Annotated in this window: 53 protein-coding genes and 1 riboswitch (1 of these 54 cut by a window edge); of the genes, 44 read left to right on the forward strand and 9 right to left on the reverse strand. The window is 60.3% G+C overall.

Going from position 1 to position 56,392, the window contains the following annotated elements; translation table 11 throughout:
- Positions 1-41 precede the first annotated feature (41 nt).
- Both ACFFT4_RS22500 and ACFFT4_RS22505 read right to left on the reverse strand, forming a co-directional pair.
- Positions 42-977: a tyrosine-type recombinase/integrase gene (locus ACFFT4_RS22500; RefSeq protein ID WP_378051097.1), complete on the reverse strand. Its 936-nt coding sequence runs from the start codon at positions 975-977 to the stop codon at positions 42-44.
- 140 nt (positions 978-1,117) lie between these two features.
- Positions 1,118-2,017 (reverse strand): ArsR/SmtB family transcription factor, encoded by a 900-nt coding sequence (locus ACFFT4_RS22505; RefSeq protein ID WP_378051098.1) that lies wholly within the window; start codon positions 2,015-2,017, stop codon positions 1,118-1,120.
- Positions 2,018-2,176: 159 nt separating this feature from the next.
- On the opposite strand from ACFFT4_RS22505, the gene ACFFT4_RS22510 reads away from it, so the two are divergent.
- Complete coding sequence (locus ACFFT4_RS22510) at positions 2,177-3,937, forward strand: glycoside hydrolase family 2 protein (protein WP_378051100.1); 1,761 nt, start codon at positions 2,177-2,179, stop codon at positions 3,935-3,937.
- A 492-nt stretch (positions 3,938-4,429) separates the two neighbouring features.
- Positions 4,430-5,380 carry an SDR family NAD(P)-dependent oxidoreductase gene (locus ACFFT4_RS22515; RefSeq protein WP_378051101.1) on the forward strand — a complete coding sequence of 317 codons (951 nt, stop codon included), beginning with the start codon at positions 4,430-4,432 and terminating at the stop codon, positions 5,378-5,380.
- Positions 5,381-5,832: 452 nt separating this feature from the next.
- On the opposite strand, the gene ACFFT4_RS22520 is transcribed toward ACFFT4_RS22515, so the two are convergent.
- Positions 5,833-6,723, reverse strand: coding sequence for a metal-dependent hydrolase (locus ACFFT4_RS22520; RefSeq protein WP_378051265.1), 891 nt, complete (start codon positions 6,721-6,723; stop codon positions 5,833-5,835).
- A 177-nt stretch (positions 6,724-6,900) separates the two neighbouring features.
- Here ACFFT4_RS22520 and ACFFT4_RS22525 point away from each other — a divergent pair, with 177 nt between their 5' ends.
- The 4 genes from ACFFT4_RS22525 to efeB all read left to right on the forward strand — a co-directional run bounded on the left by ACFFT4_RS22525 (position 6,901) and on the right by efeB (position 11,761).
- A complete protein-coding gene (locus ACFFT4_RS22525) occupies positions 6,901-7,596 on the forward strand; it encodes a TerC family protein (protein WP_378051102.1) in 696 nt (231 codons plus the stop codon).
- A 129-nt stretch (positions 7,597-7,725) separates the two neighbouring features.
- Positions 7,726-9,255 (forward strand): FTR1 family iron permease, encoded by a 1,530-nt coding sequence (locus tag ACFFT4_RS22530; RefSeq protein ID WP_378051103.1) that lies wholly within the window; start codon positions 7,726-7,728, stop codon positions 9,253-9,255.
- A gap of 15 nt (positions 9,256-9,270) precedes the next feature.
- Complete coding sequence (efeO, locus tag ACFFT4_RS22535; RefSeq protein ID WP_378051104.1) at positions 9,271-10,476, forward strand: iron uptake system protein EfeO; 1,206 nt, start codon at positions 9,271-9,273, stop codon at positions 10,474-10,476.
- 25 nt (positions 10,477-10,501) lie between these two features.
- Positions 10,502-11,761 carry an iron uptake transporter deferrochelatase/peroxidase subunit gene (gene efeB, locus ACFFT4_RS22540; protein ID WP_378051105.1) on the forward strand — a complete coding sequence of 420 codons (1,260 nt, stop codon included), beginning with the start codon at positions 10,502-10,504 and terminating at the stop codon, positions 11,759-11,761.
- A 20-nt stretch (positions 11,762-11,781) separates the two neighbouring features.
- Here efeB and ACFFT4_RS22545 read toward each other — a convergent pair whose 3' ends face one another.
- Positions 11,782-12,630 (reverse strand): metallophosphoesterase, encoded by an 849-nt coding sequence (locus ACFFT4_RS22545; protein ID WP_378051106.1) that lies wholly within the window; start codon positions 12,628-12,630, stop codon positions 11,782-11,784.
- Between the two features lie 160 nt (positions 12,631-12,790).
- Between ACFFT4_RS22545 and ACFFT4_RS22550 the strand changes: the two genes are divergently transcribed.
- From ACFFT4_RS22550 to ACFFT4_RS22625, 16 genes are all read left to right on the forward strand, one after another.
- Positions 12,791-14,065, forward strand: coding sequence for a methyl-accepting chemotaxis protein (locus ACFFT4_RS22550; RefSeq protein ID WP_378051108.1), 1,275 nt, complete (start codon positions 12,791-12,793; stop codon positions 14,063-14,065).
- Positions 14,066-14,148: 83 nt separating this feature from the next.
- A complete protein-coding gene (locus ACFFT4_RS22555; protein ID WP_378051110.1) occupies positions 14,149-14,928 on the forward strand; it encodes an NUDIX hydrolase in 780 nt (259 codons plus the stop codon).
- A gap of 146 nt (positions 14,929-15,074) precedes the next feature.
- Positions 15,075-15,620: a cysteine hydrolase family protein gene (locus ACFFT4_RS22560; RefSeq protein WP_378051111.1), complete on the forward strand. Its 546-nt coding sequence runs from the start codon at positions 15,075-15,077 to the stop codon at positions 15,618-15,620.
- Between the two features lie 27 nt (positions 15,621-15,647).
- Positions 15,648-17,093, forward strand: coding sequence for a nicotinate phosphoribosyltransferase (locus ACFFT4_RS22565; protein WP_378051112.1), 1,446 nt, complete (start codon positions 15,648-15,650; stop codon positions 17,091-17,093).
- Between the two features lie 192 nt (positions 17,094-17,285).
- A riboswitch (cobalamin riboswitch) is annotated at positions 17,286-17,476 on the forward strand.
- A 176-nt stretch (positions 17,477-17,652) separates the two neighbouring features.
- Positions 17,653-18,681 (forward strand): ABC transporter substrate-binding protein, encoded by a 1,029-nt coding sequence (locus tag ACFFT4_RS22570; RefSeq protein ID WP_378051266.1) that lies wholly within the window; start codon positions 17,653-17,655, stop codon positions 18,679-18,681.
- A 1-nt stretch (position 18,682) separates the two neighbouring features.
- Positions 18,683-19,741, forward strand: a complete 1,059-nt coding sequence (locus ACFFT4_RS22575) for a FecCD family ABC transporter permease (RefSeq protein WP_378051113.1) — start codon at positions 18,683-18,685, stop codon at positions 19,739-19,741.
- Positions 19,738-20,511: an ABC transporter ATP-binding protein gene (locus ACFFT4_RS22580; RefSeq protein ID WP_378051114.1), complete on the forward strand. Its 774-nt coding sequence runs from the start codon at positions 19,738-19,740 to the stop codon at positions 20,509-20,511. The genes ACFFT4_RS22575 and ACFFT4_RS22580 overlap by 4 nt, the downstream gene beginning before the upstream one ends.
- 4 nt (positions 20,512-20,515) lie before the next feature.
- The gene (gene cobT / locus ACFFT4_RS22585) at positions 20,516-21,580 is read left to right on the forward strand and encodes a nicotinate-nucleotide--dimethylbenzimidazole phosphoribosyltransferase (RefSeq protein WP_378051115.1); all 1,065 of its coding nucleotides are present in this window, start codon (positions 20,516-20,518) and stop codon (positions 21,578-21,580) included.
- Positions 21,577-23,199, forward strand: a complete 1,623-nt coding sequence (locus tag ACFFT4_RS22590; protein ID WP_378051117.1) for a cobyric acid synthase — start codon at positions 21,577-21,579, stop codon at positions 23,197-23,199. Before cobT ends, ACFFT4_RS22590 begins: the two co-directional genes overlap by 4 nt.
- Positions 23,196-24,317 carry a threonine-phosphate decarboxylase CobD gene (gene cobD / locus ACFFT4_RS22595; RefSeq protein ID WP_378051119.1) on the forward strand — a complete coding sequence of 374 codons (1,122 nt, stop codon included), beginning with the start codon at positions 23,196-23,198 and terminating at the stop codon, positions 24,315-24,317. The genes ACFFT4_RS22590 and cobD overlap by 4 nt, the downstream gene beginning before the upstream one ends.
- Positions 24,314-24,862, forward strand: a complete 549-nt coding sequence (locus ACFFT4_RS22600) for a bifunctional adenosylcobinamide kinase/adenosylcobinamide-phosphate guanylyltransferase (protein ID WP_378051120.1) — start codon at positions 24,314-24,316, stop codon at positions 24,860-24,862. Before cobD ends, ACFFT4_RS22600 begins: the two co-directional genes overlap by 4 nt.
- Positions 24,859-25,617, forward strand: a complete 759-nt coding sequence (gene cobS, locus ACFFT4_RS22605; protein WP_378051121.1) for an adenosylcobinamide-GDP ribazoletransferase — start codon at positions 24,859-24,861, stop codon at positions 25,615-25,617. Before ACFFT4_RS22600 ends, cobS begins: the two co-directional genes overlap by 4 nt.
- Positions 25,618-25,619: 2 nt before the next feature.
- A complete protein-coding gene (locus ACFFT4_RS22610; protein WP_378051122.1) occupies positions 25,620-26,336 on the forward strand; it encodes an adenosylcobinamide amidohydrolase in 717 nt (238 codons plus the stop codon).
- Positions 26,337-27,368 (forward strand): adenosylcobinamide-phosphate synthase CbiB, encoded by a 1,032-nt coding sequence (gene cbiB, locus ACFFT4_RS22615; protein ID WP_378051124.1) that lies wholly within the window; start codon positions 26,337-26,339, stop codon positions 27,366-27,368.
- 53 nt (positions 27,369-27,421) lie between these two features.
- Positions 27,422-28,093: an SOS response-associated peptidase gene (locus ACFFT4_RS22620; protein WP_378051125.1), complete on the forward strand. Its 672-nt coding sequence runs from the start codon at positions 27,422-27,424 to the stop codon at positions 28,091-28,093.
- A gap of 216 nt (positions 28,094-28,309) precedes the next feature.
- Complete coding sequence (locus ACFFT4_RS22625; RefSeq protein WP_378051126.1) at positions 28,310-28,894, forward strand: thymidine kinase; 585 nt, start codon at positions 28,310-28,312, stop codon at positions 28,892-28,894.
- Positions 28,895-28,946: 52 nt separating this feature from the next.
- Here the strand turns inward: ACFFT4_RS22625 and ACFFT4_RS22630 are convergent, their stop codons facing one another.
- Positions 28,947-30,143, reverse strand: a complete 1,197-nt coding sequence (locus tag ACFFT4_RS22630; protein WP_378051127.1) for an ATP-binding protein — start codon at positions 30,141-30,143, stop codon at positions 28,947-28,949.
- 218 nt (positions 30,144-30,361) lie between these two features.
- On the opposite strand from ACFFT4_RS22630, the gene ACFFT4_RS22635 reads away from it, so the two are divergent.
- From ACFFT4_RS22635 to ACFFT4_RS22665, 7 genes are all read left to right on the forward strand, one after another.
- Positions 30,362-31,165, forward strand: coding sequence for an alpha/beta hydrolase (locus ACFFT4_RS22635; protein ID WP_378051128.1), 804 nt, complete (start codon positions 30,362-30,364; stop codon positions 31,163-31,165).
- Between the two features lie 57 nt (positions 31,166-31,222).
- Positions 31,223-32,656, forward strand: a complete 1,434-nt coding sequence (locus tag ACFFT4_RS22640) for a sensor histidine kinase (protein ID WP_378051130.1) — start codon at positions 31,223-31,225, stop codon at positions 32,654-32,656.
- 134 nt (positions 32,657-32,790) lie between these two features.
- Positions 32,791-33,450, forward strand: a complete 660-nt coding sequence (locus tag ACFFT4_RS22645; protein WP_378051131.1) for a response regulator transcription factor — start codon at positions 32,791-32,793, stop codon at positions 33,448-33,450.
- Positions 33,451-33,707: 257 nt separating this feature from the next.
- Entirely contained in the window at positions 33,708-34,430 is a 723-nt protein-coding gene (locus tag ACFFT4_RS22650) for a YwaF family protein (RefSeq protein WP_378051132.1), read from the forward strand.
- A gap of 467 nt (positions 34,431-34,897) precedes the next feature.
- Entirely contained in the window at positions 34,898-35,677 is a 780-nt protein-coding gene (locus tag ACFFT4_RS22655; protein WP_378051134.1) for a formate/nitrite transporter family protein, read from the forward strand.
- 20 nt (positions 35,678-35,697) lie between these two features.
- The gene (locus ACFFT4_RS22660; protein WP_378051135.1) at positions 35,698-36,627 is read left to right on the forward strand and encodes an L-lactate dehydrogenase; all 930 of its coding nucleotides are present in this window, start codon (positions 35,698-35,700) and stop codon (positions 36,625-36,627) included.
- Between the two features lie 91 nt (positions 36,628-36,718).
- Entirely contained in the window at positions 36,719-37,375 is a 657-nt protein-coding gene (locus ACFFT4_RS22665; protein ID WP_378051136.1) for an SGNH/GDSL hydrolase family protein, read from the forward strand.
- A 149-nt stretch (positions 37,376-37,524) separates the two neighbouring features.
- Here ACFFT4_RS22665 and ACFFT4_RS22670 read toward each other — a convergent pair whose 3' ends face one another.
- On the reverse strand, positions 37,525-37,833 hold the full coding sequence (locus ACFFT4_RS22670) for a hypothetical protein (protein WP_378051137.1): 309 nt from the start codon (positions 37,831-37,833) through the stop codon (positions 37,525-37,527).
- Between the two features lie 101 nt (positions 37,834-37,934).
- Here ACFFT4_RS22670 and ACFFT4_RS22675 point away from each other — a divergent pair, with 101 nt between their 5' ends.
- The 8 genes from ACFFT4_RS22675 (at position 37,935) to ACFFT4_RS22710 (ending at position 45,618) form a co-directional block, all read left to right on the forward strand.
- The gene (locus ACFFT4_RS22675; RefSeq protein WP_378051138.1) at positions 37,935-38,861 is read left to right on the forward strand and encodes an AEC family transporter; all 927 of its coding nucleotides are present in this window, start codon (positions 37,935-37,937) and stop codon (positions 38,859-38,861) included.
- A 213-nt stretch (positions 38,862-39,074) separates the two neighbouring features.
- On the forward strand, positions 39,075-40,199 hold the full coding sequence (locus ACFFT4_RS22680) for a Gfo/Idh/MocA family protein (RefSeq protein WP_378051139.1): 1,125 nt from the start codon (positions 39,075-39,077) through the stop codon (positions 40,197-40,199).
- Between the two features lie 15 nt (positions 40,200-40,214).
- Positions 40,215-41,288 carry a Gfo/Idh/MocA family protein gene (locus ACFFT4_RS22685; protein ID WP_378051140.1) on the forward strand — a complete coding sequence of 358 codons (1,074 nt, stop codon included), beginning with the start codon at positions 40,215-40,217 and terminating at the stop codon, positions 41,286-41,288.
- Between the two features lie 39 nt (positions 41,289-41,327).
- Positions 41,328-42,200: a sugar phosphate isomerase/epimerase family protein gene (locus ACFFT4_RS22690; protein ID WP_378051267.1), complete on the forward strand. Its 873-nt coding sequence runs from the start codon at positions 41,328-41,330 to the stop codon at positions 42,198-42,200.
- Positions 42,193-43,056, forward strand: a complete 864-nt coding sequence (locus ACFFT4_RS22695) for a helix-turn-helix transcriptional regulator (RefSeq protein ID WP_378051141.1) — start codon at positions 42,193-42,195, stop codon at positions 43,054-43,056. The genes ACFFT4_RS22690 and ACFFT4_RS22695 overlap by 8 nt, the downstream gene beginning before the upstream one ends.
- Entirely contained in the window at positions 43,043-43,810 is a 768-nt protein-coding gene (locus ACFFT4_RS22700) for an SDR family oxidoreductase (protein ID WP_378051142.1), read from the forward strand. Before ACFFT4_RS22695 ends, ACFFT4_RS22700 begins: the two co-directional genes overlap by 14 nt.
- 19 nt (positions 43,811-43,829) lie before the next feature.
- On the forward strand, positions 43,830-44,888 hold the full coding sequence (gene uxuA, locus ACFFT4_RS22705; RefSeq protein WP_378051143.1) for a mannonate dehydratase: 1,059 nt from the start codon (positions 43,830-43,832) through the stop codon (positions 44,886-44,888).
- An 85-nt stretch (positions 44,889-44,973) separates the two neighbouring features.
- Positions 44,974-45,618 carry a bifunctional 4-hydroxy-2-oxoglutarate aldolase/2-dehydro-3-deoxy-phosphogluconate aldolase gene (locus ACFFT4_RS22710; RefSeq protein WP_378051144.1) on the forward strand — a complete coding sequence of 215 codons (645 nt, stop codon included), beginning with the start codon at positions 44,974-44,976 and terminating at the stop codon, positions 45,616-45,618.
- Positions 45,619-45,703: 85 nt separating this feature from the next.
- Here the strand turns inward: ACFFT4_RS22710 and ACFFT4_RS22715 are convergent, their stop codons facing one another.
- Positions 45,704-46,936, reverse strand: a complete 1,233-nt coding sequence (locus ACFFT4_RS22715) for an aminopeptidase (protein ID WP_378051145.1) — start codon at positions 46,934-46,936, stop codon at positions 45,704-45,706.
- A 242-nt stretch (positions 46,937-47,178) separates the two neighbouring features.
- On the opposite strand from ACFFT4_RS22715, the gene ACFFT4_RS22720 reads away from it, so the two are divergent.
- From ACFFT4_RS22720 to ACFFT4_RS22735, 4 genes are all read left to right on the forward strand, one after another.
- On the forward strand, positions 47,179-48,102 hold the full coding sequence (locus tag ACFFT4_RS22720; protein WP_378051146.1) for an AraC family transcriptional regulator: 924 nt from the start codon (positions 47,179-47,181) through the stop codon (positions 48,100-48,102).
- 109 nt (positions 48,103-48,211) lie between these two features.
- Entirely contained in the window at positions 48,212-49,720 is a 1,509-nt protein-coding gene (locus ACFFT4_RS22725; protein ID WP_378051147.1) for an alpha-glucosidase/alpha-galactosidase, read from the forward strand.
- Positions 49,721-49,992: 272 nt separating this feature from the next.
- Positions 49,993-50,613 carry a helix-turn-helix transcriptional regulator gene (locus ACFFT4_RS22730; protein WP_378051268.1) on the forward strand — a complete coding sequence of 207 codons (621 nt, stop codon included), beginning with the start codon at positions 49,993-49,995 and terminating at the stop codon, positions 50,611-50,613.
- 14 nt (positions 50,614-50,627) lie between these two features.
- Complete coding sequence (locus tag ACFFT4_RS22735) at positions 50,628-51,437, forward strand: pyruvate, water dikinase regulatory protein (RefSeq protein ID WP_378051148.1); 810 nt, start codon at positions 50,628-50,630, stop codon at positions 51,435-51,437.
- A gap of 104 nt (positions 51,438-51,541) precedes the next feature.
- Here the strand turns inward: ACFFT4_RS22735 and ACFFT4_RS22740 are convergent, their stop codons facing one another.
- Entirely contained in the window at positions 51,542-51,859 is a 318-nt protein-coding gene (locus ACFFT4_RS22740) for a LytTR family transcriptional regulator DNA-binding domain-containing protein (protein ID WP_378051149.1), read from the reverse strand.
- 381 nt (positions 51,860-52,240) lie between these two features.
- On the reverse strand, positions 52,241-53,755 hold the full coding sequence (arfA, locus tag ACFFT4_RS22745) for an arabinosylfuranosidase ArfA (RefSeq protein ID WP_378051150.1): 1,515 nt from the start codon (positions 53,753-53,755) through the stop codon (positions 52,241-52,243).
- Between the two features lie 184 nt (positions 53,756-53,939).
- On the opposite strand from arfA, the gene ACFFT4_RS22750 reads away from it, so the two are divergent.
- The 3 genes in view from ACFFT4_RS22750 to ACFFT4_RS22760 are tightly spaced (at most 29 nt apart) and all read left to right on the forward strand, a layout consistent with a single transcriptional unit that may run on beyond the window.
- Positions 53,940-54,869: an ArsR/SmtB family transcription factor gene (locus ACFFT4_RS22750; RefSeq protein WP_378051151.1), complete on the forward strand. Its 930-nt coding sequence runs from the start codon at positions 53,940-53,942 to the stop codon at positions 54,867-54,869.
- Entirely contained in the window at positions 54,866-55,798 is a 933-nt protein-coding gene (locus ACFFT4_RS22755) for an RluA family pseudouridine synthase (RefSeq protein ID WP_378051153.1), read from the forward strand. The genes ACFFT4_RS22750 and ACFFT4_RS22755 overlap by 4 nt, the downstream gene beginning before the upstream one ends.
- Positions 55,799-55,827: 29 nt before the next feature.
- Positions 55,828-56,392 carry the 5' portion of a DNA alkylation repair protein gene (locus ACFFT4_RS22760; protein ID WP_378051155.1) on the forward strand. It continues 122 nt past the right edge of the window, so 565 of the gene's 687 nt are visible here — the first part of the coding sequence; the start codon lies at positions 55,828-55,830; the stop codon falls past the right edge of the window.

The raw sequence follows: 56,392 nt of genomic DNA on the forward strand, positions 1-56,392 counted from the left end.
AAACCTCCAAATAATTCATAGTTATTAGGAGGTTCAAGCGACTACAAAATCAAATTGTTTCGTGGATTAAAGCGAGAGAGAACGTCTTTTTTGCGCTGGATGGACACCTCCGTGTAAATTTCGGTTGTACTGACGCTGGAGTGGCCGAGAATTTCCTGAACGGATCTGAGGTCCGCTCCGTTGTCCAGCAGTTGCGTGGCAAAGGTGTGCCTGAGATAGTGGGGAGTGGCCCGTTGGTTGATGTTGGAGACGCTGCGATATTTATAGAAAATGTCCTCGATCGAATAGATGGTAAGCGGATTCCCGTATTTGTTGATAAAGAGAGCGTCGCATTGCGGATTCAGGAAATCCCGGATGTCCAGCCACATCTTTATTTTCGATAGGACCTCCTCGGAGGAAAGGTAGAGTATCCGTTCTTTTCGTCCTTTGCCGAAAATAAGCAGAGTCCGTTTCTCCAGTTCCAGATCTCTCAGCTTGATTCCCACCAGTTCCCCGATTCGTATCCCTGTCGAGAACAGCAGCTCGAGAATGGCATTGTTGCGGATGCAGATTTTTTTTCGATAAGCGCTTTTTAGCGTTTGCAGATCCGTTTGAACGGAAGTCAATAGCTTGCGGACGTCTTCGGTCGATAAGGTTTTGGGAATGCGTTTTGATTTTTTAAAGTTTTTTCCCAAAGCTTGAATTGGAGAATGCGAGATCCATTTTTTGTTTACGAGGAAGCTAAAGAAGGATTTGACGGACACATATTTCCGCTTAACCGAAGAATCCTTGATCAACTGATCCTGGATTAGCTCGGCGAAGTAGGCCTGGATATCGGCTTCGGAGATGGTGTCGTTGGAGCGGGAATGGAACCAATTGAGCAGCAGGCCCAGGTCGCAGGAGTATGCCTTAATGGATTTGGAAGAGAGATTGCGTTCAACGGCAAGATGGGCTGTAAACTTTTCAAGATAGATCGGAAAATCGCGAGTCGTCAGCATTAAAGAAACGTCCTCCATCACAGGTCATGTTGTCCATTCCCATTCTGAAGGAGTCGGATCAAGAGTACAAGAGGCGCGGAAAAGAAGCAGGAACCGCTTCGCTGCGAGCTCTCAAGAGCGCGGCGGAGCGGTTCTGCGCGTTAATAATGAACCGTCACTTCGATCTCCTGATCGTAGTTGCCGAAATGGCGGCCGAACAGGCTGACTCCGCCCGCGTGCTCGGCGTCTTCGCGGCTGGCGATGCGGAAGCGGAGATCTTCGCCGAAGCGTATGCCAAGATCGGAGATATTCGTATTCGACAGATAGACTCCGTCCAGGTACGTGCCGTCGGATCGGACCGAGAGCGTCTTCAGCAGCCCGTGCTGCGTGCCCAGGTTCCACCATGCCGGAGTGTGGGCGCCCCGCTGGCTTCCGTAGTCGCCGGGGCAGGTCCATGTGCCGATCTCGATTCCGTTGATCGAGAACGTAATGTCGGAAGGCCAGTTCTCGTTGTAGCCGGGCGCCTCGGAGCACAGCTCCAGCGACAGGCTGACGCTCTGCGCGCTCTGGCTGCCGACGAGATAATTGGGAATCCGGTACTCGACGAAGCCGCTGGCGAACCAGAGATGCTTGGCTTTCACGTGCTCCGGGTCGGAGAAGTAGCGGGGGTCGTCCACCATTCCGATCAGCGCTTGCTCGGAAGTCAGGCCGCACGTCGGCTTCACCTGAAAATCGGCGAATTGGCCGACCGGCACAGACACCGAATATTGCCGCAGAGCTTTCGTCTCCGGCGTCCTGAACTGCAGCGTGACGGTGTCGGGCAGAAGCCGACACACCTTCTGCCTTCCCCGCAGGCCCGATACGCTCTCGGTCCCTACGATCGCCGCCTCTTCCAGCTTCTGAATATGTTTCGTAACAATAGCCGACGATAGCTTCAGCTCGGCCGCGAGCTCCTTGATGTTCATCGGTCTGACGTTCAGCAATTCAATTATGCGCAGCCGGGTTTCGGAGGCAAAACACTCGAAATAAGCCGCGTTGCCGGAATGGACTTGTATGATCATGAAAATCTCCTTGTCGCGTATTGTTTTCATTATATAACTCAAAAGTTAATTAAACAATCTATATTGACATCATTATGCGGTTATTCGATAATATGGGCTGTATAATGAATTATATTGTTATTTAATTAATCAAAAAGCTAACTTATGGAGGCTGCGAACATGGAGAAGAACTATCGGCAGGAGCATCCGCGCCCGCAATTCGAGCGCGCGGATTGGATCAATCTGAACGGCGAATGGGAGTTTGAGTTCGACGACGGTCGAATTGGCGATAAGGAACAATGGCATTCGGGCGGGAAGGAGCTGTCCCGGCGCATTCAGGTGCCGTTCGCGTTCCAGAGCCGATTAAGCGGCATCGGCGATCCCGATTTTCACGATACGGTATGGTATAGAACCGCATTCGAGGTCCCTGCGTCCTTCTCGGGCAAGCGTACGATCCTGCATTTCGGAGCGGTGGACTACGAGGCGTCGGTATGGGTGAACGGGAAGCTGGCGGCGAAGCATGAAGGCGGCCATACGCCGTTCAGCGCGGACATTACGGAGATCGCTAATACGAGCGGCTCCAATACGCTGGTCGTCAAAGCGGTCGACTTCAGCCGCGACGTCACGCTTCCTCGAGGCAAGCAGTATTGGCTCGCGGATTCCGCCAGCATCTTCTACACGCGGACGACCGGCATCTGGCAGACGGTGTGGCTGGAAGCGGTCGGGCAAACTTATGTGGACAAGGTTCGTTTTACGCCGGACATCGATCGCAACGATATCGAGATGCGGATCTTTTTCGGCGGATTAGCGGGCAAGGCGGACGGCTTGACGCTAGAGATCGATGTTTCTTTCCAAGGTGTCCGCGTGGCCCGCGACATCGTGCAGGTGAACAACGAGGAGGAGACAAGGACGATCCGGTTAACGGACTTCAACGACCATTCCCAGGGCCGCTGGTGGTCTCCTGAGCGTCCGAACCTGTATGATGTTCGCTTCACGCTGCGGTCCGCAGACGCCGCGATCGACGAAGCTTCCAGTTATTTCGGCATGCGCAAGGTGTCTATTGAGGACGGGAAGTTCTGCCTGAACAATCGGCCTTATTTTCAGAAGCTGGTGCTCGACCAGGGCTATTTCCCGGACGGCAATCTGACGCCTCCCAGCGATGAGGCGATCCGGAAGGACGTCGAGCTGACGAAGGCGATGGGCTTCAACGGAGCCCGCAAGCACCAGAAGCTGGAGGACCCGCGTTATCTATACTGGGCGGACAAGCTGGGCCTGCTCGTCTGGAGCGAGGCGGCCAACGCCTATCAGTATTCGGAGAAGTACGTGCGCCGTTTCGTGAACGAGTGGCAGGAAGCAATGGAGCGCGATTACAACCATCCGTCCATCGTCGTGTGGGTGCCGCTTAACGAAAGCTGGGGCGTGCCGAACATCCAGATCGACAAGCGCCAGCAGCAGCATGCCTTGACGATGTATCATTTGACGAAGTCGCTGGACCCGATGCGGCTTGTCGTCTCCAACGACGGTTGGGAGCTGGTCGCGACGGACCTGTACAACATTCACGACTACGAATGGCGCAGGGAAGTGCTGGAGGAGCGCTACAGCGCGCAGGAGAAGGCGACAAGCGCGATGCCGGCGAATCGCAGACTGTCCGTCGGCGGGCATTCGTACGCGGGGCAGCCGATTCTCGTCACCGAGTTCGGCGGAATCGCCTATAAGAAGAGCGATTGGGAGGGCTGGGGCTATTCCGGCGCCGAGAACGACGAGGACTATGCCGAGCGGCTGCGCGCGGTCGTTCAGCCGCTGCTGCGTTCGGGCGTCGTGCAGGGATTCTGCTACACTCAGCTTACCGACGTGGAGCAGGAGATCAACGGCCTGCTGACGTATGACCGGGTTCCCAAGCTGCCTGTTGAGCTTGTCAAAGAAATTAACGAAGAAAAATAATCGGCCGAGAGGGTACCGAACACTGAACGAGGAAAGGGCGCTTCTCGCATGGGCGCATCCCTTTTCCTCCGATGCAAGATCCCCCGCAAAGCGACGTAAGCTTCGCAGCTTATGCCGATTGCTTTGCGGGGGCCCTCAAGATAATCTCTGCGTTATACGTCCCCATCGTTCCAACCACGAAGCGATTTTACGAAAGCCAATTCATTTACCAGGATCGCATTGACAGAGGCAGCTTAAAGGCATAGCATTAGAATGAACGTTCTATCTAAAAAGAAAATTGGAGCTTGCGCCGGGGGATCGTCCAATGGCGATACCTTTTTACCGGAAGTCGGTTAGCCCGGTCAGAGGCTCCAATCTCTCCCGCGTGGATATGAAGATGCGGCTTTCCGCCAATCTTTGCACCGGCAGACGCCGACCCGAAAGGGCGCGGTTTTATTTTCATCCACATTAGAATGAACGTTCACTACAAAAACACGAAGGAGACAATCGACCATGATTAAACCAACCAAAACCGTCATTATTACCGGGGCCAACTCCGGGCTGGGATACGAATGCGCCAAGCGCATCGCTCGGACTTCCCCCGACTATCACATTGTCATTGCCGGGCGCAGCGCCGAACGAATTGAGCGGGCCGCCCAATCGTTAGCTGGCGAGACTGGGGTAAATCGTTTTACGCCCGTGCAGTTGAATCTGGCTTCGCTGGACTCGGTTCGGAAGTTCGCGGAGCAGTGGCCGCAGCTCGGACTTCCCCCGCTGCACGGTTTAATCTGCAATGCCGGAGTGCAGTATTCCGGCCATATCGAACAATCGGAAGACGGATATGAAGCCACGTTCGCGGTTAATTATCTTGGACATTTCCTGTTGACCAATTCGCTTGTCGAATATATGGCCCGGAATGCGAGAATTATCGTTCTCTCAAGCATCACTCATGACGATCAGGCCAAAACCCCGCTTCCGAAACCTGTATTAAAGAGCGCGGAGGCGCTGGCGAATCCTTTTCCCCAGGCGGGAGAATCGATCGCCGAATTCGCGGGGAGAGCCTATTCGACCTCGAAGTTATGCATTCTTATGTTTGCTTACGAGTTGGAAAGAAGATTGAGCGCATCCGGCAGAGAAGACATTGCCGTCAATGCGTTTGATCCGGGCGGGATGTTGACCGGGATGACGAGGGAATGGAAACCGGCCGCGCGATGGATGATGAAAGCCTTATGGCCGCTGCTCCGGCTTGCGCCTAATGCGAGCACGCCGCGCAATTCGGCCAAGGTATTGGCGGAAATGGCCGTCTCCGAACGATATCGCGGAATTTCGGGGAAGTTTTACAGCATGATCGGTTCCTACCGGCAAGGGGCGCGCGAAAAGCAAACATCGGCGGTTTCATACGACAAGCGGCAAGCGCAGGAGCTGTGGGAAGGAAGCGAGCGGCTTATCGAGGCGAGGAAGTAAGCTGTAACGATCGGCAACGATTGTTTTGGAGGCGGCCGGTCCGGAGGCGGAGGAGCTTTTTCGCCGAGGTTACGAAGCGCTCCGGCTGTTGGAGGGAGACGGAGCGCCGAAGGCGGTATCGTTGGAGACCGGCAGCGGACGTCCCGTTATGAAAATCGACGCCCCGGGCTTCGTTCCCGTTAGCCGGGCGTTGTTTGCCTCCGGCGCGGCGGCGTCCGGGAGCGCTTCCGCTTCCGGCCTGCTGGCTCGAACGCTGACAATCGCGATCCATGCGGCAGGCAGCCTGTCTTGTCTTCACCGCAACGGACTTCTCCACAACGCCATTTCTCCGTGTCCATCCGGATACGCTCGACGTCGTCTATATCGGCTTCGAGCACGCCGTCCACGATGCGCTGCCGCCTCCCGGGTCCGCGAAGCGCGCGGACAAGCTCCTCTCGTACATCAACCGGATTTTACCGGTTGGCCTGTGCTCGTTCCGCTGGCGGCTCCGGCCGTGATTTCGCGACAGTTACGCTAAGCATCGCGCTTCTTCCGGAGAAACGCGGATCGAAGACGAGAATTTCGTCCCCTAAGTCCCGGGTGACGACGAACGGTGCGAACAGCAGCAGGCTTCTGGCCGCAGGGTGCGGCATTAAAGCTTCGACGTCCACCGGATCGATCCGGTGGATACGCACGATCCCGCTTGTTCCTCCGAGCTCGTGCCGCCCCTCCGCGGCTTCAAAGCCTTTTTTCGCATAATACGACAGGCCTCCGGGATACCGGTCCGCGCGGATCGCTATCCGCTCGAAGCCGTCGTTCTTCAAGTCCGCGTACACGTAAGCCGAGTGGGCAAGCTGAAAACCGGCATAGAGCGCTCCAAGCCCCCAGAAAACGCGGAATAATCGCGTACGCCGCTTCTCGTCGCGGAAGAGGAGCAGGAAGGGGACGATAACGGCGGCCATCGCCCAGAAGACGTACCCTTTGTTGGGAATAATTCCGATGGCGTATCTGCGCGGGGAGAACGGTTCAAGCAGTCCGGTTCCCCACGCGTTCGTCCAGTCGCTGACGATATGAAGCAGCACGCCCGCGAAGGCGGTCAGGAATAACCGCCAATCCTTGACGCGAAAAACGATCCGGGCCAGCAAGGAGAACATCCCCGCCCATACGGGCGCCATCGCCAACGAGTGCGTAATGCCCCGATGGGACATCAAATAATCCGCTCCGGCGCGCGCCCATTGGATGTCGATGTCCGGAATGACGCTCGAACCGACGGCCGCCCCGAAGAACGCCCATTTCGTTTTGACGTCCATGTCCGTCTTTTTCAACGCTCCGTAGAGGGCAACGCCGAACAAGGTGTGCGTCATGTAATCCAACCGCCGATCTCCCTTCTCTCTCTGTTTCTTCTTCCTATCATCGCGCATCCGCCGGACTCATTCAATCCCTTTGCGATCATAGACTATGAATAGGGCCGGATTGGGCAATAATGATTCCGATGCGCTCGACAATCGGGTCGCTCGCCATTCGAAGAAGAGGAGAACAATATGTGGGATAAGCTGTTGCTGCTGCTGGAAATTTTACTGGTCAATCTCGTGCTTAGCGGCGACAATGCGGTCGTGATCGCGATGGCCAGCCGGAATTTGCCCGTTCGTCTGCGCCGCAGGGCGATCTGGGCGGGGGCGTTGGGAGCGGTCGCGCTGCGCATCGTTCTGTCGGTCGCGGCCGTCGCTCTGCTGGACTTTCCGGCGGTGCGGCTGATCGGAGCGCTGCTGCTGTTGTATATCGCCATCCATCTGCTGCTTGAAGACGTAGAGGAGAAGCAGGTTGCCGGAGGCGCGTCGCTCGGAAAGGCGGTAGCGATCATTCTGCTGTCCGACCTGGTCATGAGTCTGGACAACGTGCTGGCGATCGCCGCCATCGCGGACAACGATCTGTGGCTTATGGCCGCGGGGATCGCGCTCAGCATCCCGCTTATCGTCTGGGGCAGTCAATTGGTGCTCAAAGCGTTGACCCGTTATCCGGCCATCGTCTGGATCGGCTCGGCCATACTCGGCTATACGGCCGGACAGATGCTGGGGGACGTCGAGTTTATCCGCGGCCGGCTGCCCGCTCTGGGAGTCTGGGGCAGAGGCTGGTTCCCCGCGGCATCGGCGTTATTCGTGCTTGTCGTTGCGTATTTGTGGCGAAGCTGGGGCGAAAACGCATCTGTGAAAGCGAGCGAAGGGAGACGAGCGCGGTAAAAGTAAACAAATGTAAATTTATCTATTGACACGCCGACTGTGTATGTCTATAATGACATATGTAATTGAGAATGATTATCATTAAATGTGAGAAATGTCACATTTGCAGCGAGCAAGGGGGCAGTCGAGATGGCCATTACCGGCCGCAAAGGCGCCGGAACGCTGCTGGCGGCAGCCAAGGCGATCTTGTTGACGGCGCCTTTATTCGTCGTGCTTTCGTTTGCGCTGGGAAGCGGAACGTCGGCCCGAACCGAGGTGTCGACGGAACAAGTCGTCGCAAGCGTCGAAGCGATGCTCACCGAGCTGCAGGCGGAGGAGCTGGATGGGGCCGCGGCCGACTTCGGCCTGGTGAAGAGGTGGTGGACGGCCAACAAGAGGACGGTAAAAGCGAGCTCCCTCGACTTGTCGCTGGAGATTGACCGGCAAATCGCGAATCTGTCGCTCGCTTTCCTGAACGGCGATGCCGGGAGAGCCGCCGACGAAGCGGGAGCGCTGCGGTTCTCGCTGCGCAACTACGCGGACGGGGCATACACCGACAATGACGGCAAGCGCCGCATGTCGCTGGGCGCCTATGTGATGAAGCTGCGCGGCGCGGCGGATTTGATGGAGAGAGAACGCTGGACGGAAGCGCGGGAAGAGGTGCGCCTGCTGCAGCGCCAATGGCTGTCCGTCGAAGGCGACGTCGTCAGCCGCTCGCAAACCGTGTACAACCACGCGGAGAGGGATCTCGTCCTGCTGGACGCGTATTTGGCCAATTCGTCGCAGCGCGGGCAAGCGCTCCCCGTTGCGGAGAGAATGATCGAATCGCTGGACCCGCTTGTCGACGCGAGCTATTCGTGGATAGACGCGGCGCTGATTCCGCTGAGGGAGGGTCTCGAAGCGCTGCTTGTCGTCGGCACCCTGCTGATGTACGCGCGAAAATCGGATTCCGGAAGAGCGAGGAACTGGGTCGTCGCGGGCTCGGCCGCGGGGGTTCTCGCCAGCATCGGAGTCGGACTGGCCGTCTCGCTGCTGCTGTCTTCGGGAGCCTTCGGCCGCAACAATTCGCTCATCAACGGCTGGACGGGCGTGCTGGCAAGCCTGCTGCTGCTCTATGTCAGCTATTGGCTGCATCGCAATTCCGACATGAAACGCTGGGGCCAATTTCTCAAGTCGGAGAGCGCCCGGGCGATGACAAGCGGGAGAATGGCTTCGTTGGCGTTGCTCGCTTTTTTCGCGATCGTGCGGGAAGGGCTGGAGACGGTCATCTTCCTTGTCGGGATGGTCGGCAAGCTGCCGGCGGGCCAGCTGGTCGGGGGAATCGCCGCGGGCTTCGGCGTTCTGGCCGTCTGCGCGCTTCTGATGATCCGGCTCGGCGCCAGGCTGCCGGTTCGGCCGGTTTTCCTCGTGTCGAGCGCAATCGTGTTTTATCTCTGCTTCAAGTTTATGGGCTCGGGCGTACATAGCCTGCAGATGGCCGGCGCGCTGCCGTCGACGGTGCACGAATATTTGCCCGAATACGGCGAGCTTGGCCTTTACCCGTCCTGGTACAGCACCTTTCCGCAATTCTTGTTTTTACTGGCCGCGATCTCCGTCGTTTTGCTGCGCCGTTTCATCGGCTCGGGCGACGGCCGGAACGGCAAGTCCCCAACGACAGCGACGCGAATAGACGTCAAATAATGGAGGAATTCATACATGAACAGAAATTACAAATGGGCAAGCTTGCTGCTGGCCGCAGGATTGACTCTAAGCGCGTGCGGCAATTCGAACGACGAAGAGCAATCCGCGGCGGCGCCGTCGGCGTCCTCGTCCAGCGAATCGACGCCGTCGGCGTCCCCGTCCGGCGAATCGTCGGCCAACGCGCTCAGTCCGATTCAGCAAGAGACGCTCAAGCTCCAGGAGGAAACGAAGAAGCTTCAGGAGGCGATCGAGAAGCAGGACACGGAGGAAACGAAGCGTCTCGGCAAAACGATCAACGACGTCTGGCTGGCCTACGAGAATTCCGTCCGTCAGACTTTCCCGCTCGAATACACCGAGGTCGAGAAATACGAAATGCCGATCTTCTCGGCGTCGGCGTACGACAAGATCGACTTCGACGCGTTGAAGACGACGGCGGAAAAGCTGCAGGCCGCGCTTGAGACGCTGTACAACGCCAAAGAAACGACGGGCAGCACGTCCGAGCTGCTGACGAAGGCGGTGGCGAACTATAAGGTCTACGTCGAAGAGCAGGCGGACCAGCTCGTCGCCCACACGAAGACGTTCGTCGAGGCGGTCAAAGCGGGCGACGCGGAGAAGGCGAAGCTCGAATATCCCCAAGCGCGCGTTTTCTTCGAAAATATCGAACCGATCGCGGAAAGCTTCGAGGATCTCGATCCAAGAATTGACGCCAGGCTCGCCGACGTGGAGGACGAGAGCGAATGGACCGGGTTCCACCGTATCGAGAAGGCGCTGTGGCTCGACAATACGCTGGAAGGCATGGACGCGTACGCCGATCAGCTGGTGAAGGATACGGAGGAGCTGCAGGCCAAGGTCAGAACGCTCGACCTGGAAGCGAAAGCGATGGTAGCGGGAGCGATGGAGCTGCTGAACGAAGCGGCCATCTCCAAAATCACGGGCGAGGAAGAAATTTATTCGCATACCGATCTGGTCGATTTCGCGGCCAACGTCGACGGCTCGAAGAACGTCTATCTGGCGATCATACCGGCGCTGAACGAGAAAAACACGCAGCTGGCGAACGATCTGGACGCGCAGTTCCAATTGCTTGAGCAGACGCTCAGAGGTTACCAGACGAACGGGATCTACGTCGCGTACGACCAGCTTTCGACGGAGCAAATTCGCGAGCTCAGCGACCAGATCAGCCAGCTGTCCAATCTGATGTCGCAGACGGCGAGCATTCTGTAAGCTTGAACCGGACGGGGGGAGCCGCGTGGAGCGGGACAAGAAGCAGCAAGGCATGTCGAGGCGGGAGTTTCTGAAGCTCTCCGCCTCCCTGGGCGCCGGAATCGCCATCGGCGCTTCCGGCATGAAGGCGATCGAGCATGCGGTTCGATCCGACGCGCCGGCGGCGACCGGGGCCGGAACCGGAGTCGATCCAGAGGCGGCGGACGAGCGGATTCCGCTGTACGGCGAGCATCAGGCCGGCATCGTTACGCCTCAGCAAACTTATATGTATTTAGCCAGCTTTCGGATAACGGCCGCGGATCGCGCGGCCGTTATCCGGCTGTTCCGGGATTGGACGAGGTTCGCCGATCTTGCCGCCGCGGGAGGCGAGATGAAGTCGGGCGGCAATCCGCAGCTTCCTCCCAGCGATACGGGAGAGACGCTCGACCTGCCCGCGGCGAAGCTGACCGCGACGTTCGGCTTCGGACCTTCCCTGTTTCTCCAAGACGGGAAGGACAGATACGGCCTCGCAAGCAAGCTGCCGCGCTATCTGCAGGACATTCCCCGAATGCCGCGGGACAATCTCGATCCGCTCCTGTGCGGGGGAGACGTATGCGTGCAGGTGTGCGCGGAGGATCAACAGGTCGCCTTCCATGCGATCCGCAACTTCATCCGGCTGTCGACCGGCTCCGCCGCGGTCAACTGGCTGCAGGAAGGCTTTATCAGCGGCGGAAGCGGGGGGCAAACTCCGCGCAATCTGTTCGGCTTCAAGGACGGAACGGCCAATCGCCTTCACGAGACGCCCGCCGGCTACGACAGCGTCGTATGGGCCGGAGACGGGGAGCCGGACTGGATGAAGGGCGGCACTTACATGGCCTACAGAAAAGTCCGCATGCTGCTGGAGGTGTGGGACCGGTCGTCGCTCGCCGATCAGGAGGATACGTTCGGAAGGCATAAGGAATCGGGCGCGGCTTACGGGCGGCAGGGGGAATTCGACGAGGTCGATCCGTCGCGGCTTCCGGACCGCTCCCACGTGAGATTGGCCAAGGAAACGAACCAGCTTATTCACCGCAGAGGCTACTCGTATACGGACGGGGTGGACCCCCGGACCGGCAACGTGAACGCGGGGCTGCTGTTCGTCAGCTACCAGCGGAATCCGGAGGCGCAATTGCTGCCGATGCTGAAGCTGATGCAGAGCCGCGACGCATTAAACGAATACGCCGTTCACATCGCCAGCGGCCTGTTCGCTTGCCCGGGCGGCTTGCGGGAAGGCCGCTACATCGGTCAGAGCCTGCTGGAATCGTAGGTCCCCGATTCAATCCCCGCTTATTCGCTCCGCAAGGTGATCACGGTCAATTCGGGAACGCTGCCGACGCGCACCGGAATGCGCGTCGTGCCGCTCCCGCGGTTGACGTACAGCAGGTACGGCCGCCTGTCGCGGGACCGTCCGCCGATCCGGTACAGGCCGCTGACGTACTTGCTGCCGAGCTCCGTGCGCACGATCGGGCCGACGAGCGGCAAGGACACCTGCCCGCCGTGACTGTGCCCGGACAGCTGCAGGTCGACCGGATAGCGGATCAGCCGGTCCGCCACGTCCGGCTCGTGGACGAGCAGCAGGTTAAAGCGGCCGTGCTCCAGCCGGGAGAGCGTCTTGGACGCGTTCGGCTTGCCCAGAACATAGTCGTCCAGGCCCGTGATCGTAATAAACTCTCCGCCCGGAAGCTCGATGCGCCGGGTCGAATTGATCAGCACCGCGAACCCTCCCCGGCTCAGGAACGCTCCGGAGGAACGAAGCTTCCGCCCGTAGCCGAAATCGTGATTGCCGTATACGGCGTACTTGCCCAGCCGGGACTCGATCCGCGCCAGCGCCGGCGACGGATCGTATTTGGCGATATTGTCCTTCCGACGCGCATCGTGCAAATCCCCGGTGAAGACGACCAAGTCGGGACGGAGCGAATTGACGGCGTCCGCGAGGCGATTCAGCCGCCCGAGGGAATAGCGGGGTCCGAGATGGGTGTCGCTGAACTGAACGATCGTCAGGCCGTCGAAGCCCGGCGGTATGCGGGGAGACCGAACGGTATGGCGAACGACGCTTAACCGCCGGCGCTCGCCGAAGAAGCCGTACGCGCACAAGACCGCGAGGATCGCGATCACAGCCGCAACGGTTATCATCATGCTGTCGTCCTCCTTCTCGTATCTCTTCAAATTACCATGGATTCGTTCCCGATTAAAGCGGAGACCGCGGCCGCACCGTCGAATTGTGAAGTATATCACAGTCTATATGCCGAATGCATGCTTCAATGGAAGAATATTGGGGCAACAAGGGGGAAGCTTCATGAAACCGAAATTCGGCATCGTCAAAAAAATGGTAATCGGGATAACGGCGGCATCCGCGGTCACCTACGCGACCAGCGCTTTTTTTCTCCTGGTGTTAAAGGATATGTTCGATTTTATGTCGGGGTGGCTGTTCGTGCTCCTGACTTTGCTGTTCGGTATTTTCTGGACCGGCTTGTTCGGCTTCTTCGCGGCCAAATGGCTGCTCAAGCCGCTGCTGTCGCTGACGCAGGCGGCGCGCGAAGCGGCGAAGGGCAACCTTCGGGCCAACGTGGCGGCTTCCACCTCGGGCGATGAGATGCAGGAGCTCGGCGAAGCTTTCGCGAAAATGCTGGAGCAGCTGCGGACGATGATCGACGGCATCAAGGACAATACGAGGCTGACGGATTCGCACGTGAAGGAGCTGCAGGAAGCGATCGGACAAGCCGCCGGACAGATCGAGCAGATGACCAGCGAGTCGGAAGCGATTACTTCGGGCACGCAGACCCAGGCGGAGTCGGCGGAACGGCTTCATCTGGACGCGGAGTCGCTGGCGTCCGCGGCGGGTCGGATGAGCGAGGAAGCGGGATCGGCGCGCGAGCGCGCCGGCGGGATGAACCGGGCCGCGGCGCAGAGCGAGGAGGTTTTCCGTTCGCTGATCGGCGGCATGCGGCAGCTGTCCGAGCTGAACAAGGAAGCGATGGACGTCGTCGAGAAGCTGAGCGATTACGCGCGGCAGATCGGCTCGATCTCCGACGTCGTCGGCGATCTGGCCGACCAGACGCACCTGCTGGCGCTGAACGCTTCGATCGAAGCGGCGAGAGCCGGGGAGGAAGGACGGGGCTTCGAAGTCGTCGCCCAAGCGGTCAAATCGCTTGCCGACGAGAGCGCCGGTTCGGTCAAAAACATTCGCACGCTCATTCGCCATATCCAGGACGAAGTCGGACGAGCGGTCGGGCACATTCGCTCCCAGTACGAGCTGTCCGAGAGCGAAGCGGAGAAGGGCCAGCGATTCGCCGCGGCGTTCCGCGAGGTGAACGAGGAGGCGCAGCACGTCGTCGCCATCGTCGAGTCGATGGCCGCCGATATCGCCCGCCAGGCGGAGCAGGCGGCCGTGCAATTGCACGAGGCAAAGCGCGTAGCCAACGCGGCGGACCGTATTCGGCTCGGCGCGCAGCAGGTGTTCTCCGCGTCGCAGGAGCAGACGGCGGTCATGGAGGAAATCGCCGCTTCGACGGACGCCCTGCGGGCGAGATCCGCGGAGCTGAGGACGAAGACGGAATTTTTCCGCTCCTGAGCCGGTGGCTATTGACAATGCAAATTAAATAAGTCATTATGATATTATCAAAATGAAATTATGAAAAGGGCAGGTGAGCCACCATGGACGCAGCGACCGGAGACGAGAACACCTCCCGCTATTCGGCCGCCCGCTATCGGACTCCGGACGGCGCGCCTGCCGACATCGTCATCTTCACGATCGCATCCTCGACGCGGAATTCCGCGAAGAAGTCGCTGCCCCTGCGCGAGCTGCAGGTTATGCTCGTCGAGCGGAAGAAGTGGCCTTACGAGGGAAGCTGGGCTTTGCCCGGAGGCTTCTGCAACGAGAACGAGTCGATCTACGAGTGCGCGATGCGCGAGCTGGAGGAAGAGACGGGAGTCGGCGGTATTCATCTCGAATACTTTAACGTATACAGCGAGCCGGGCAGAGATCCGCGCGGCTGGATGATCTCCCACGCCTTCTTCGCGCTGGTGAACGAGACGAGGCTGACGAACCGCAGGGCGGCGGACGACGCGTCCGACGTTCGCCTGTTCCCGGCAGCCGAGGCGCTGGAGCTGCCGCTGGCCTTCGACCATCGCCTCATTCTGGAGGACGCGCTGGAGCGCGTTCGCGAGAAGATGCTGACAACGACGATCGCCAGGCAGTTCCTGCCGGAGGAGTTTACGATCAGCGAGCTGTATCAGGTCATCGAGACGGTCGTTCCGGAGTTCGAGGAGAAAAATTTCATTCGCAAAATCACGTCGACGCAGAGCCGCAAGGGCATACTGGAAGAGGCGAGGGACGGCAGCGGAGAACGGAAAATGTCCAACCGCTATTCGCAGCGGTTCGCGCAGCTGTACCGGTTTACGGATTTTCAGCCGAAGCTGTCGATCTATAGTTAAGCCCGCGAGTCGGAGAGGGCGGACGCGCGGCTCGGAGCGCAAGAGTATTCGGGAGTCCCCCGGCTTGCTGGAGACGGGGCGCCGTTTTGTCGCCATTGATATTGTCCATTTAATAGTATCAAAAAAATATTTTAGGGGATGAGCCTATGAAAGCCTTGATCGTGATCGACTATACGGTCGACTTTGTCGTCGGGAAGCTTCCGGTCGGAGAGCCCGGCGTTGCCATCGAGGACAGAATATGCGAGCTGACGAGACGTTTTGCGGAGCGGGGGGACTGGGTCGTGATGGCGGTCGACCTGCACGAGGAAGGCGACGAGCTCCATCCGGAGACCCGGCTGTTCCCTCCGCACAACATTCGAGGGACGGCGGGCCGGGACCTGTACGGGAAGCTGGGCGAATGGCACGCCGCGCATGGAGATCAAGCCTATTGGATGGATAAAACGAGATACAGCGCCTTCTGCGGAACCGATCTGGAGCTGAAGCTGCGGGAGCGGGACGTTCGCGAGGTTCATCTGATCGGCGTCTGCACCGATATCTGCGTGCTGCATACGGCCGTGGATGCGTACAACAAAGGCTTCGGCATCGTCGTTCACGCCGATGCCGTCGCCAGCTTTAATCCGCAAGGCCACGAATGGGCGCTCGGACACTTCGAGAACGCGCTTGGCGCCGAAGTCGTTCGGGACGACCGATAATCGCGAGAGAGAAAAGGAGCTGCCCCCATGAGCGAGACCAATCTGACGCTCCATACGGACAAATATCAGATCAATATGATGTACGCGCACTGGAAGCGCGGCACGAAGAACGAGCGGGCCGTGTTCGAGGCTTATTTCCGCAAGCTGCCGTTCGGCAACGGCTACGCGGTGTTCGCCGGCCTGGAGCGTCTCGTCGACTATGTGCGCAAGCTGTCGTTCGGCGAGGAAGAGATCCATTACCTGCGAACGCAGGAGGAAAATTACGACGAAGCTTTCCTCGAAGAACTGCGCGGCTTCAAGTTCGGCGGCAGCATCCATGCCGTCCCGGAAGGGACCCCCGTATTCCCGAACGTGCCGCTCGTCCGCGTGGAAGCCAGGGTGTTCGAGGCGCAATTGATCGAGACGGCGCTGCTTAACTTCGTCAACTTCCAGACGCTGCTCGCGACGAAGGCGTCGAGAGTGAAGCAGGTGGCTCCCGACGACCTGCTGCTCGAATTCGGCACAAGGCGCGCGCAGGAGGCGGACGCCGCGGTGTGGGGAGCGAGAGCCGCCTATATCGCCGGGTTTCACGCGACGTCGAACATGCTGGCCGGCATGCGCTTCGGCATACCGACCGCGGGCACGCACGCGCACGCCTGGGTTCAGGGCCACGACAGCGAGGAGGACGCGTTCCGCGATTATGCCGAAGCGCTGCCGGACCATGTCACGCTGCTCGTCGACACGTACGATACGCTGAAGAGCGGCGTTCCCAACGCGATTCGCATCGCCCGCGAGCTGCAGCGGCGAGGCAAGCGCCTGAAGGGCATTCGCCTGGACAGCGGCGACTTGGCATACCTGTCGAAGCGCGCCCGGGAGATGCTGGACGAGGCTGGCTTCGCCGACGTGAAGATCGTCGCTTCGAACGATCTCGACGAGAACCTGATCGCCGAATTGAAGGCGCAGGGAGCGAAGATCGACAGCTGGGGCGTGGGAACGCAGCTGATTACCGCGTTCGACCAGCCGGCACTGGGCGGCGTCTACAAGCTGGTGGCGAGAGAGAAGGCGGGCGGGCTGGAACCGGTGATCAAAATTTCCGGCAATCCCGAGAAAATCTCGAATCCCGGCGTGAAGGAAGCGTACCGCATCGTAAACGCGGACAACGGCATGGCGGAAGCCGATTACGTGACGCTGCCGGGAGACGGGGACATTGCCGACGGGAAGCCGATCCGGCTGTTCGATCCGCTGCACCCCCATCTGTTCAAGCGCGTTGACCGTTATCGGGCGATCCCGCTGCTGCAGCCCGTATTTTCGGAAGGCCAGCTCGTCTGCCGCCTCCCGGAGCTGGACGAAATTCGCCGCGAGCATGCCCGTCAGCTCGCTTTGTTCTGGCCGGAGCATCTGCGCAAGCTGAACCCGGAGCCGTATCGCGTCAATTACAGCCCCGCCGTCCTGGACCTCAAAGCCGAGCTGATCCGCAAGCACCTCTCGGAGTAGTCGTTCGGGAGATGCCGCGCGCACAGCCGAAACGATAGACGGCTGGGGGATATGCGGCGCAGCCGCCGCGGCGAAAAGGCGGCAAGCCGCCGGAGATCCGGGGGCCGCAAGGCTCCGCTGCCGGGAAATAAGGTTGCAATCCCCTGCCTCCCGGGCTATAATTCCAAGTGATTGGTAGCTTGCGGCAATTGAATAGACTCTAAATCTTAAGGTGCCCGATGCGGAAATGGCAGCGGGTTAAAAGGGAAGCCGGTGCAAGTCCGGCACGGTCCCGCCACTGTGAAATAGGGACGGCCCCGATACGCCACTGTCCGCCCGGACGGGAAGGCGGGGCGCGTTACGAACCTATAAGTCAGGAGACCTGCCTTAAGATGCAGCAGACGAAATCCTTCGCGGAAAGGATACGGCTCACTTGGGAATACTTCATGTTTTTTTGCGCATCGATTTCCCTGTTTGCTGACCCTCTCTCCGGTTCAATCTCGCAGAGAGGGTTTTTCGTGTCGGTCGTTCAGTCGGTCAAGCTCCTCCTATAATAGAAATCGGGGAGAGATGGATTGTGATGGAGAACAAACGAATATGGAGTAAAATGGGATTATGGCTGGCCGCCGCTTTGATGGCGCTCAGTCTTGCCGCATGCGGCAGCAACGGGGACAAGGCAGGATCTTCGCCTTCCGCTTCGCAGGAGTCCTCGCCGAGCGCCTCGGCCCCGCAGGAATCCTCGCCGTCCGCATCCGCGCCGAGCTCCGAGGAAGCGGCCGCTCCGTCCGAGACGGTCTATCCGCTGGCGCTGAAGGACAGCACCGGCACGGACGTTGTATTCGAGCAAGCGCCGGAGAGAGTCGTCACGATCGCTCCGTCCGAGACGGAAGTGATGTTCGCGATCGGAGCGGGCGCCAAGGTCGTCGCGGTGGACAACTACAGCGATTATCCGGAAGAGGCGCAAGCGCTGGAGAAGGTCGGCGACATGAACACGAATCTGGAAGCTTTGCTGGCCGCCAAGCCCGACGTCGTATTGGCGCATAGCGGCATGCAGGCGAACGTCATCGAGGAGCTGCGCAAGCTGGACGTGAAGGTGTTCGCTTCCGATCCGAAGACGCTGCAGCAGGTGATGGAGAAGATCGGGACGGTCGGACAGATCATGAACGCGCAGGAAGGCGCGGCGCAGGTGGTCGCCACGATGAACGACGAGCTGAAGCGGGTTACCGACGCTCTGCAAGGCGTTGCCGCCAAGAAGGTGTATATGGAATTTTCGCCCGGCTGGACGGTGGGCAGCGGCGAATATATGGACGAAGTGCTGACGCTCGCCGGCGGCGACAACGTGTCGAAGGCGAACTCCGGCTGGTTCGAGGTCGATCCGGAAGCCGTCATCCAGGCGAATCCGGAAGTCATTCTTTACGCGGTTAACCCGAACTTCGATCTCGGCATCCCGCAGGCGATCAAGGAGCGTCCGGGCTTCGACGCGATCGACGCGGTGAAGAACGACCGGATGTTCGCGGTGGACGACAACTCGATCAGCCGCGTCGGACCGCGCTTGACGAAGGTGCTGTACGATATGGCGAAAGCGATCCATCCCGAACAGGTGAAATAGGATGCGCGGCAAATGGACGATCTATATGGGAGGAGCCCTTGCGCTCCTCCTTTGTTCGATTATTTTGAGTCTGTCCCTCGGCGGCGCGAACGTGCCGATCGGCAAAGTGTGGAGCATTCTGCTTCAGCACGTTCCCTATGCGAACGAGCTGCTGGGCCTTGGGCCCGTCTCGACGGGCGCGGCCGATCCGGACGAGACGATCATTATGAAGGTGCGCTTGTCGCGCGTCGTGCTGGCGGTGCTCGTCGGAGCGGCTCTCGCGCTGGCCGGAGCGGGCTTCCAGGGCGTGCTGCGCAATCCGCTGGCCGATCCTTACACGCTTGGCGTGGCGACGGGCTCGTCGGTCGGAGCGGCGTTCGTCATTTTGTTCGGCCTGCAAATGTGGATCGGGCAACTGACGATTCCCGCGGTTTCCTTCCTGACCGGGCTTTGCACGTTGTTTATCGTGCTGCGCCTGGCTTATCATCGAGGCAGGATGGAGCTGGAGACGCTTATTCTGTCCGGCGTCGTCGTACAGGCCTTTTTCGGCTCGATGGTGTCGTTCATGGTGTCGCTCTCCAAGAGCGTCGTAAACGAGATCGTGTTCTGGATGATGGGCAGTCTGTCGATGCGCGGCTGGAATCATTCCCTGATCGTGCTTCCCTATGTCGTCGTCGGCGCCGTCGTGCTGATCTCGCTGAGCCGGGAGCTGAATCTGTTTGCGCTAGGGGAGCGCCAGGCGATGCATCTGGGCGTGAACGTGCAGCGGACGAAGCTGATCGTGCTGATCGTCTCTACGCTGTTGACGGCGGCGGCCGTATCGGTGTCCGGCGTCATCGGCTTCGTCGGCCTGGTCGTGCCCCATCTCGTGCGGCTGGTCGTCGGCCCGGACAACCGGATCGTCGTGCCGCTGTCGATCGTCATGGGCGGCGTTTACGTGCTCTGGTCGGATACGATCGCCCGTCTGGCGCTCAGTCCGAAGGAAATTCCGCTCGGCGTCGTGACGGCGTTTATCGGCGCTCCGTTTTTCGCTTATTTGCTGTGGAAAAGGAAAACGAGAGGCGGGGAGGCGAAAGCATGATCGAGGCCAAAGCGCTGGACTATCGGATCGGCGAAGCGGATATTTTGCACGGGGTCGACGTTCGCGTAGGCCGGGGAGAGTTTTTCGGCATTATCGGTCCGAACGGAAGCGGCAAGTCGACGCTGCTTAAGCTGCTGTCCGGCATCGAACGGCCGCTCCGCGGGGAAATCTCGCTCGGAGGCCGGACGCTGGACGGCTATTCCCGCAAGGAGCTGGCCCGACTGCTGGCCGTTCTGCAGCAGGACGCGCTTCCTCCGCTCGGCTACACGGTGCGCGAGGTCGTCGAGATGGGGCGCTTTCCGTATCAGAGCTGGCTCGGCGGCGAGAAGACGGACCCGGCGCAGCTTATCGACAAGATCATGGAGGAGCTCGACTTGGCGCGGCTGTCCTCCCGGCCGGTCGCCGAGCTGAGCGGGGGCGAGCGGCAGCGGGCGGCGCTGGCCAAGACGCTGGTGCAGGAGCCGGTCGTGCTGATGCTGGACGAGCCGACGACGTTCCTGGACATCGGCTTTCAGCTGCAGATGATGGATTATATCCGCGTCTGGCAGCGGGACAACGGGCTGACCGTCGTGGCCGTGCTGCACGACTTGAATTTGGCGGCGCAATATTGCGACAGGCTGCTCGTGCTGCACGAGGGCAGGGCGGCCGCCGTCGGCGCCCCCGGGGAAGTGCTCGTGCCGAAGCTGGTGCGGGAAGTGTACGGGACGGAGCCGATCGTGCTCCCGCACCCGGACAGCGGCGTGCCGCAAATTCTGCTGAGAGGGAGGTAGACGGATGACGACGAACTTGCCAAGCGAAATCCAGGAGATCGCAAGCCGCATTCGCCCGCTGGACGAAGAGGCGATAAGGGCGGCTCAGGCGCGGCTGGACAGCTTGACGAAACCTCCGGGCAGCCTCGGCAAGCTCGAGGCGGCGGCCAGGCAGGCGGCCGGCGTCACGGGAGAGGCGATGCCGGAGCTGTCGCGCAAAGCCGTTATCGTAATGGCGGGCGACCATGGCGTATGCGAGGAGGGCGTCAGCGCGTTTCCTCCCGAGGTGACGGCGCAGATGGTATTGAATTTCCTGCACGGCGGCGCGGCGGTGAACGTGCTTGCCCGCCATGCCGGCGCGGACGTCGTCTGCGTCGACGTCGGCGTGAACGCCGACCTGTCGCATCCCCGGCTCGTCGCGCGCAAAATTCGCCGGGGTACGGGGAATATCGCCCGCGGCCCGGCGATGTCGAGGGACGAGGCGATCGCGGCGATCCGGGTCGGCTGCGACGTCGTCGCCGAGCTTGCCGCGGCCGGCACGCGCGTCTTCGCGACCGGGGAGATGGGCATCGGCAACACGACGCCAAGCGCGGCGATTCTGATCGCGCTCGGCGGCTTGACGCCGGAGCAGGCGGTCGGCCGGGGAACCGGGATCGACGATGCGCGGCTGCTGCATAAACGGGGCGTCGTCGAGCGGGCGCTGGCGGTCAACGCCGTCGACCCGCGCGATCCGCTGGACGCGCTGGCCAAGCTGGGCGGACTGGAGATCGCCGGCCTCGTCGGCGTCATTCTGGGCGCGGCGGCCCATCGCGCCCTGGTCGTCGTCGACGGCTTTATTTCGTCGGCCGCCGCGCTGGTCGCCAGTCGGCTCGTGCCCGCCTGCGCGCCCTATATGCTGGCTTCGCATCTGTCGCTGGAGCAGGGTCACGGGAGCATGCTGGAGGCGATCGGGCTGTCTCCGATGATTCATATGGACATGAGACTGGGGGAAGGCACCGGCGCGGTGCTTGCCTTTCATTTCCTCGACGCCGCCGTCCGCCTTATGGGCGAGATGGCGACGTTCGAGAGCGCGGGAGTGTCGCAGCAATGAGACGAGAGAAGCATAAACGCGCCGACGCGGAAATCGGCGGCACGCGGCGGGACAAAGCCGTCTCCCGGGTGCTGATGGTGCAGGGAACGGCCTCGGACGTAGGCAAGAGCGTGCTGGTCGCCGCCCTCTGCCGGATCTTCGCGCAGGACGGCTGGACGGTGGCGCCGTTCAAGTCGCAGAATATGAGCTTGAACAGCTGCGTGACGCCGGACGGCAAGGAGATCGGCAGGGCGCAGGGAATGCAGGCCGAGGCCTGCGGCATCGCGCCTACGACGGATATGAATCCGATTCTGCTCAAGCCTTCGTCCGATCGGGCGTCGCAGGTCGTCGTGCACGGCAAGCCTTATCGGACGATGGACGCGTTCGGTTACCGGACCGAGTATTTGACGGAGGCGGGGGAGATTGCACGAGCGGCGCTGGAGCGGCTGCGCTCGAAGTACGAGATCGTCGTGCTGGAGGGCGCCGGCAGTCCGGCGGAGATCAATCTGAAGGATCGCGACATCGTCAACATGCGGATGGCCGCGTGGGCGGACGCTCCGGTGCTGCTGGCGGCGGATATCGACCGCGGCGGCGTCTTCGCCGCCATCGTCGGCACGCTGGAGCTGCTGGAGCCGGAAGAGCGGGACAGAGTCAAAGGCTTCGTCATCAACAAATTCAGAGGCGACGTCGAGCTGCTCAGGCCGGGGCTGGAATGGCTGGAACGCCGCACGGGCAAGCCGGTCGTCGGCGTCATTCCGCACATCCCGGACCTGCGCCTGGAATCCGAGGACTCGCTTTCGTTCCGTCCGCCTGCGGGCTCTGCGCGGGGACGCGGCGACCGGCTCGATATCGTCGTAATCCAGCTGCCGCGCTGGTCAAATTTTACCGATATCGACCCGCTGCTCGCCGAAGCGGACGTCGCGGTCCGCTTCGTGACCGCGAAGAAGGAGTTCGGCTTTCCGGACGCGGTCGTTCTGCCGGGCACGAAGAACACCGCGGAGGATTTGCTGTTCCTGCGGGAGACCGGGCTCGATCGCTGCATTCTGGACCACGGCGAACGGGGAGGCTGGCTGACCGGCATATGCGGAGGCTACCAAATGCTCGGCGAACGCCTGAACGATCCGGAGGGAATCGAATCCGCGCATGCGTCGCTGCCCGGGCTGGCGATCTTCCCGATGGTCACGACGTTCGGACGGGACAAGAGAACCGAACGCGTGGCGGGAAGGGCGCAGGGCTGGAGCCCGGACCCGGAGGACGGCGAACGGCAAGCGGCGAGCCACGAGATCGAAGGCTACGAGATTCATATGGGGCGCACCGCTTTTACCGGGTCCGTCGCGCATCCGCTCAGCCTGGTTTCCGCCGAGAGCCGAGGCGGCGCGTCGTACCGGGAAGGAGCCCGGTCGCCGGACGGCAGAGCTTGGGGGACATACGTGCACGGGATTTTCCATAACGACTCGTTCCGGCGCGATTGGCTGAACGCGATTCGTGCGTCCAAGGGCTGGCCGCCCCTCGCGGGGGAATTGAATTACGGCGGGCTGCGCGAAGCGGAGTTCGACCGGCTGGCCGAGCAGGTGCGGGCGCATCTGGATATCCGCAAGCTGTACGAGCTGATGAACGAAGGGATGGAGGGATCGCGGTGAACAAAAGCGAAGGCGTATTGGAGCCCTACGGGCACGGGGGCGACCTGTGGACCGCTTCGGCGAGGTTCGGCGTCCGCCCGGAGGAATGGCTGGACTACAGCGCCAACATCAATCCGCTGGGCCCGCCTCCGTCGGTTATGGAAGCGCTCGGACAATGCCGGACCGCGGTCGTCAGCTACCCCGATCCCGGCCACCGCGAGCTGAAGAGGCTGCTTGCCGGCCGGCTGAACGTCGCGGAAGACGAGTTGCTGATCGGCAACGGAGCCGCCGAGTGCATTGCGCTCGCGCTGTCCGGCCTGGACATCCGTTCGGTCGGAATCGTCGCTCCGTGCTTCTCGGAATACGCCCAGTTGGCCGAAGCCTGCGGGGCGGAGGTGCGGGCGGTCGTCGGGCGCGAGGCGAACGGATTTCTGGCCGAGCCGTCCGAGCTGGACGCTTTGCTTGAGCGGACGGACCTGCTGTTCCTCGGACATCCGAACAATCCGACCGGCCTGACGTATCCCTTGGAGCAGCTGCGGGAGATCGCCGAGCTGGCCGCCCGGCATTCGGCGTACGTCGTCGTGGACGAGGCCTTCATCGACTTCATCGCCCCGGAGGAGCGCGCAACGCTGCTGCCCGAGCTGCGGAGATACCCGCATGTGCTGCTGCTGCATTCGATGACGAAGTTTTACGCCATTCCCGGCCTTCGGCTCGGGTACGCGATCGCCGCTCCCGGGGCGATTCGGAAAATGGCTCGCAAACAGGTGACTTGGAGCGTCAACGGGCTGGCGCTGCTGGCCGGACAAGCCTGCCTGCGTCCGGAAACCGCGGAATACGAGCGGAGGACGAGAGAGCTTGTCGCTGCCGAACGGGCGTATTTGCGGCGGGAGATCGCCGCCCGGCTCGGCTGGCGCACCTGGGCCGGAGCGGCGAACTTCCTGCTGATCGAGCTGTCCGGCGGCTGGACGGCCGAACGGCTGCAGGAAGCGCTCGGTCCGAAAGGCATTCTCGTGCGAAGCTGCGCCAAGTACGACGGTCTGACGGAACGGCATATCCGCATCGCGGTGCGCGGACGCGGGGACAACGAGCGTCTGCTTGCGGCGTTGGCGGAGGTTATGCGGGAGGAGACGGCGAGATGAACATCGTGATGGTCAGCGGCGGCGTTCGCTCGGGCAAGAGCGCCTATGCCGAACGGCTCGTTCGGGAGCGCTCGGCCGCCGCGCCCGCCAAGGTGCTGTACGTCGCCACGGGCCTCCGCTACGACGGAGAGATGGACGCGCGCGTCGACAAGCACCGGGCCCGGAGGCCGGCCGAGTGGGACACGCTCGAATCCGCGTCCGAGCTGTCCGCGACCGCTTATGAAGGTTACGAGATCGTGCTGGTCGACACGCTGTCCGGCTGGATCGCCAACCGGCTGATGGCCGTGCCCGAGGAGCGCTGCCGCAACGAGGAGACGACGGAGAACGTGCTGCTGCGAATCGACGGCTATATTGAAGAGCTGACCGCTTCGCGGCTGAGCGAAGCGATTATCGTTACCGACGAGGTCGGCTGGGGAGGCGTGGCGATGTCTCCGCTGGGCCGCTGGTTTCAGGACGTCGTCGGGGAAGCGAATCAACGGCTTGCCGCCCGCGCGGACGAGGCGGTCGTCGTCGTAAGCGGTCTTCCGTGGAGGTTGAAGGGATGAACGCATTCTGGCAGGCGGTCGGTTTTCTGACCCGGTTCCCCGTACCGAAGCGGGCGCATACGCTCGAAGGCTGGAACGACAGTCCGAAATATTACCCGCTCGTCGGCCTGCTGCTCGGCGCGGTGATCTGGCTTGCCGCCCGCTTGGCCGAGCTCGGCTTCGGGTCGGCTGCTTCCCCGGTGGCCGCGGCGCTTGTCGTCGCCTTCTGGATCTATGCGACCGGGGCGCTGCATCTGGACGGCTGGATGGATCTCGCCGACGGGCTGGGCAGCCAGCGCAGCCGCGAGCGGACGCTGGAAATTATGAAGGACAGCCGCGTCGGGGCGATGGGCGTCGTCGCCGCGATCGTGCTGATCCTGCTTAAGGTCGCCGCCGTGCAGCAGCTTGCCGCGGCGGGCGCGCTGCTCGCCCTGACGGTCGTCCCGGCGATGGCGCGGGCGGCGCTGCTGGGGGCGATCCGCTTCTTTCCCTATATTCAGCGGGAAGGAGGGCTAGGCAGCGGCTTGCGCGGCGGCGTCACGCCCGCCGCTCTGCTCGTCAACGGGCTGCTTGTGCTTGCAGCGTCCTTCGCGGCGGGGCGCTGGATGGGCGTCATCGCCTTCGCGGCCATCCTGCTCGCCGGAGGACTGTTCGGACGATCCATCGTGCGCAGGCTGGGCGGATTTACGGGAGACGTCTACGGCGCGCTGATCGAAGGCGCGGAGACGCTCGCGCTGCTGGTTTTGCTGATTCTAAACACAGAGGGGCGTTTATGAGGATGACGACACAACCTTTTCGCCGCGGAGCGGCCTCTTACGCATCCCCCTTGTGGCCGGAGCTGAGCATCCGGTACGAGACGGACCATATCTCGATCGCATGCGGCCGCAGCTACGAGACGCTCAGCAACGCTCCCTACAGGGGAGGACCGGGCAGCGGAGAACGGTTCGTCAATTGGAAGGTACCGCTTAACTACGACTGCGCCGACCCGGCCGCGATGATGCATGAGGCGCTGATCCGGTGGGGCTACGATCCCGCCAAGGCGGTCGGCCTGCAGACGGCGGCGCATCTGACGCACGCCGCCTTCGCCGAGGAGGCCGGCGACGAATGCCGGCTGCTCGTCTGCGCGTCGGCCGGCACGGGCAATGCGGCGAGGGCGGGCCTGGCGCGCGAGACCTTCTCCGCTTACGAACCCGGGACGGTGAACCTCATCGTCCTCGTCGACGGAAAAATGACGGAAAGCGCGAGGGTCAACGCGGTCATCACCGCCACGGAAGCGAAAAGCGCCGCCTTCGCCGATCTCGACGTGCGCGATCGCAGCCTCGGCCGCACGGCGACGGGAACGTCGACCGACGCCGTGCTCGTCGCCGTCAGCCAATCGGAGCGTTCCCGATACGTTCACCGGTACGCGGGCGCCGCGACGACGATCGGCAACGCAATCGGCCGGCTCGTCTACGCCGCCGTTCACGAAGCGGTCCGTACCCAGGGAGAGCCGTAGATGAACCCCGAGATCGCCATCGTATTAAGCGCGTTCGTCATCGACCTGGCGGTCGGCGATCCGCGCTCTCTGCCGCATCCCGTCGTCGGCATGGGGCGCGTGATCGCCAAGCTGGAGCGGCCGCTTCGCCAGGCGGCGGCAAGCCCCTTGCTCCGGCGGCTTGCCCGCCCGCTTGCCCATCCGCCGGGCGGCTCTGCCGAAGACCGGGCGCTGAAGCTCGCCGGAATCGCCTACCCGCTGCTGCTCGTCGGCGGCTCCTTCCTGGGCGGCTGGGGCCTCCTCTTCCTGCTCGGCCTGCTTCATCCTTGGCTCGCTTACGGAGCGGCGGCCTGGCTGATCTCGACGACGATCGCGGCCAGAGGACTGGGGGACGCCGGCATGGACATCTACCGTCTGCTGAAGGAAAACAAGCTGCCGGAAGCCCGGCACGCGCTGTCGATGATCGTGGGGCGCGATACGGACCGGCTCGGCGAGAGCGAAATTACGCGAGGCGCGGTCGAGACGGTGGCGGAAAACATCGTGGACGCGATCATTTCGCCGCTGTTCTATGCGTTCATCGGCGGCGCGCCTCTGGCGCTCGCCTACCGGGCCGCGAACACGCTCGATTCCATGGTCGGCTACAAGAACGAGAAATACCGCAATCTGGGGTGGGCGTCCGCCCGGTTCGACGATCTGGCCAACTGGATTCCGGCCCGGCTGTCGGCGCTTGCCATCGCGGCCGCGGCGGCGCTGCTGAAGCTGCGGGCGGGTCGCGTTCTCGGGACGGTTCGGCGCTTCGCCCGCCTGCATCCGAGCCCGAACAGCGGCTTCCCGGAATCCGCCGTCGCCGGCGCTCTCGGCATCCGGCTCGGAGGCTTGAACCACTACAAAGGCGTGCCGTCGGATCGCGCGCGGATGGGAGAGCCGCTGGAGCCGCTCAAGGCGGAGCACATTCGTCTGGCCGTGCGGATTTTGTACCTCTCCTCGATTCTGTTCGTCGCGGCCGCGGCCGGAGTGGCGTTCGTCGTCAGACATATCGTCTCACATACATAAATTTCCTGATCGGAGCCCATACTGAGAGCGAGTAAATTCTTGGAAATGGGCTGATGCACATGTGTAACCGGTACTCGCTGACGGCGGAGCTTGCGGATTTGACGGAGCATTTTCACATCGACAGGGTTCACGTGCCGTACTTGATGCGGTACAATATCGCACCGACGCAGCAAATTCCGATCATTCAGCAGATCGGGGAGGAGCGCTGCCTGAATCAGCAGCGCTGGGGTTTAATGCCGTACTGGGGCAAAAACTCGGTTAACGCGAACGTCGACACGCTGTCCGACAGACGCTACTTGCGCAATATGCTGACGAAAAAGCGGTGCGTCGTGCCGTGCAGCGGATTTTACGTATGGAAAGTCGAGGGGAAAACGAAAAGCGCGTGGCGCGTCGTGCACCGGAAAAAGGCGACGTTCGCCATACCCGGCATCTACGACGTCTGGCTCGATTCCGAGCGGAACGAGTATCCGATGTGCACGGTTATTACGCGCGGGAACGCCTTCGGCACGAACCATCCGCTGCCGGTCGTGCTGGACGGCGAGTCGATCGACCTGTGGCTGAATCCGAAGGAGACGAGAACGGAAGTGCTGCAATCGCTGCTGAGCTCGCTCGAGGATGCCGATTTCCGGATCTACCCGGTCACTCCGTACGTCGAAAATATGGCGTGGGAGACGCCGGACTGCATCGCGGAAGTGCATCCTTCCATGGCCCTCTCCAAAGTCTGAGTCGGGCGGAGAAGGGGCTGCAAGGAAGCGCCGCAGGAAGGCCGCAGGACGGGCTGTCGGCATTAGCGTCGCCGGATAGGGACTTTTCCGCCATCGTCGGATGGCCGGGGCAGTCCCTTGTTCGCGTTGGCGGGACAGGGGAAATGACGCTACAGCATTGTCGTTATCTGTTGTATAATGTTTGCTGTCTATTAACTTGGATGCGGGGGTAGCGCATTGGCTCAGTTGTACTTCAAATACGGGACGATGAACAGCGGCAAATCGTTCGAAATCATCAAGGTGGCGCATAATTACGAGGAGCAAGGCAAGCCGGTATTGATCTTTACGCCGGTTATCGATACGCGCAACGGAGCGGACATGGTCGGGACGCGGGCGGGTTTTACGCGGCCGGCGATTCCCGTGGACGAGAACACGAACCTGTACGACGCCGTCAAAGCTCAGCTCGACGAATCGGGCCGCTATTACTGCGTGCTCGTCGACGAGGCCCAATGGCTGAAGAAGCGGCATATTCTGGAGCTGGCCCGCGTCGTCGACGAGCTGGACGTGCCGGTCATGGCGTTCGGGCTGAAAAACGATTTTCAGAACGAGCTGTTCGAGGGCAGCTACAACCTGCTCGTCTACGCCGACAAGATCGAGGAGATCAAAACGATCTGCTGGTACTGCGACCGCAAAGCGACGATGGTGATCCGCTTCAAGGACGGCGTTCCGGTTAACGAGGGCGAGCAAATCCAGGTCGGCGGCAACGAGGACTACAAGCCGGTGTGCCGCAGGTGCTATAACGAGGCTTTCAGGAGAAAATGAAGCCGTCGGCGAAGGGCCTTCCGCCCCTCCCGACGGTTTTTGCGGCGGCGGGCTAGCCGGGCAGGCAGACGCTTTGTCCGGCGCCGAACACGGTTCGTTCGACGTTCGAGTCGGTTCGTTCGGCGTCCGGGGCGGTTCGTTCGGTATCTGAATCGCTCCATTCGGCATCCGAGTCGGTCCGCTTGGCGCCGTCGGCGGAAGAGCCCCGTCCGCAGGGCAGCTTGATCCCTACTTTCGTTCCTTGGCCGACCTTGCTTTCGATCTTGATATTGCCGCCGTGGTTCTCGATGATTTTAAAGCTGGTCATCATGCCTAATCCGTTTCCTTTTTCTTTTAGAGTGAAGAAGGGCTGTCCGATTTTGTCCAGCTTTTCCTCCGGAATCCCGCACCCTTGATCGGTTACGAAAATATGGGCCTGGTCCCCGACGGCGTGCAGTTCGATCCGGATTTCCCCGCCCTCGGGCATCGCGTCGATCGCGTTTTTAATAATGTTGATAATCACCTGCTTGATCTGGTTTTCGTCGCAATCGACGTAGAGCGAAGGCAGCGAGCAATCGAAGAGAAGATTGACGCCGTTCATGATCGACTGGGACTCCATCAGCGTCGTGACGTCGGTCAGCAGCTGCCGCAGGTCCTTCGATTCCAGCTTGGCTTCCATCGGCTTGGCGAGCACGAGCAGCTCGGTCAAAATCAGTTCGATGCGATGGAATTCCGAGAAAACGATTTCAAAATAATGTTCCTTGACGCCTTCGGTTTTCATCAACTGCAGAAAGCCTTTGATCGCCGTCAACGGATTGCGGATTTCATGGGCGACGCCCGCGGCCATCTGTCCGACCAACGAGAGCTTTTCCGAGTTGTGAAGCATTCGCTCGGTTTTTTTGCTGTCCGAAATGTCCTGGATTTGCGCGATGATATACGGGATATTCGTTGCTTCGCTGACGACTTTCGACGAGTGCAGCGAGACCCAGATCGGGCGGCCGTCTCGATGGACGTAACGCTTCTCCAGCTTGATGATATTCAGTTTCCCGTCCACCAGATGATGAAATTGTTCCATGCTTGCCGGGCAATCTTCCGCGAACGTAACGTCGAAAATCGTTTGCTCCGTCAGCTCGGCTTCCGAGTACCCCAGAATTTCGCACAGCGATCGATTAACGCGCAGCCATTTGCCCGTATCCGAAATGAGAGCCATTCCGATCGGGGCGTGATTAAAGGCTGTTGAGAAGAACAGAGAATCATTCGATCTAAACAATTTTCGGCAACCTCCCAGATGAAAGTGGACTATTCTTATCTATTTCTATAGACGTTAATCTAAACCTTCCTTGTTGAAATTTTCTTTCCGCGCCGAAAACGGAGCGAATTCGCAAGGCGAATTTCGGGCCGTCGCCGTACGAATATCGGATGAAAGCGTTGTTGTATTGCCCGTGAGCCGCTAGAATAAGAGGAAAAGACGATCAGGGGGAAACGCGAATGAGCATGGACAAAGAATGGATCAGACTATGGCCGGGCGGCGCGCCGGGCGCGCAGGGCAGCGGGGATGAGGATACTCCGGCGCTGCAGGCCTATCCGGTTCAAGAGCAAGGAAGAGGGGCGGTTATCGTCGTTCCCGGCGGCGGGTACGGCATGCGCGCCGACCACGAGGGAGCGCCGATCGCGCGATGGCTGAACGGCATCGGCCTGGCCGCGTTCGTGCTGCGCTACCGGGTCGCGCCGTACCGGCATCCGAATCCGCTGACCGACGCCCGGAGAGCGGTGCGTTACGTGCGCCATCATGCCGGGCAATGGGGGATCGATCCGGGGAAAATCGCCGTGCTCGGCTTCTCCGCCGGAGGGCATCTGACCGTGTCGGTCGGCACCCATTACGACGGGGGCCGTCCGGATGAGGAAGATCCGGTCGAACGGGAGTCCTGCCGTCCGGATGCGATCGTTCCTTGTTATCCGGTCGTCACAATGAAGCGCCCGCATACGCACGAAGGGTCTTTGCACAATTTGTTCGGCGAGAATCCCGATCCTTCGCTTGCGGATTCGTTCAGCAACGAGACGCAGGTGACGCCGGACACGCCTCCGGCCTTCATCTGGCATACGGCCGACGACGAGGCCGTTCCGGTCGAGAACGCGCTGCTGCTGGCGGGTGCGTACAGCCGGAACAAGGTGCCGTACGAGCTGCACGTCTATGAAACGGGAAGCCACGGATTGGGCCTGGCGGAGGGAGACCCGCGCATTGCGACGTGGACCGAGCTGTGCGGGTCCTGGCTGATCAAGCGGGGCTGGTGACGGCGCCGGTGAAGAGCCCGGCGGCGTCGCGGCCGGGATGAGATAGGAGCTGCGTCAATGTTATTCGTCTGGATCGCGCTATGGGCGGTCGCGCTTATTTTGCTGCTCGCGGACTCGCGTTCTCCCGTCAACCGGAGGCTGAGCGCGGTCGCCTTGTGCGGAGGAGCGGGAGCGCTCTCGGCGACGCTCTCGGAAACTTTTATTCCGTATATTCGCGAGAATCGCCCCCATGCCGGCCTGGAGGACGCGCTGTATTCCGTGCAGGCGGCGGCTTCTCTGACCTCTTATTACGGGCTGCCGTATTTCCTGCTGCTGTTCGCTTTGGCTTACCGTCCGGTCAGGCTGCGGGGCACGATGCGTTGGACGGTTCCGCTGCTCCTGCTGCTGCCGATCGCCTACTGTCTCGCGTTTACGCCTCCGTATAATGAATATCGTCCGGTCTCCCACTCGCTCGTCGTCTGGTGGGCGGTGCCTTATTTTCTGCTTGCAGCCGGGATCGTCCTGTCCAAAAAAACGGGTCATCGCACGTTGTCCCACACGCATTGGATGATCTGCCTGGCCGTGCTGCCGACGGCGCTGCTGTCGATGGTGATGAGCTACGTGCTGCCGAGTCTGGGCATGCTGCGAATGTGGCGGTACAATGTGTGGTTCGTCGGTCTCGGCGTCGCGGTGTTCCTGATCGGACTGTTCACGTACGGATTTCTCGGGATGAGGCTGCTCGTCGACAGGCGGCGGCTCGATTCTACGCTGCGGGCGGTCACGTCGGGGACGGCCATTCTCCACCATGCGATCAAGAACGATGCGGGGAAAATGCGGCTTTTTACCGATAAAATGAAGAGCTACGCGGCGTCGACGAACCAATCCGGGCTGCTGGAGGATCTGGAGGTCGTGCAGAGGGCTTCGAGCCATATTCAGGAGATGATCTCCCGCGTGCACCGGCGGACGGAGGATTTGGAGATTCGGCCGCAGGACGTTCGGTTGGACGAGCTCGTTCGCGAGACGATCAAGCCGTTCGTGCCGCGCTTCGGGCAAGTGCGGCTGGAGCTCGACCTGGCGGAGGGCTGGAGCTGCCGGATCGATCCGGCGCAGACGGGAGAAGCTCTGGGCAACGTCGTGTCCAACGCGTTGGAGGCGATGAATGGGCAGGGCGTTCTGACCGTATCGTTGAAGGAAGGCAAGCGGGAGCTGACGCTGGAGGTGCGGGACACGGGACCGGGGATGAGCAAGGATCAGGCTGCTCAGGCGTTGGAGCCGTTTTATACGACAAAAGGCGGGGCCGGCGGGTTCGGTCTCGGGCTGCCGTACGCCTATCATGTCATGCGCAAGCACGGAGGCTCTCTGCATCTGGGCAGCCGGCCGGGCTCAGGTACGAGCGTGTACATGGCGTTTCCGAAAAGGAGCGTTGGGGCGGTTAAATCGCCGCATTTGCCGCTATCCCGTCCGGTCAGTAAACCGGCGGATGGGGCGCCTGCGGCTCGGGAGGAAAGCTAGCTATCCCGTTCGCTCAGGCTATCCCGTCCGATCAGGAGATCGCTGGAAGGGACGCCGGCAGCCCGCGATGAAGCTGGCTGTCCCGTTCGCTCAGGCTATAGTCCGCTGTCGATAAGGAAGGAGATGCTATGTGGATGGAACTTATCAAAGTCGGAATCGTCGAGGACGACAAGGATTGGCTTCGCGGCCTGCGCGCTTATTTGGACGGCCAATCGGATATTGAGGTTACATTCGCGACTGACGAGCCTGGGGTGTTGCGGGAGGAACTGGCTTCGGGGCGTTTTGCGGCGGATGTGGTGCTGATGGACATTATGCTGCACGGCGAGCCTGAAGGCGTTCGGTTGGCGGAGGAGGTAGCGGCGGCTGCGAGAGCCCGCGTCGTTATGCTCACCTCGATGGAGGAAAAGGAGCTGATCTTCCGTTCCTTCCAGGCGGGAGCGATCGACTATCAGATCAAAAGCGACTTTGAGTCGCTTCCTGACGCGGTTCGCGCCGCGGCAAGAAGGGAATCCCCGATCAGTCCGGCGGCGGCCGAACGGATGCGCGAGGAGTTCCGGAGGCTGAAACAGCTCGAGCGCGAGTTCGAAAAGAAAAAAATGCAGGACCTGATCACGCCCTCCGAGCTGGAGCTGCTGAAGCTGATCGACAAAGGCTACACCCAGACGGAGATCGCAAGCCGCCTCGTCCTGTCGATTCGCACGATCAAAAACCACGTCAACCACATCCTAAAAAAGCTCGGCTCCAAAGGCTCCAAAGAAGCCGCCCGCGAGGCGAAGGAAAAGGGGTTATTTTAAAGCTGCCAGCCCGACGAACTTCCGCCCAATAGGGTCGTCCCATGTGCTAGCGACGTTTAATCCACCTGCACTCCCGGAGCATTCCCTCAAGCAACATACTTTACTGATTTCCCAAGAGCGACTGAACTCCGGGGCGGCGACGAGGTACCAAGAGAAGTTGGTACTTTTTTTTGCGCGCCGATTTTCTAGAATGAAGTTAGCGGAAGTAACGCACAATTTCCAAATAAAGCCTACGAAAATGGGGAGGATGAACGAATATGGCGACAGCGGGTTTCGAACCTTTCTCGGCGGCGCACGCGCTGGGGGTGGCGATGGCGGCGGCGATCGTCGTCGGGATCGTGCTGTTTCGCAAGCGGCTGCGAACCCCTCGCGCGAATCGCCGTGTCAGGCATATCCTTGTCGCGACGCTCGTCGGCTGCGAGCTGTCGCTGCAAGTGTGGTACGGAATGACGGACAATTGGGGCCTGTATTCCTTGCCCTTTCAGCTCTGCAGCGTCATGATGTGGCTGTCGGCGATCGTGCTGCTCACGCGCAGCCGCAAGCTGTATGAGGTGACGTTTTTCCTTGGCATCGTCGGCGCGCTGCAAGCGCTGCTCACGCCCAATCTGGACGCGGGATATCCGGAATTTCGCTATTTTCATTTCTTTATTGCGCATGGCGCGATTATTGGAGCGAGCGTGTTCCTGACCGCGATCGAAGGCTACCGTCCAACAACGGCCTCGGTTTTCCGGGCGCTCGGCTGGCTGCATGTCATTGCGGTTCCCGCCGCTGTTACGAACGCGCTCGCCGGCACCAACTTTATGTTTCTGGCCCGCAAGCCGAGCACGGCGTCCCTGCTCGATCTGCTGGCCCCTTGGCCGTGGTATTTGCTTGAACTCGAACTGGTTGCGCTCGCGCTGTGCTTCCTGATGCTCGGCATCGTCAGGCTGGTCGACCGCGCGCTTCGTACCGACTCCGCCCAAGCGTCCCGTCCCCGGTAACCGGAAGGCGCCCAAGCGATTTTTTTTCGCGGCAGGGAGCCGCTTCGTCCCGCAGATGGAATAGGATTCGCATTCCTGGAGGAAACCGCAGCGGGTCAGTCGAATCCGCAGCACATTGCGGAAGGCTTTCTCCGTATCCACAAGGGGAGTAGAGTTCTCATTGCATGAAGGAAACCGACAAGCTTCCGTCGAATGTTATTCGCAGCATTTTCTAGGTTCGCGGCATTTCTCGGAGGGGGCCGCGGGGGACTTGCGGGGAGCCAGAAGCCGCGCTTAACGTGCCGGAAGCCGCATCGAACGAGCTGGAAGCCGCATCGAACGAATTGGAAGCCGCCTCCAACAAGCCGGAACCCGATCTCGCCCCGGAATCCAAGCCCGACGAAGCGAAAATGTGAATCCTGTTACATTCAAAGGGAAAGGAATGTGGTAAGTTTTCTACTACGGCAAGGCGACAGGAGGGGACGTCCGTGGAGACGGAGGCGCTGCAGAAAGTTGAACAATTGGCTTTGAAAAAATCCCGAATCTACGAACAGAGCTTGCTTCGCTACATCGCGCGTTCCATGCTGGCCAGCATGTTCATCGGCTTCGGCGTTATCGTCGCCTTCAAGACGGGCAGCTATTTTTACAACGTGCAGTCCCCGATGACTTATCCGGCGGCGGCCGCCACGTTCGGCTGCGCGATCATTCTGATCTCCTACGGCGGGGGAGATTTGTTTACCGGCAACACGTTCTATTACAGCTACGCGGCGCTGCGCCGCAAAATGAGCTGGACGAGGACGGTAAGGTTATGGATCGTCAGCTACGCGGGCAACATTCTGGGAGCGGCGGCGTTCGCCCTGCTCATCTACACGACGGGGCTGTTCGAGGAATCGTCGGTTAACGGCTTTCTGCTCAGCGTCGTCGAGAAAAAGATGCACGCTCCGGCAATGGAGCTGTTTTTTCGGGGAATTCTGTGTAACTGGCTCGTCTGCCTGGCGTTTTTCGTGCCGATGTTCATGAAGTCGGACGGGGCGAAAATGTTCGCGATGATGCTGTTCGTCTTCTGCTTCTTCATCTCGGGCTACGAACACAGCATTGCCAACATGTGCACGTTCGCGATCGCGCTCGTTCTGAACCATCCGGGAACGATCACCTGGGCCGGCGTCGCGCACAACCTGATTCCGGTAACGCTGGGCAATCTCATCGGAGGCGGGCTGCTGCTCGGCTACATGTACTACTACGTTAACAAACCCTTTATGGAAGAATAGAAATATCGGAGGCTGGCCATATGACGACAAACGCGAAAAAAACAAGAGTGGTTATTATCGGAGCGGGAGCGGTCGGATCGACAACCGCGTATACGCTGCTGTTAAGAAATCGGATGGACGAGCTCGTGCTGATCGACGCCAACCACGAGAAGGCTGTCGGAGACGCGCTGGATATGAACCATGGCATGCCGTTCCTCGGCGGCGCCAAAGTATGGGCGGGCACGTACGAGGACTGCCGCGAAGCGGATATTATCATCATCACGGCGGGGGCGGCCCAGCGCGACGGGGAGACGCGGGTCGATCTGCTTAAGCGCAACGTCGCGATCTTCGACAGCATCGTTTCGAGGGTGATGAAGGTCAATTCCCACGGCATTCTGCTGATCGCTTCGAACCCGGTTGACATTATGAGCTACTTTTCCTGGAAGAAGTCCGCTTGGCCGGTCCACCGGGTCATCGGCTCGGGCACGCTGCTCGACAGCGCCCGGTTCCGCTACTTGATCGGCGACAAGCTGAGCATCGATCCGCGCAGCGTTCATGGGCATATTATCGGCGAGCACGGAGATTCCGAGCTTCCGCTGTGGAGCCTCGCGAACGTGGCCGGAGCGGAAGTGAAGCTGACCGCCGAAGAGCGGGACGAAATCTTTCTGAACACGCGCGACGCGGCTTACCAGATCATCAGCGCCAAGGGAGCGACTTATTACGCGATCGCACTGGCCCTCGATCGGATCGTCACCGCGATTCTGCGCGACGAAGGCGCCGTGCTCAACGTCTCGACGCTGCTGCAGGATTACCACGGGGTATCCAACGTGTTCCTCGGCGTGCCGTGCGTCGTGGATCGGACCGGCGTCCGCGAGGTCATGGACATCCCGATCACGGAACAGGAGAAGGAACTGCTGCACCGTTCGGCCGACAAGCTGAAAGGATTGATCTCGTCGATCTCTTCGATCTAAGTCTGTTCTTCCCGCGGTTTCCGTTGTACAATGGGAATTGTTTGGCGCCAGGGTTGTACATTTTGGAAACCGACGGGGAGAGACTGCGACGATGAAATTGCAAAAGGGTCAGAAGCTGTTATTCATCGGGGATTCGATTACGGATTGCGACCGGGCCAGGCCTGCCGGCGAAGGGCTGTTCGGAGCGCTGGGGAAAGGGTACGTCTCTCTGGTCGACGCCTTCCTGCAGGCGGTATATCCGGAGCTTGGCATACGCGTCGTCAACAAGGGGCTTGGCGGCAACACCGTTGTCGATTTGGAAAATAGATGGCAGGAAGACGTGCTCGACCAGAACCCGGACTGGCTGTCGATCATGATCGGCACGAACGACGTGTGGCGGCAGTACGACACTCCGTTTATTCCGGAAGGGCACGTCTATCCGGACCGTTACGAGTCTACGCTCCGCGCGCTGGTCGTGCGGACGAAGCCGCATGTGGGCCAGCTTGTGCTGATGACGCCGTTTTATTTGGAGAGCAACAAGCAGGACGCGATGCGCGCGACGATGGACCAATACGGCGCGATCGTGAAGCGGGTGGCGGAGGAGAGCGGCGCGTTGTTCGTCGACACGCAGGCCGCTTTCGACGCCGTGCTGAAGGAGCTGTATTCGGCGACGCTGGCCTGGGATCGCGTGCATCCGACACAGGCGGGACACGCCGTGCTGGCGAGAGCTTTCCTGAAGGCCGTAGATTTCGATTGGAATAAGAAGTAATCCGCAGGAGACAAGGGGGCGTTCCCCAGGCCGGCTAACCCGCCGGCCTGGGGGATAGCCCCCCTTGCTTGCGGAATTCGAGCCGGAGATGGCGCGGACGGGATTCGTTCGCCGTTTTTCGCTTGCGTTCCGTCCAGGAGAGGGGCTTCTCAAAGCGGGTTCAGTCTGAACCGCTCGAGATGATGGTGAAGGTTTTCCTTGAGCAAAATTTCCTGCTGCTTCCTTCCCAACAGGTCGAAATGAGGGAAGGAAGAGCGGGCGTGGATATATTTCGGGTTCAGGTCGTTGGCCTTGCACCAGGCGGCAAGCTTGTCGTAATCGGCGTTGCCGACTTTCGTTACGGTGCGGAATTGCGGGAACCTTGGATCGTACCAGTAATGCGTAAGAAAGGCGGTTTCTCCCCGGGAGACGGCGGCCTTCCACGCGTTCAATTCCGCCCTGTCGATACCGAAAGCCACTTCACTTCATCCCCTGTCCGTGTTAGTCTTGTCTAATCATACCAGTATAACATGTCGAAGTGCATTCGGCGGTTTGCGAGACGGAGAGGCTGATCGGCCATATGGACATTTTTTTGCACATTTTATGGAACAACGTACTTCCTTTGTCGCTCGTCATCGGTTTGGGAATTTTGCTGCATCGCATTTTCAAGCTCGATATCAAGACGCTGTCGAAATTGAACTTTTATTTGTTTTCCCCGGCGATCATGTTCGAGCTGCTGTACGGAACGGCGATTTCGGTACAGATGTTCGGACAGGTGCTGCTGTTTTTCTTGCTGTTCATGCTGCTGCAATACGCGGTGCTGGAAGTCGTCGTGAGGCTGCGCGGGTACAAGGGCGGCATGCGCGCGGCGATGAGGAACAGCGTATTGTTTTACAACAGCGCCAACTACGGTATCCCCATCAATCAGCTGGCATTCGCCGGCAATACGTACACGCTGTCGGTTCAGATCATCATCATGATGATGCAGTCGCTCATTCCGAATACGTACGGCATCTACAGCGTCAATGCGCATAAAGCCGATTGGCGCGCCATCCTCAGGGTCATTTTGTCGATGCCGGTCATTTACGTCATCCCGGTGGCTTTGCTGCTGAGAAGCTTCCAGGTTCCGCTTCCGGGTTTCGTGGATATCGCCGTCGGGTACCTGTCGGACGCCTTCATCGGCATGGCGCTGTTCACCTTGGGCGTGCAGCTCGGCAACATGAAGGGGTTTCTCACCCGCAAGCTGGCCGCGGACGTCGGCATCGCCACCGGGCTTCGTCTGATCGCCGGGCCTCTGCTCGCGTGGGGAGTCGTGCTGATGATGGGCGTCGACGAGATGATGGGCGCCGCGCTGATCGTCTCGTCGGCCGTCCCGACCTCGCTGTCGAGCGTGCTGCTCGCCGTCGAGTTCGACAACGAGAAGGACTTCGCTTCGCAGAGCGTCCTTGTGTCGACGGCGCTCAGCATCGCGACCGTGACGGCGGTTATTTATTTGCTGCGGGTGTAGCCGGATGAAGTCGCTCCATCCTCTATCCGGATGCCGATCGCAGCGATCGGCGAACCGAACGTTTCCGGAGCGGCGCACTGCCGCTCTTTTTGTCGTTGTAGACGCACAGTTAAATCAATTCGATTTTTCAAGCCTGGGAGTGAAGTTCATTCACAGTCAACATGTTACAATGGACCAAGAAAGTCAATCTACTCGGAATGAGGCGAGTTCCTGTTGAATACAGTGAGAATCGGGATTGTCGGCTTGGGAAACATGGGAAAAGGCCATGCGCAGTATTTGATTGAAGGTCAAGTAAAAGGGGCGGTCTTGACCGCTGTCAGCGATGTGCGGCCGGAATGTCTGGCTCAGGCGAAGGAAAATTGGGGAGCGCACCTTCATACGTATGAGAGCGCTTCAGAGATGTTCCGCTCGGGCGAGATCGACGGCGTGCTGCTGTGCACGCCGCATTACGAGCATCCCAAGCAGGCGATCGAAGCGCTGCAGGCGGGACTGCACGTCCTGGTGGAGAAGCCGGCCGGCGTCTACACGAAGCAGGTTCGGGAGATGAACGAAGTGGCGGCGACGAGCGGACGGGTGTTCGGCATCATGTACAACCAGCGTACGAACCCGCTGTACGCCAAGCTGAAGGAATTGATTTCTTCGGGCGAGCTGGGCGAGGTTCGCCGGACGAACTGGATTATTACGAACTGGTACCGTTCGCAGGCTTATTACAATTCCGGCGGCTGGAGAGCGACCTGGGCCGGCGAAGGCGGCGGCGTACTGATCAACCAGGACCCGCACCAGCTCGACCTGTGGCAGTGGACGACCGGGCTGATGCCGAAGCGGGTGCGCGCGTTCTGCGGCTTTGGCAAGCATCGGAACATTGAGGTGGAGAACGACGTTACGGCTTACGTGGAATACGAGAACGGCGCGACGGGCGTCTTCGTCACTTCGACGTACGAAGCGCCGGGCACGAACCGTTACGAAATTTCCGGAGACCGCGGCAAAATCGTCATCGAGAACGACCGCATGACGTTCTGGCGGCTCAGACAGCTCGAATCGGAGTTCAACCGCGTCAATACGGAATCGTTCGCGCAGCCGGAATGCTGGAAGTTCGAGGTTCCGATCGTGCCCGGAGGCGCGCAGCACAAGGAGATTACGCAGGATTGGACCAACGCGATTTTGCACGGCACGCCGCTGCTTGCGCCGGGCGAGGAAGGCATTAAAGGGCTGACGATCTCCAACGCGATGCAGCTGTCGACCTGGATCGACGGCTGGGTGGATCTGCCGATCGACGAGGACCTATACTACGAGAAGCTGCAGGAGCAGATCGCGCGTTCGGCGGTCTCCGCCGGATAAGGAGGAGCAGAGAGCATGTCCCATACCAACGGAATGAATTACGCGCCGCAGGGCAAACCGAGCCCGGTCGTGGCGGGCGGCGAGTTCGTCTTCGCGGCGACGGCACTCGACCACGGGCATATTTACGGCATGTGCAACGGCTTGATCGAGGCCGGGGCGACACTGAAATGGGTATACGATCCCGATCCGGACAAAATCCGCCAGTTCGTGAAGACGTATCCGCAGGCCAAGGTCGCCGAATCCGAGCAGCAGATTTTGCAGGACCCGGAGGTGTCGCTCGTCGCGGCCGCGGCCGTGCCCAGCGAGAGAGGACCGCTCGGCGTGAAGGTCATGGAGCACGGCAAGGATTATTTTACCGACAAAACGCCGTTCACCTCGCTGGATCAATTGGCCCGGGCCAGACAGGCGGCCGCGGAAACGGGACGCAAATACGCGGTGTATTACAGCGAGCGGCTGCACGTGGAGAGCGCGGTATTCGCGGGACAGCTGGTGCAGGACGGGGCCATCGGACGCGTCGTTCAGGTGCTCGGGCTCGGACCGCACCGGCTGAACGCGGCCCAGCGGCCGGCGTGGTTTTTCGAGAAAGCGAAATACGGCGGCATTCTGTGCGATATCGGCAGCCATCAGATCGAGCAGTTTCTGCATTTTGCCGGGTGCGCGAACGCCGAGGTGCTGCACAGCAAGGTGGCGAACTACAACTGCAAGGCGTATCCCGAGCTGGAGGATTACGGCGATGCGACACTGGTCGGGGATAACGGGGCGACGAACTATTTCCGCGTGGACTGGCTGACGCCGGACGGCTTGTCGACCTGGGGAGACGGACGCACGGTCATCCTCGGCACGAACGGGTACATCGAGCTGCGCAAATACGTCGACATTGCCCGCGACGGCCAAGGAGATCATTTGTATCTGGTGAACGGCGAAGGAGAGCGGCATTTGGAGCTGGCGGGCAAGGTCGGTTATCCGTTCTTCGGCGAACTGATTTTGGACTGCCTGAACCGTACGGAAAAGGCGATGACGCAGGCGCACGCCTTCAAGGCGGCGGAGCTGTGTCTGCAAGCCCAGGAGAAAGCCGTCAAAGTCGAATAAGCGGCGCCTCGCGCCTAACTTAAGGAGGACGAACGAATGATGAAGCTGTCTGTGTTCACGGTCGCCACGCCGGAGCTGGGACCGGAGGAGCTGGCCGCGGCCGCGAAGGAAGCGGGGCTGCACGGCGTGGAATGGCGGTATACCGAAGTGTCCGAAGAGGCTCGCGCCCAGGCGCCTTCCTATTGGGGCAACAATCGCTGCACGATCGCGCCTTCCAAAGGGCTGGAGGAGGTCGAACGCTTTAAGCGGGCGGCGCTGGATAACGGTCTGGAGGTCGTCAGTATTACGCCGTACCTGCGGGCCGGGGATTTGGCGGCGACGGAGAAGGTATTGGAGGCGGCCCGCCATGCCGGCGCGGCGATGATCCGGCTCGGCGTTCCCGGCTACGACCGGAGCCGGCCGCTCGGAGAGCTGCTGGAAGAAGGACGGGCGTACTTGCGGGAGGCGCAGCAGTTCTGCCGCAAATACGGCATTAAGGGCGTCGTGGAAATCCATCACGGCACGATTGCCGCCTCGGCGTCCGGAGCGAGACGGCTGGTCGAGGGGCTGGACCCGCAATGGGTCGGCGTGCTGTTCGACCCGGGCAATATGATTCACGAGGGCGTCGAGAATTACCGGCTGGCCTTGGAGGCGCTCGGGCCGTACCTGGCGCACGTTCACGTCAAAAACGCGGGCTGGCGCAGCGTCGAAACGAACGAGGCGGGAGAAGCGGTCTGGAAATGCGAGTGGCTCGGCCTGAAGGAAGGGGCCGTGCCGTGGCGTCAAGTGCTGGCCGACCTGCTGGCGGTCGGTTACGACGGTTATTTGGGCGTCGAGGACTTCAGCGGGCAGTTCGCCGAATCTCCCGCCATGCTCCGTCATTTTTCCGAGTATATCGGAGGTTTGCTGGCGGAGCTGAGCACGAATGCTTGAGTTCGCTTACCGCTCGACGGGGGCGTTCGAACCGGTATTCCATTCCCACCCCTTTTACGAGGTTTATTATTTTCACGAAGGCAAATGCAACTATTTGATCGGGGACCGGATCTACAATCTGGCCCCCGGCGACTTGATTCTGATGTACGGAATGACGCTGCATTGTCCGAAGATCGACCCGTCCGTTCCGTATATTCGCTCGATCATTCATTTCGAGCCGGCGATTCTCCGCTTCTATACGGATCTGCCGCAAGCGGCTCCGATCCTGCAGCCGTTCGAGCAGTTCAAGAACCATCGGCTCTGCTTGCGGGGAGAAGACAAGGAAGAGGCGGAGCGGATTTTGCTGCGGATGCACGGGCATCAGGCCCGGGGAGATCAGGTGGGCGCCGGACGCTTGCTGCTGGCGTTCGCCGATCTGCTGCATTTCGTCTACGACCGCTGCCTGTCGTCGCTGAGCGAGAAGAGAGAGTTCCCTTCCGACAAGGAAAGGGCGGTTCAGGACATTATCGAGCTGCTGGAGCGCAAATATACGGACGACGAGCTGGATATGGACAGTCTGCAGCGGGAGCTTCATCTCAGCAAATCTTATTTGGCGAAAATATTCAAGGAAGTGACCGGAGCGACGATCTTCGAGTACGTGTACCGCAAAAGAGTCAACGAGGCGAAAATATTGTTCCTGCTGCAGCCGGATCTGGCCGTGACGGAAGTAAGCTTCCGTCTCGGCTTTAAGCATCTTGCGCATTTCAGCAGACTGTTTAAGCAGCAGGTCGGGATGACGCCGGAGCGGTACAAGAGACAGCTCAGAATCGATCGGTCCGGGCTTCCGGAGACGGGGGCATGGCATGAATTTGTTTGATTTGCGCGGCCAAACGGCGGTCGTCATCGGCGGCTCTTCGACGCTCGGCGGCGTCATGGCCGAAGCGCTGGCGGCGTACGGAGCGAAGGTCGCGTTGACGGGACGCAAGGCGGACAACGCGGAGCCGATTCGCGCGCGCATCGCGGAGGCCGGCGGCGAAGCGCGCTGCTACGGAGTCGAGGCGACGTCCCGCGGCGATCTGGAGCGGCTGCTCGCGGATGTGGAGGCGTGGACCGGAGGGGCGGACATTCTGTTGAACTGTCCCGGCGTGAACAGCGCGACGCCGTTCTTCGACATTACGGAAGAGGAATGGGACCGCATCATCGACGTCAACGCCAAGAGCGTGCTGCTCGCCTGCCAGGTGTTCGGCAAGCATATGGTCGATCGGGGGCGGGGAGGCAGCATCATCAATCTGTCCTCGGCTTCGTCCTCCACGCCGCTGTCGCGGGTGTTCGCGTATTCGGCTTCCAAAGCCGCCGTCAACAATATGACGCAGTTTCTCGCGCGCGAATTCGCGCCCGCACGCGTACGGGTGAACGCGATCGTGCCGGGCTTTTTCCCCGCGGTGCAGAACCGGGCGATCCTGTCGGAGGAGCGAATCGCCTCGATTATGGCGCACACGCCGATGAAGCGGTTCGGCGAGCCGGCCGAGCTGCAGGGAGCGGTCGTCTATTTGGCGTCGGAGCGGGCTTCGGGGTTCGTGACCGGCTCACTGCTGCGCGTCGACGGCGGCTTCGGGGCAATGACGATATAGACGAGGGGGAAATCCGACGATGCAAATGACGTTTCGCTGGTACGGAGACGACGATCCGGTGAAGCTGTGGCAAATCCGGCAAATTCCGGGGATGGCCGGAATCGTAAGCGCCGTCTACGACATTCCGGTAGGCGAGGAATGGCCGCTGGACCGCATACTGGAGCTGAAGGGGAAGATCGAAGCGGCCGGGCTGCGGCTTAGCGTGATCGAAAGCGTGCCCGTGCACGAGCATATCAAGCTCGGGCTGCCCGACCGCGACCGGTTGATCGCCAACTACGGGCGCACCTTGCGCAATCTGGGACAGGCCGGCGTGCCGGTCGTCTGCTACAACTTCATGCCGGTGTTCGACTGGACGCGCTCGCAGCTCGATTACGAGCTGGAGGACGGCTCGACCGCGCTTATCTACGAGGAAGAGGTCGTGCGGCGGATGAACCCGCTGACCGGAGAATTGCAGCTTCCGGGCTGGGACAGCAGCTACCGCAAGGAAGACTTGCAGCGGCTGTTCGAGCAGTACGCTTCGGTGGACGAGAACAAGCTGTGGGAGAACCTGGCTTATTTCATTAAAGCGATCATGCCCATCGCCGAGGAAGCGGGCGTGCGAATGGCGATCCATCCGGACGATCCGCCGTGGCCGATCTTCGGCCTGCCGCGGATCATTACGGACGAGGCGGCGCTGGACAGATTTTTGCGCCTGTACGACAGCCCCGTGAACGGACTGTGCCTGTGCAGCGGCTCGCTCGGGGCGAATCCGGCCAACGATTTCCCGGGGATGGTCCGGCGCTTCGGCCAGGAGCGCAGAGTGAACTTCGTGCATGCCCGCAATGTCAAGATTACGGGCGAGCGTTCGTTCCAGGAGTCGGCGCATCTGTCCTCCGCCGGTTCGCTGGACATGGCGGAAATCATTCGCGCCCTGCGCGACATCGATTACGCCGGGCCGATTCGTCCCGACCACGGCAGAATGATCTGGGGCGAGACGGGGAAGCCGGGCTACGGCTTGTACGACCGTGCGCTCGGCGCCGTGTACCTGAACGGAATGTGGGAAGCGGTCGGTAAAGAGAGGGCGGCGGCCAATCGGTAAGAAAGGACGGTTTCTTCGCGGCGGCGATGGTGGTACAATGGGAGACGACAGCCAGACCACAACGACCGACAAAGGAGTTATCCGCATGCCTTCTGAACTGTTAGGGCAATTGTCACGGGAGAAAATCGTCGCGATCGCTCGCGGCTTTACGCTGGAGGAGACGTTATCGGCGGCGCAGGCGCTTGCCGACGGAGGCGTCGTGTTCCTGGAGGCGACCTTGAATACCGACGGCGCGCTGAACATCATTTCCAAGCTGCGCGAGCGGTTCGGGGACCGGATGCGCATCGGCGCGGGAACGGTGCTCGATATCGGCCAGGCGAAGGAAGCGATCGCAGCCGGGGCGCAGTATTTGATCTCCCCCAGCGTGGACGAGGAAGTGATCTATCACGCGGTCGAGCAGGGGCTGGACGTCTGGCCCGGCGCGATGACGCCGACGGAAATCGTGAACGCGTACAAGGCCGGCGCGTCCGCGATCAAGCTGTTCCCGATGGGCACGCTCGGCATCGGCTACTTGAAGGAGATTCGCGCTCCGCTCAACCATATTCCGTTTATCGCGACGGGCGGCGTGAACCTGCAAAATATCGCCGAAGTGCTGGACGCCGGAGCGATCGCCGTCGGAATGGGCGGCAAGCTGCTCGACCCGGCTCTCGTGAAGGCCGGCAAATTCGACGAGCTGCGGGACATGGCCCGCGCATACGTCAATCGGGCCCACGGAGCCAGCTTGGCATAACGAAACAGGGATGCATCGCCTGCGGGCGGGCGCATCCCTGTTTTTTTTATGATGCGTTAGCCGGCCGGGCCGAACCGCCGAATGCTCAGAACGCCCAGCTGCCGTCGCGGAAGATCGGCTCGGAGCTTCCGTCTTCGGCAATGCCGTCGATCTGCAGATCGACTCTGCCGATCATGAAGTCGACGTGCGTAAGGCTGTGGTTGATGCCCGCCTCCGCCAACTGCTCCTTGGTCATCGCCGGGCCGCCTTCGACGGCGAACGGAAAGCCGAACCCGATCGCCAAGTGGCAGGCGGCGTTCTCGTCGAACAGCGTGTTGTAGAAAATAAGATTCGTATCCGAGATCGGGGACCGGTGCGGCACGAGGGCAAGCTCGCCCAAATAATGCGAGCCGTCGTCCGTCTCGACGAGCCGCTTCAATGTCTCGTACTCCTTCTCGGCCGTAAACTCGACGATCCGCCCGTCCTTGAAGGTGAACGAGAAGTTTTCGATCAGCTTGCCGCCGTAGCTGAGCGGCTTGCTGCTGGAGACGGTTCCGTTGACGCGTTCCCGGTGCGGCGATCCGAACACTTCCTCTGTCGGCATGTTGGGGATAAACGCGGCTCCGCGAGCGTTCGTCTTGCCCGCATACGACCAGATATGCCCTTCGGGGAGCCCGACGGTCAAATCTGTGCCCGGCGCCCGATAGCGCAGCTCCTTGTACTTTCTTTCGTTTAATCGCTTCGCCTTCGCCCCGAGCGTCTCCGCATGGGCTTTCCACTGTCCGACCGGGTCGTCCGTCTTCGCGCGGGTGGCCGAGAAAATCGCGTCCCATAAGGCCGCTGCCCGTTCGTCCTCCGGCAGCTCCGGGAACACCTTGTCCGCCCAGGCTTGCGTCGGGTAAGCGACGATCGACCAGGCGCAAACGTTGTTCAGCGTATAAGGCCGGAAAGGCTGCGCGGCTTGCTGCTGCGCCTTCGTCGCAAGCGCGATCCGGGCCGGATCGATGCCTTGAAGAGCTTGCGGATTTTCCGACACGATCGTCAGGAACGCGGCCCCGTCCTCGGCCAGCTCGATTCGTCCGGCGACGGTCCAGCCCGGAGCGAAGCTCAGCGACTCCTCCGCGGCGTGCTCCAGACGGGCGCGCGTGACGAGATCGTCGTTCCAATCGACATGCACGTACTTGGCGCCGAGCTTGTACGCATGCTTGGCGATTTCGCGCACGAATTCCACCGCCGCGACCGGCGCGGCGATCCACAGCGGCTGTCCGGGCTGTACGTTAACGCCCACCTCTACCGCCAATGCGGCGTATTGTTCCAAATGCTTATGAAAATGGTCCATCGAAATTCCTCCTTATAGGTACGGAGCGCCGCAGTCATCCTCTGGCTCAAGTCGTGGGCTCCGCTTCATCTCCGCAAAACTTCTCCGGCGTCCAAGGACGACGAAGACATTTTTGCTTGTCTGACTAACATACCGGATCGTTTCCCCGATCGTCAAATCGCTTTTCCGGATTGACTCGCAGGGCAAGATCTCCGATAGTTAAAATAACCGGAATACGGACAGATGAATGCGGGGAGGACGCCATGAACATCGGGAGCTTATTCGCTTCGGCCTTGCTGGAGGAGCACTATTCGCCGAGAATTTACGCTTATTACTTCAAGCATTGGAACGATTACGACATGGCGTTCCATCGCCACGACTCGACGGAAATCATGTACGTGATCCACGGAAGCTGCGTTGTCGAGTGGCAGGAGGAACGGCCCGGGCCGGCTTCCGCCCGGCTGGGCAAAGGGGAGTTTATCCTGCTCGACGCCGAGGTGCCCCACCGGCTTGTCGTCGATGGAAGCTGCCGCATGCTGAACGTGGAGTTCGGATTCGTGCCGCACAAGGGCGAGCTGCCCTCCGTCAAGACGTTCGCGGAGAAGGAAGCCTCTTTGCGCGAACTGTTGGCCGTTCGGAGAGCGTCGCTAACGCTCCAGGACCCGGACGAGGTATACCATTCGCTCAGAAGTCTCGTGCTTGAGCTGGACTACCAGGGAGGCGACGGGAAAATGCTCGACCGGATGCTGCTGATGCAGCTTCTGATCCGCATCGGCCGGCTGCGGAGCGAGAGCGAGCGCAGTCTCGCGCCGCAAGCGGGGCAGTACGTGAAGGCGAGCATTGCGTATCTGGTCCAGAATTACGACCGTCCGCTGACGATCAGGGAGGTGGCCGCTTCCGTCAGCCTGCATCCGGGTTATCTTCAGCGGTTGTTCAAATCGCAGACGGGCCGGACGATGATCGAATATTTGACGGATATCCGGATGGAGAAGGCGAAGATGCTGCTGGAGCGGACGGCGATTCCGATCGCGGACGTCTCGGACTACGTGGGCGCGGGCAGCAGGGCTTATTTTCACGCGCTGTTCAAAAAATATACGTCGATGACTCCCGTGGAATATCGCGCTGCCATGGACAAGCAGCGGTTGTCCGAAGGTCTTCCCGCAGCAATGGAAAGTGATGATTCCTGACAACCCTGCGATAGAGAAGTGACGATCCTGATAACGCTTCCTGAAGGAAGGCTGTTACGATGGGGAAGGATACGGGATTTTCCATATAACGGCTGAGGAGGCGCAGAGCATGGCTTTTAAAATTGCGTTCGTCGGAGCGGGCAGCATCGGATTCACCCGGGGGTTGCTGCGGGATTTATTGAGCGTACCGGAATTTAACAATATCGAGGTTGCTTTTACGGATATCAACCCGGACAACCTGGACAGAGTCGCGCGGCTGTGCCAGAGAGACATCGAGGAGAACGGCCTGCCCATTCGCATCCGGGCGACGACCGATCGCCGCGAGGCGCTGGCGGGGGCGAAATACGTCATCTGCACGATTCGCGTGGGAGGATTGGAAGCGTTCGCCACCGACGTGGAAATTCCGCTGACCTACGGAGTCGACCAATGCGTCGGCGACACGCTGTCGGCGGGCGGCATCATGTACGGGCAGCGCGGAATCGCCGAGATGCTGAACATCTGCCGGGACATTCGGGAGGTTGCGGCGCAGGACGTGCTGCTGCTCAATTATGCCAATCCGATGGCGATGCTCACCTGGGCGTGCAACCAATACGGCGGCGTGCGCACGATCGGACTGTGCCACGGCGTGCAAGGCGGACACCGGCAGATTGCCGAGGCGTTCGGCTTGCGGAAGGAAAAGGTCGATATCGTCTGCGCGGGCATCAACCACCAGACATGGTACGTTCAGATTCGCCATAACGGCGAGGATCTGACCGGCAGGCTGCTGGAGGCGTTCGAGAAGCATCCGGATTTCAGCCGCACGGAGAAGGTGCGCATCGACATGCTCCGCCGCTTCGGCTACTACAGCACGGAATCGAATGGCCATCTGAGCGAGTATGTGCCGTGGTACCGCAAACGCCCGGAGGAGATCGGACAATGGATCGATCTCGGAAGCTGGATCAACGGGGAGACTGGCGGGTATTTGCGGGTATGTACGGAGGGCCGCAACTGGTTCGAGACCGAATTCCCGAACTGGATGAAGGAGCCGGCGCTGAAGTACGCCGCGGAAGAACGCGGCGAAGAGCATGGGTCCTATATTATCGAAAGCTTGGAGACGGGAAGGATTTATCGCGGGCATTTCAACGTCCGGAATAACGGCGTGATCGAAAATTTGCCGGAGGACGCGATTATCGAGGCTCCCGGATACGTGGACCGAAACGGCGTTGCCATGCCGGTTGTCGGCAAGCTGCCGCTCGGTCCCGCGGCCGTGTGCAATGTCAGCATTTCCGTTCAAAGATTGGCCGTCGAAGCGGCGGTAAGCGGGGACGACAAGCTGCTGCGCCAGGCGTTCATGATGGACCCGCTCGTCGGCGCGGTCTGCAATCCGAACGAAATCTGGCAGATGGTCGACGAGATGGTGGTCGCGCAGGAGAAATGGCTGCCCCAATACGCGGAGGCAATCACCGAAGCGAAGGCGAGGCTTGCCGGAGGCAAAAGCGTACCGACGAGGGACGGATATTCCGGCGCCGCGCGCCTGCGCGTCAAGAGCGTCGAGGAGATGAAGCTGGACCGCGAAGCCGCGAACCGCAACGCCGGAGAGTCGGACAAAGGAAAAGAGCGGGCGAAAATATCCAAATAGAGTGCGGCTCTCCCAGCGGTCGATAGTCGGGACCAGGCCCCGGCTATCGATTCAGCGGCCGACGCATCTTTAGCGGGATTTCGCAAGTGGAAATCCCGCTATCGGGCGTGCCTCCGTTGACTGGGAGAGAGGCGATTATGTGCAATAAAAACGAAATGTTGTGTCATAAATCGGTTTATGGTATACCATAAATAGCGATTCATCATGTCCGCTTGGCGGCATGCGTCAGAGAGCAAGGGAGTGAGCCGATTATCGAACTAACGGCTAGGCAAATCGCGATTATCGATCTCGTGAAGAAGCACGCGCCGATTACCGGGGAGCAGATCGCGGAAAGCTTGGGCGTCAGCCGCCCGACGATCCGCTCGGATTTGTCCGTGCTTGTCATGCTTGGCTACATCGACGCCAAGCCGAAAGTCGGCTACTTCCTGGGCAAGGTGATGACCTCGGAAGGCCGGCAGAGCGAGAGAGTGCTGAATCTTAAAGTCAAGGACGTCATGAATCGTCCGGTTGTCATCGTGGAGACGGCGACGGTTAACGACGCCGTTATTTCGCTGTTCGTGGAGAACACGGGCTTTCTGACCGTGACGGATGAGCAGGGAACGCTGGTCGGCACCGTGTCTCTCAAGGATTTGCTGAAGGTAACCTTGGGCAATCCGAATGCGGCGGCGATTCCGATCAGCATGGTGATGACCCGGGTGACCAGAATGGTGTACGCGACGCCGGAAGATTCGCTGCTGGACGCGGCCAGGAAGATGTTGGATCATCAGGTCGGGGGCTTGCCGGTCGTAAGCGCGGCGGGCGAACGTTCCCGGCTGGAGGTCGTCGGAAGAATTACGAAAACCAACATGACGCTGGCCTTGGTGGACTTATCCTCCGGGTTTATCGCGGAGTAGGGGGAAATAGACGGATGTCGGAGGAACGGCAGAAGATCATCTTCGTATGCTCGGACGCGGTCGGGGAAACCGCCGACGCGGTCGCCAGGGCGACGGCCCGGCAGTTTGCCACCGAGCAGGTGAAGATCAAGCGTTACGGCAACATCAAGCAGGAGGACGAGATCAGAGCGATCATTGCGGAAGCGGGACAGACCGGAGGGTTCATCGCGTACACGCTCGTTCAGCCCGAGCTGCGCGAGACGATGCGGGAGGAGACGATCCGGCTCGGCGTGCGCGCGGTCGACGTGATGGGGCCGATGATGCAGGCGTTTATCGACACGTTTAACGACTCGCCCAAGTACAAGCCCGGCCTGCTGCACGAGATGGACGAGAACTATTACCGGAAAATCGAAGCGATCGAATTCGCCGTCAAATACGACGACGGCAAGGACGCACGCGGACTTCTGCAAGCCCAGGTCGTGCTGGTCGGAGTTTCCCGCACGTCCAAGACGCCGCTGAGCATTTATCTCGCGCATAAGGGGATCAAAACCGCGAACTACCCGCTCACGATCGAAGTGAAGCCTCCCCAAGAGCTGTTTGCCTCCTCCAGCCGTCTGATCGTCGGCTTGACGATGCAGCCGGAGCGGCTGCTTAAAATCCGTTCGGAACGGTTAAAGGCGCTCGGACTTCCCAGCCAGGCGAACTACGCGTCGATGGAACGGATCGAGAAGGAGCTGAAGTTCGCTTCCGGGATTATGGAGCGACTGAAGTGCCCGGTGATCGACGTATCCGAGAAAGCGATCGAGGAGACGGCCGGATTGATTATCGAGCTGCTGGCTCCTTGATCGCGTGCCGGATATAGAGCGGTCAAGAACAAAGCCTGAGCCATCCGGGGGAAAAGCGTTCCCGCGGTTCGCTCAGGCTTTGTCGATGTTGCATCGTCATGAAATCAGCCGAGAAGCTGGCGAATCATCTGCTGCTTGCGTCCGGAGCAGGGCAAACGTTTCGAGGTGTCGTCGAAGAAGAGATGATGCTCGCCGATAACGGAAATGTTGCGGATATTGACGTAGCAATCGGACGAAACGCGGAAGAACGTCGCGGTATCCGCGATGAGGCGGTTTCTTTCATCGGCGGACAGTCTCTTTTTGATGTTGTAATTCCGTCCGTGAAAGCTGATCAATCCGTGTGCCCCGACTTTGAAGAACAACGTGTCCTGACTCGGTTCGAAATCCTCGTACACATTTTTCTCCTGAAGCGCTGCATTCATCGTTTCAATCCCCCTTAGAATGAGATTGCTTTGGTAGCGCTTACAGTATAACATATTTTTTTGCGTTTTGGGAGACCTTCCTAAAAAAATTATAAAAAATGACAACGGGCGGTATCGGTTAGACGATGAAGAAGCTGTCTCATAAGCCAAAAGAGCCGCACAGTACGATAATCGATGGATTAATTTAACGGGCATCTATCTCCTTCCGATGCTATACGATCCTGAAATTTTGAACTGGTAAACCCGTAAAGGGGTAATTTCAGGAACGTATGAGGCAGTCTCCAGGAGATAGATGCCCTTATTTTTCTCATCGATCATCTTGTGCGCCCTTACTTAGGAGACAGCTCCTTAGGCCTCCTGCGGTTGAACCGATATCGCCCGTTATTCGACCACGCGGACGCGAATGACGTTCCAGGACGCTTTGCCGAGCGTCGCCGTAATTTTCGAGCCGTCGGACGAGGTGTCTCCGCCGTCCCGAGGTTTCACGCGATCCGGGGAAGCGGCCGTATTGGTCGCCTTCAAATCCTCGTGCTCCAGCACCGTATGCCCGATCATTTCGCACCGGCCGAAGCTTCTCAAGTCTACTTCCAGCGGCAGCGCGTTTTCGAGATCGCGGTTAACGGCGAACACGGTCACCTCGCCCGCGCGGTCGTCGTAGACGGCGATCGACTCCAGATAAGGAATGTCCGTGATATCCTTCGTATCGTATTTCGGAGACTGCACGAGCGGCACGAGCGCTTGTCCGCGGCCGTAGATCGAAGCGTGAAGATAAGGATAATAGATCGTCTGGGCCCAGGCGGCTCCGCCGTTCTCGGTCATAATCGGCGCGATGACGTTGACCAGTTGGGCAAGACAAGCCATTCTGACGCGGTCGGAATGCTTCAGCAGCGCGATCAACAGGCAGCCGACGACAAGCGCGTCTTCCATCGTATAGACGTCCTCCAGTTGCGGCGGGGCGACCTGCCACGGCTCGATTTTTCTGTCGGCATTGTTGGAATGAAACCAGACGTTCCATTCGTCGAACGACAGCATCATCGTTTTCTTGCTTCTTTTCTTGGCCTTGATGTAATCGCATGTCGCCGTCACGCTATGGATGAAATCTTCCATTTCAAGCGAACGGCCGAGGAATGTGGCCGTATCGTTGTCGGCATTGCCGTAATAGCTGTGCAGGGAGAGATAGTCGGCATGCTCGTACGTGTGGTCGAGAACGGTCGCCTCCCATTCGGGATAGGTCGGCATGCCCCGGCCGGAGCTGCCGCAGGCGACAAGCTCGATGGAGGGATCGACCCACTTCATGACCTTCGCGGACTCGGCGGCGATCCGCCCGTATTCCACGGCCGTCTTGGCGCCGATCTGCCAGGGGCCGTCCATCTCGTTGCCCAGGCACCACGTTTTGATGGCATGCGGCTGCTTATAGCCGTGACTGATTCGCAGATCGCTCCAGTACGAGCCGGAAGGATGGTTGGCGTATTCGACGATATTGCGCGCTTCGTCGACGCCGTGCGTGCCGAGATTGATCGCCCACATCACGTCCGAGCCGGCGGCGCGCGACCAATCGGCGAATTCGTTCAAGCCGAACAGGTTCGGTTCGACGGTGCGCCAGGCCAGCTCCAGTCTGCGCGGGCGCGATTCCTTCGGGCCGATGCCGTCCTTCCAATCGTAGCCGGAGACGAAGTTGCCGCCGGGATAGCGGACAATCGGAACGCGAAGCTCGCGGACGAGCGCCAGCACGTCCTGTCTGAAGCCTTGGCCGTCGGCCTGCGGATGGCCCGGCTCGTAAATGCCCCCGTATACAGCGCGGCCCAGATGCTCGATGAACGAGCCGTAGAGACGGTCGTCGATCCGGGAAATTACGAAGTCCTTGTCGACGATCATAGAAGCTTTGCGTGCGGTCATGCGAATCTTCCTCTCTCATTTAATTAATAATAATATTAACCGATAAATAAAATCAGGATTTCAATTCGTATTTAACAGGATCGGGACACAAAATGCAAGCATGAATTTGTTCGCCCGGATTGCATTTTTATGAATTTATATTTATATTAATTTAAGCGACAAACGACAGGAGGCCTTCGGAGCGATGATTAAAGCGAATACGGACCGAAAATGGCTTCCGCTCTACGAAGCGCTGGCCAGCGACGTTCGGTTGACGGTTATGGAACTGCTCGCCGAGAAGCCGATGAACGTAAAGGAAATCGCCCAGCGGCTGGAGCTGAGCAGCGCGATCGTCACGATGCACGTCCGCAAGCTCGAGCAAGCCGGGCTGATCGCGACTAAGATGGTACGCAAGCGGGGCGGCACCCATAAAATGTGCTCGTTGGCCGAGTCGGCCATCGAGATCGAGCTGCCGAACGCGCACCCGGAAGAGAGGGAGCATTACGAGCAGACGATTCGCGTCGGACACTACACTTCCTTCGAGGTGCATCCGACTTGCGGACTGGCCACCCGCGAGAAGCTGATCGGCCAATTCGACGATCCGCGCTATTTTCTCGATCCCCAGCGGGTGGATGCGGCGATTCTGTGGTTCGGCCGGGGATACGTGGAGTACAAGACGCCTAATTACCTTTTGCCGAGCCAACGGCTCGAGGAGTTGGAAATCTCGTTCGAGATCGCTTCGGAAGCGCCCGGGGTGAACGAGCATTGGCCATCGGACATTCGCTTTTACTTAAACGGAGCTTATCTTGGCGAGTGGACCAGTCCCGGCGATTACGGGACGGAGACGCGCGGACGGTTCACCCCGGAATGGTGGGGCATTCGGCTGAACCAGTACGGCCTGCGCAAAATGATTCGTATAAACGACGAGGGCTGCTTCATCGACGGGCAGCGCATTTCCGCTGCGGGTCTTGGCGAGCTGCGGGTGGATCAGCCGTTCTGGACGCTGCGTTTTGCCGTAGAGGAAGACGCGCGCCATGTCGGAGGCTTGACCTTGTACGGGGCCGGCTTCGGGAATTATAATCAGGACATTCAATTTCGCGCGTATTACAGCCAGAGGAGAGAAGCGAAACGATGATCAACCGCAAAATTACGCCCTCCGAGAGCGGCAAAAGGCTGCACCGGTTTCTTAGAAACCTGATGCCGAACCTTCCGCTGGGCCAAATCTATAAGATGATCGACAACGGCAAAGTCAAAGTAAACGGCAAGCGCAAAAATCAGAATTACGAGCTGGCCGCGGGGGACGAGCTGGCGCTGTACGTGGACGAATCGGCTTACAAGGAAGCGAGCGTCGGCCAGAAAAAAGCGAAATACGTCGGAGTGAACGCGAACGTGGACGTCTTGTACGAGGACGCCGAGCTGATGGTCGTGAACAAACCCGTCGGCATGCTGACCCATCCCGATCAGAGCGATCAGAAGGATACGCTCGTCAATCGCGTGCACGCGTATTTGTACCGCAAGGGAGAGCTGGACAGTCCGCTCTTCCTGCCGGCCACGGCGAACCGGCTGGATCGCAACACGAGCGGCATCGTGCTCGTCGGCAAGACGGCGGGCATGCTTCACCAGCTCAATCAATGGATTCAAAAGCACGAGCTGCGCAAGTATTATTTGACCCTCGTGGAGGGAAGGCTTAGCGGGGACGGAGAAGTGACGGGAGACCTCGTGCGGGACGAGAAAAGCAATCGGACGAAGGTGGCCGGAGCGGGGGAGGAGCAGGCCAAGTCCGCCGAAACCCGCTACAGAACGCTGCAGACCGGCAGCGCCTATTCGCTCGTCGAGATCGAGCTGATCAGCGGGCGCACGCACCAGATTCGCAGCCATTTTCAGCATATCGGGCATTCCTTGCTCGGAGACATCAAGTACGGAGGCAAACGGTTCGGAGACGTGAATCATCAACTGCTGCACGCCTGGCGCATCGCGCTGCCGGACGGCCGCGAGTTCAAGGCCCCGCTGCCGTCGCGCATGCGCGAAGTCGCGGTCCGGCTCGGCTTTGACGCAAGCCTGTAGCGGGAATGACGCCATAGGGGAGAACGGTTATGGAAAATGCGGGTATGGATCATTACACGGCCGAGCTGGCGGCGTGGCTGCGCAGCCATGCGGACCCGGCGAAGGCGGCTCCGATGGCCGCCTACATGCGCAACAAGTTCCCTTTTCTGGGCTTGAAGACGCCCGAGCGCACCCGGCTGATCAAGGCATTCTGGGCGAAGCACGGAGTTCCCGCGGGAGACGAGCTGCTGGATGTGGTCAAGCGGCTGTGGGAGCTGCCGGAGCGCGAGTTCCAGAACGCGGCATTGGCTTTTCTGGACAAGCGCGGCAAGCGGGCCGGGAAGGAAGACATTGACGTCGTCGAGCATCTGATCGTGACGAAACCCTGGTGGGATACGGTCGATTATCTGGCTTCCAATGCGACGGGAGATCTTCTGGCGAAATATCCGGAGCTGATTCCGGCCTACGCCGACCGCTGGATCGCCTCGGACGACTTATGGCTGCGCCGGACGGCGCTGCTCTATCAGCTTCGGTACAAAGAGCGGACGGATGTCGGCAGACTGTTCGCCTACATCGAGCGCTGCAAGGACGAGCGCGAGTTTTTTATCCGCAAGG

It is taken from the genome of Cohnella cellulosilytica (assembly GCF_042431195.1).
Classification (GTDB): Bacteria; Bacillota; Bacilli; order Paenibacillales; family Paenibacillaceae; genus Cohnella; species Cohnella cellulosilytica.

What these genes read in the sequence shown, in the direction of transcription:
- efeO (WP_378051104.1), top strand. Translation starts at nt 9,271, where the DNA reads ATGAACAGAAATTACAAATGGGCAAGCTTGCTGCTGGCCGCAGGATTG.
- ACFFT4_RS22525 (WP_378051102.1), top strand. Translation starts at nt 6,901, where the DNA reads ATGTGGGATAAGCTGTTGCTGCTGCTGGAAATTTTACTGGTCAATCTC.
- ACFFT4_RS22650 (WP_378051132.1), top strand. Translation starts at nt 33,708, where the DNA reads ATGGCGACAGCGGGTTTCGAACCTTTCTCGGCGGCGCACGCGCTGGGG.
- ACFFT4_RS22505 (WP_378051098.1), bottom strand. Translation starts at nt 2,017, where the DNA reads ATGATCATACAAGTCCATTCCGGCAACGCGGCTTATTTCGAGTGTTTT.
- cobT (WP_378051115.1), top strand. Translation starts at nt 20,516, where the DNA reads ATGACGACGAACTTGCCAAGCGAAATCCAGGAGATCGCAAGCCGCATT.
- ACFFT4_RS22620 (WP_378051125.1), top strand. Translation starts at nt 27,422, where the DNA reads ATGCACATGTGTAACCGGTACTCGCTGACGGCGGAGCTTGCGGATTTG.
- cobS (WP_378051121.1), top strand. Translation starts at nt 24,859, where the DNA reads ATGAACGCATTCTGGCAGGCGGTCGGTTTTCTGACCCGGTTCCCCGTA.
- ACFFT4_RS22635 (WP_378051128.1), top strand. Translation starts at nt 30,362, where the DNA reads ATGAGCATGGACAAAGAATGGATCAGACTATGGCCGGGCGGCGCGCCG.
- ACFFT4_RS22645 (WP_378051131.1), top strand. Translation starts at nt 32,791, where the DNA reads ATGGAACTTATCAAAGTCGGAATCGTCGAGGACGACAAGGATTGGCTT.
- ACFFT4_RS22685 (WP_378051140.1), top strand. Translation starts at nt 40,215, where the DNA reads ATGTCCCATACCAACGGAATGAATTACGCGCCGCAGGGCAAACCGAGC.
- ACFFT4_RS22695 (WP_378051141.1), top strand. Translation starts at nt 42,193, where the DNA reads ATGCTTGAGTTCGCTTACCGCTCGACGGGGGCGTTCGAACCGGTATTC.
- ACFFT4_RS22690 (WP_378051267.1), top strand. Translation starts at nt 41,328, where the DNA reads ATGAAGCTGTCTGTGTTCACGGTCGCCACGCCGGAGCTGGGACCGGAG.
- ACFFT4_RS22600 (WP_378051120.1), top strand. Translation starts at nt 24,314, where the DNA reads ATGAACATCGTGATGGTCAGCGGCGGCGTTCGCTCGGGCAAGAGCGCC.
- cbiB (WP_378051124.1), top strand. Translation starts at nt 26,337, where the DNA reads ATGAACCCCGAGATCGCCATCGTATTAAGCGCGTTCGTCATCGACCTG.
- ACFFT4_RS22555 (WP_378051110.1), top strand. Translation starts at nt 14,149, where the DNA reads ATGGACGCAGCGACCGGAGACGAGAACACCTCCCGCTATTCGGCCGCC.
- ACFFT4_RS22700 (WP_378051142.1), top strand. Translation starts at nt 43,043, where the DNA reads ATGAATTTGTTTGATTTGCGCGGCCAAACGGCGGTCGTCATCGGCGGC.
- ACFFT4_RS22715 (WP_378051145.1), bottom strand. Translation starts at nt 46,936, where the DNA reads ATGGACCATTTTCATAAGCATTTGGAACAATACGCCGCATTGGCGGTA.
- ACFFT4_RS22735 (WP_378051148.1), top strand. Translation starts at nt 50,628, where the DNA reads ATGTCGGAGGAACGGCAGAAGATCATCTTCGTATGCTCGGACGCGGTC.
- ACFFT4_RS22675 (WP_378051138.1), top strand. Translation starts at nt 37,935, where the DNA reads ATGGACATTTTTTTGCACATTTTATGGAACAACGTACTTCCTTTGTCG.
- ACFFT4_RS22580 (WP_378051114.1), top strand. Translation starts at nt 19,738, where the DNA reads ATGATCGAGGCCAAAGCGCTGGACTATCGGATCGGCGAAGCGGATATT.
- ACFFT4_RS22565 (WP_378051112.1), top strand. Translation starts at nt 15,648, where the DNA reads ATGAGCGAGACCAATCTGACGCTCCATACGGACAAATATCAGATCAAT.
- ACFFT4_RS22590 (WP_378051117.1), top strand. Translation starts at nt 21,577, where the DNA reads ATGAGACGAGAGAAGCATAAACGCGCCGACGCGGAAATCGGCGGCACG.
- ACFFT4_RS22725 (WP_378051147.1), top strand. Translation starts at nt 48,212, where the DNA reads ATGGCTTTTAAAATTGCGTTCGTCGGAGCGGGCAGCATCGGATTCACC.
- ACFFT4_RS22750 (WP_378051151.1), top strand. Translation starts at nt 53,940, where the DNA reads ATGATTAAAGCGAATACGGACCGAAAATGGCTTCCGCTCTACGAAGCG.
- ACFFT4_RS22640 (WP_378051130.1), top strand. Translation starts at nt 31,223, where the DNA reads ATGTTATTCGTCTGGATCGCGCTATGGGCGGTCGCGCTTATTTTGCTG.
- ACFFT4_RS22500 (WP_378051097.1), bottom strand. Translation starts at nt 977, where the DNA reads ATGCTGACGACTCGCGATTTTCCGATCTATCTTGAAAAGTTTACAGCC.
- ACFFT4_RS22740 (WP_378051149.1), bottom strand. Translation starts at nt 51,859, where the DNA reads ATGAATGCAGCGCTTCAGGAGAAAAATGTGTACGAGGATTTCGAACCG.
- ACFFT4_RS22755 (WP_378051153.1), top strand. Translation starts at nt 54,866, where the DNA reads ATGATCAACCGCAAAATTACGCCCTCCGAGAGCGGCAAAAGGCTGCAC.
- ACFFT4_RS22510 (WP_378051100.1), top strand. Translation starts at nt 2,177, where the DNA reads ATGGAGAAGAACTATCGGCAGGAGCATCCGCGCCCGCAATTCGAGCGC.
- ACFFT4_RS22720 (WP_378051146.1), top strand. Translation starts at nt 47,179, where the DNA reads ATGAACATCGGGAGCTTATTCGCTTCGGCCTTGCTGGAGGAGCACTAT.
- ACFFT4_RS22575 (WP_378051113.1), top strand. Translation starts at nt 18,683, where the DNA reads ATGCGCGGCAAATGGACGATCTATATGGGAGGAGCCCTTGCGCTCCTC.
- ACFFT4_RS22515 (WP_378051101.1), top strand. Translation starts at nt 4,430, where the DNA reads ATGATTAAACCAACCAAAACCGTCATTATTACCGGGGCCAACTCCGGG.
- ACFFT4_RS22570 (WP_378051266.1), top strand. Translation starts at nt 17,653, where the DNA reads ATGGAGAACAAACGAATATGGAGTAAAATGGGATTATGGCTGGCCGCC.
- ACFFT4_RS22660 (WP_378051135.1), top strand. Translation starts at nt 35,698, where the DNA reads ATGACGACAAACGCGAAAAAAACAAGAGTGGTTATTATCGGAGCGGGA.
- ACFFT4_RS22520 (WP_378051265.1), bottom strand. Translation starts at nt 6,723, where the DNA reads ATGACGCACACCTTGTTCGGCGTTGCCCTCTACGGAGCGTTGAAAAAG.
- ACFFT4_RS22610 (WP_378051122.1), top strand. Translation starts at nt 25,620, where the DNA reads ATGACGACACAACCTTTTCGCCGCGGAGCGGCCTCTTACGCATCCCCC.
- ACFFT4_RS22545 (WP_378051106.1), bottom strand. Translation starts at nt 12,630, where the DNA reads ATGATGATAACCGTTGCGGCTGTGATCGCGATCCTCGCGGTCTTGTGC.
- ACFFT4_RS22665 (WP_378051136.1), top strand. Translation starts at nt 36,719, where the DNA reads ATGAAATTGCAAAAGGGTCAGAAGCTGTTATTCATCGGGGATTCGATT.
- ACFFT4_RS22710 (WP_378051144.1), top strand. Translation starts at nt 44,974, where the DNA reads ATGCCTTCTGAACTGTTAGGGCAATTGTCACGGGAGAAAATCGTCGCG.
- uxuA (WP_378051143.1), top strand. Translation starts at nt 43,830, where the DNA reads ATGCAAATGACGTTTCGCTGGTACGGAGACGACGATCCGGTGAAGCTG.
- arfA (WP_378051150.1), bottom strand. Translation starts at nt 53,755, where the DNA reads ATGACCGCACGCAAAGCTTCTATGATCGTCGACAAGGACTTCGTAATT.
- ACFFT4_RS22550 (WP_378051108.1), top strand. Translation starts at nt 12,791, where the DNA reads ATGAAACCGAAATTCGGCATCGTCAAAAAAATGGTAATCGGGATAACG.
- ACFFT4_RS22530 (WP_378051103.1), top strand. Translation starts at nt 7,726, where the DNA reads ATGGCCATTACCGGCCGCAAAGGCGCCGGAACGCTGCTGGCGGCAGCC.
- ACFFT4_RS22560 (WP_378051111.1), top strand. Translation starts at nt 15,075, where the DNA reads ATGAAAGCCTTGATCGTGATCGACTATACGGTCGACTTTGTCGTCGGG.